This is a genomic window from Streptomyces macrolidinus, assembly GCF_023887685.1.
Lineage (GTDB): Bacteria > Actinomycetota > Actinomycetes > Streptomycetales > Streptomycetaceae > Streptomyces > Streptomyces macrolidinus.
Window position 1 is genome coordinate 1 of the sequence record NZ_JAMWMR010000020.1, and the last position, 57,493, is coordinate 57,493.

A 57,493-nucleotide genomic window follows, 5' to 3' on the forward strand; every position below is an offset into this window, starting at 1 on the left:
TAGGGAGCAGGCTCGTATTGGACGGCACTGGCCGTTACCCTCGCCGTGCTCGCACGCGCGGTCCTGCCCGCCCTAGCGAGCCTTGGTGCCCTGTGGGAGGGCTCGCTCGCCGCTTGATGGCCGAGGAGGGGGCCTTACCGAACCTGTCTCGAGTGTCGAGGACGTCGTGAAGAGCGCGTTCACGAATGGACTGCGAGCCCCTACACGCATTCGCGAGGCACGCGCGTACTTGTATGCGGTGATTCGCGATGAGATCGGGCGGTAAACCGCTGACGATACACCCTGCCGACGCGGAGTCAACGCTCCTGCGGCTGTTCCCGGCCGACGTCACACCGGACCGAGTTGACAGTCGATGCGGCTGATCAGCTCGGTACGACGGGCGCGCAGCTCGGTCGGGGCGCAGGTGACGGCGATTCGGTGGGCTTCGATCAAAGGGCCGAGCTCGGGTCGTGGCTCGACCACGCCAGAGAAGAGCGGTGCCACCGACTCGACTGTCGGCCCCTGCGGCTCCGCTCCACCCGGCGAGGGGGCTGGGGCGGGCGGTAGGTGGCCGGCCTGTCCGTGGAACATGCGGGCAGTCAGGATCGCCGCCTCCCACACGCGCATGCTCTCCAGGCGTACCTGCGAGGCCAGTTCATCGCGTAGCGCGCACAGGTCGCTCCACGCCCGCTCGTGCTTGCGCAAGGCATCGCCGACTCGCCATACCAGGCAGGTATAGGTCAGCCTGGCACGCAGCAGGCCACGGCGGGCCTCAGCCGCGCTGTCCGCGTAGGGGTTGTAGGCGACGGCCTTCATCGCCACGGCGGTGATCGCAAGCACCAGCATCAGTACAGCGACCCAGCCGGGCGCGTAGCGGGCGCCCTCGACCTCCTCCATTCCCGTGTCACGGGCCCTCAGTACCGCCCACACAGTGACCGTGGACAACACGGCGGACAGGTAGAGGACGGGCAGGGCGAGCGAACCGAGCAAGGACAGTCCCGGGCGACGGTCGCGGAGAGCGTGCAGATACTCGCGTACCCGGTGCAACGGGGCCGCGATCGCGTGGCCGGACAGCATCATGGCCAGTGCCAGGACGACACCGGGTAGGAAGGAGACCGTCTGCTCGGCCAGTGAGACCGTCTCCTCACTGGAGGTGAGGTACTGGAAGACTCGCATGAAATACCACGCGTCGAACAGGGCCATGGCCGCGATGACCGGCCAGCGCAAGACCCGTATCCACATGTCGCGGCGGCGCCGGTCGTGGGCGCCGTCGTTCGCGTGGCGGGATTCGACTGCCTCGTGGGCCACTCGGCTCGCCCGGAGAGAGGCGGCGGCCTCGAAACGAGCCAGCGACTGGACCGCCTCCTCGGTCCGTGCGTGGGCGTCGATCGTACGGGTCCGGGCAGCGGCGAGTTGATCGCGGTTGTGGCCGACGAGCTCGGCGACCTCGCGGGCCGCGCGCAGCAGCATCCGCATCTCACCATTGTCCAGGTGTTCCGGGTCTCGTTCGGGACCGTGCTCTGCGCTCTTCACCAGTTGTCGGATGTCGCATCCACAGCCGTGGTGGCAGGGAATGCCTCGATGGGTCTGGGACATGGAAGACGTCCTTTTCTGAGACGTGCTTACGAACGGCTGGGGGCGGAGGCGGGTCGGTCAGCGGCGCACCGTCACGGTGATTTCCACACGGCGGTTGCACGCCATGGCCGCGTAGTCCGGTACGCCGTCGTGGTACTCAGGGGTGCATCTGGGCCGGTCGTCGGAGTAGCCACGGACGGACGCCACCGTGATCCCGCGCTCGGTGAGGGCGGACCGGACGGCCCGCGCGCGGGCCAGCGAGAGCTGCCTGCCGTGCTGTTCGCTGCCGCGTGAGTCGGTGTGGCCGGAGACGGCGACCGAGACGGGATCGAGGTCGTTGATTCGCAGGGCGGCGTCGTCCAGCGCGCTCTGTGCCGACCGGGACAGCTCCCCGCTGTCGGTCGCGAACAGTACGGAGCCAGGCAGGGTGATCGTGGTGCTCCGCCCCGACTGCTGTTCCGCGACGGCCGGGAAGGTCACCTCCGCTTCCGTCTCGCCGACCCGGGTGTTCTTTCCCGCCCGGCGGACCCGGGCAGTGGCGGCCACCTCGCAGGAGGAGGCGCCGGTCGCGTCGCACATCCTGGTCCAGAAGGTGGCCAGCCAGGCGGTCTGCGGAGAGGACGGGGCCTCGCCTCGGGCAGCGTGGCCTATGCCTACGAGGGTCACCTCAGCACCCGTCAGGTCGGGCAGTTCGCCTGTCTTGCGACAGCGCTCCACCGCCGCCTTGATCTCCGCCGTGCCGTCGAACCCGGCGGAGCGCAGGTCGGCGCAGCCGGTGTTCGTCAGCCCATCGGTCGCCACAACGATCCGGCGGCGGCCACCTTTCGAGCCGAGTTGGTCCTCGGCCGCGGCGAGCGCACCGAGCACATCGGTTCGACTGGTGCTCGGCGCTTCGGCAGCCAACTGCCGCAGCCGTTGTCTCAGACAGTCGCGTCGGCCGTCGCGCCGGTCCTTCTTCAGCGTGTCATTGCCCATCACGGGCGTGATGAACGCACGATCCACCGCCCAACTGACAGCGGCCCTGGTGCCATCGAAGCCGGCGACGGACAGGGTGCCGCCCTCCAGCGCCGAGGGATCGAGTTCCCTAGCGGCGAGCACAGTGGTCGCCCAGTCCGGCACCTGGTCCCCCGGCGGGGTGGTCCGGTCCGCCCGGGCGGACGGGCTGCGGTCCACGAGCACGATGGTCCGCTCCTGGGTGTGGTTCGCGCCGTCTGAGCTACGGCCCAGCCAGGCGCAAGGCCGCGCTTCGGGCGTGTCGAACGCACCGCAGCCGCTGCCTGCCAAGACGGCAGTCAGTGCCAACGCCGCGGCGAGGAGCCGACCAGGGCGTGCTGGGGTCAAGAGGTTCACTGGGGTCTCCAATACAGGAAAATGCGCACTTGTGACTGTTCTCCGGCAGAGACAGGGGGGTTACTGGAGTTCCTCGACCATTGGTGCCAGGAGGTCCTCCGCGTCCCGTTCCAATCCGTCCGCCCGAAACGCCACCGTGGGAGAGAAGAAGAGTGCCGATCTCTGGTCGGGGCTGACCGTTTACACGACACTCCACGCGTCGGCCCAGTTCACCGACACCAAGATCGGCATTCTCGGTGCCGTTCAAGCGGGCTGATGACCGCGGCCATACCGCAGGGCGACGTGATGCGCGAGGCGTGGGAACGAGGCGGGCCCGCCCGGCGCCTGGGCCACTCCCGTCCTGCTGTTGCTGCACGGCGACGTTCCTGCCCGCCGTGTACTGCGTGGTCCAGGCCCTCCGCCCCCCGCCTGGGGCCTCCGCCCACCCCCAACGGGTTCAGTCTGCCGTTGCCGCCATCGCCGACGGCACCGCTCCACCGGCGGACGAGGCCGGTGAACGCAAGGAAATCTGGCAGCTAATGGCAGTGACGGCCGGACTGTCCTTCCTGGTCCGCTACTGGCCTGATCCGCGCCGTTGTCTCAGTCCCGGGTCGACCGGGCCCGGGGCAGCGGCTCCGCCGGCTCTCGTCCGGAATCCAGCTCGCCCGGCAGAGGCAGGCCGAACAACCGCATTGCATGACCGAGTTGATGCTCATTGGTGGCGACGAACTCGAAGAGATCCTGCGCCTGATACGCCTTCGACTGCTTCTCCAAGAGCTTGACGAACCCGTCGACCTGGTTCTGTCGCTGCCGGAACATCTCACCGACCTCGGTGGCCGCCTTGTCCGGTTGCTCGGCCAACAGCACCGCCCATGGCGTCAACCAGGTGAGCGCGTCGTCGTTATGCCGCACCCCGGCCAACCCACCGGCGAGGAACGCCCGCCACTTCTCGGCGACCTCGCTCAGCAGCCGTACCTGAAGCGCGGACTTCGCGTACCGGTGCTCGATGTCCTGGAGTTCCAGAGCCGCCTTGCGCTGCTGTTCCAGTACCTCAGGCGCGGGCTGGAGACGGGCCACCGTACGACAACTCACCAGCCCGTTCTCGAAGCATTCCCCCTCCCGCAGGTGGTCGTTGACCGCGCGCTCGGCCTCCTCGGCACGGAACGGCTCGTAGCGGCGGGCGATGTCACGAACTCGCTCGGTGAGCCGTTGAGGCATGACCGCCTGATAGCCGTCGACGGCACGGCCGAGCGTCTGCTCGTCGAGGCGCCCCTCGGCGCACCAGTCGCAGCGGATCTCGACCTGGAAGCCGAACCCATCGCCCTTGGCGGGGGTTTCGAACCTGACGGTCGAGTTGCGATGCACCGACGTAATCTCCGGCACCTCGACCGTCATGGCTTCGAAAGACGTCCTTTGCTCCGGTCTGCCGCCAAACAGACCTCGCAGCCAGACGAACGGGCCACGACGCGATGTGCTGGTCACATCGACCACCTCTCCTCCAGAAAGGACTTGATGTATAGAGCCGTGTCGCCGTCGGGGAGTTGATGACCCCACAGCCGCAGGTGGAACAGCAGCCGCTCCCGAAGCCGGTCGCCCTCGACGTTCGGCTCGGGCAACTCGGCGAAGAACTCGGCCACCAGCTTGTTGAGTCCGGGTTCGTCCCCGGCCAGCTCCACCCACAGCCGCATGCAGTTCCAGCCGCACTGGCGGTGTGTACGACTGTTGCTGAGCAGGGTCCGCCGGCTCAGCAACAGCAGGTGCTCACGGGGCCCCGATTGCTTGAGGAAGGAGGTGATCGCTCGCTCGCCGCGGAACCTGCTGAGCCCCTGGAGACACTTCGCGGCGTCGTCGCGCAGCCAGTGGCGTGACGAGGCCGACCATTGGGCCAGCCGCTCCAGCACCTGGGCTCGTGATCCGGCCGCGTAGATCTCCCGTACCGCGGCCCACACGCTCTTCGTCCCCGCCCCGGCGATCCGCTCCAGACTGCTCAGCGCCTCCGCGGGGAACTTCGCACCGATCCGCGTGCCGTACGCGGCTTGGGCGCACGCCTGGAAGTCACGGCGCTGGGACCAGCGCGACAACAGGCGCTGAACCCGGGGGGCGAGCAGCGGATCGGTCACCGCCCGCTCCAGTGCCCAGGCCGCGGCGAACCGCCGCCGGTCGGCGTGTTCCCCTCGTCCGGATGCCCAACGTACGAGCAGTTCCTCGTGTACGTAGGCCCAGTCGAAGGTGGCCAGCAGACCGACCGTCTGAGCGGCGGACACCCGGATGTCCTCCTCGCCCCGGACGACGAGGCTGTCCAGCCACTCCAGCAGGGGGCCACGGGCCCCGCTGTGATCGTGCCACAGCACCTCCAGGACCGCCTCACCGAGACCGGGCTGGCTGACCCGCACCAGGCACTCCGGGTCCCGGGCCCCGACCGGTTGCCCGGTCCGGTCGGTGAACTCCACGTCGGAGTGGTCGAGCCAGTCCCGCACGCTCTCCTCGAACAGCGGCATCGCCGGGACCGAGGAGGGTGAGCGCACCCCGTGCAACAGCTCCGCGAGCCGGTGGGACTCCCGGCTGACCCGGCTCAGCGTCGTACCGTCGAGCACCACACAGGCCAGCAGGAACGCGTGCGACCACAGGGACAGCTGCTGCCTTCCGGCCCCGTCGGCCGCATTCTTCTGCGGAGGTCGGAGAAGCCTCACCGCTTTGGCCCGCAGCTCGGCTCCCAGCCCCTGCACGATCTGGTCGACGTCGTCGCCGTCGCGCACCCGCCGCGCCAGTTGACCGGCCAGGCTGGCAACCTCAGCCATGGCCCTGCGTCCGCGCAGGTCTTCCCGCAGGCCCTCGTGCTCCAACAGTTTGCGGCAGTCCAGCGGCCGGTCGGCGAGCAGCACCATCAGCTGCCGCTCCAGCACCAGGAACGGCATCCCGTCCGCCACCTCGTGCTCGACCACGTGCTCGGTCAGACCTCCGACCGGCACGTGGTCGTCGACGATGATCACCAGTGGAGAACGACCGTACGTCGCTGCTCGCAGCCGTATGAGCAGCTGCGGGCGCAGCTCGTTCGCCCACTCCGTGCCGTCACCCTCGATGACGTGGCCCCGGCTCGGCTGAAGGCCTCTTTCGTCCGTCACCAGCCGACGCACACCCGCCTCTGAGTCCAGGACGACGACGCCGGTGTCCATCGCCTGCCGCACGGCGAGCAGTGCCGTGGTGTAACGCCCCGAGCCGGGGGCCCCACGCAGCACCGCGACCCCGTGTCTGGTCAGGTGGTCGACCAGAGCGGTGTGCGTGCCCGGTGCCACGTACAGCTCGCGCAGCCGGTCCAGGTCGTCCTCCGGGACCCGGCCGTCGACAGGGTCGACGGCCGGGTGGCCGTAGTAGTTCTTGTAGATCGTCCCGGCCGCGTCGCCACTGCCGAAGCCGACAGCTCTCGCCTTGATTCCCCCGTCGACGACGGTCTGCGCCAGGCCCCGTTCCCGCAACTTCCGGATATGATCGACCTGTTCGTCGGTCGTCTCCGTGCCGGCAGGTGTGGACGCGGTCTCCTCCTCATCGGCGGACGGCTCAGCCGGAAGCGAGTCCATGAATTCGCTCACAGGTTCGATCTTGTCGTCCATGTCTCACGCACCATCACCCGTAGTACTTCTTGTGCATGGTCCTGGCCGCGTCGCCGCTGCCGAAGTGGAAGACGCCGCCCTTGTTCTTCTTCACCACGTTGGTAAGCGCAGGGGCCGCGGCCTCTTCCGGCTCAGGGTCTGCCACGAGAGGCTCCAGCTCCTCCCGGCCGTGCTCCGGTACGTGGATCCATCCGTAGCCGCTGAACTCCTTCTGGTGAACGTGCGCCCTGACGTACCGACTCGGATCCAGGCCCTGACCCTCGCCTCGGAGCCGGACCACGTCCTGGTAGACCCGGTCGGAGACGATCAACGCAAGATCAGTCGAGCCGAGAGCCTCCAGCACCCGCTTCAGTTGGGGCGCGTTGAGATAGCGGGCCACGGAGACGGGGGCGGGCCCGCTGTAGCCGAGAGCGGCCGTGCGGGCCACGCCGAAGTCGATGGCGAGCCGGAGCCGCATCCGCTCCTCTTCCGCTCGGTTGGCGTTGCGCTCGCCGAGCCCGACGGCCAGGCTCCGTACAAAGCCGCCGAGGACCACCGGTTCCTGGGTTTCGAGCGGCAGGACGGCGAATTCCTGATCGCCTTGCGGCTGACGTTTCCAGGCCGTGCGGTCCAGGCCGCTGAGCACCGCCGCCTCTTCCAGCACCCGCACCAGGTCTGCTTGGAAGGTCTCCTGGCTCGGAGTGTCGAGGCGGCTGTACTTCTCCACGTCGGCAGCCATGCACAGATGCCGCGTGATGCTCTCCTGCGAATGTGTCATGGACTCGGTCACCCATCTGTCTTGGTCGAACGAGGTCGGGCGTCAACTGTGCGCCCGGAGACGGGGAACACCGAGTGGGTCGTAAAAATACGGCTTTCGGCAGACGGTGCGGGCGATTCCCTGTTACGGAACGGCCACGGGCAGCTGGGCGACTCCCCTCAGCCGATTCAGGTCGAGGACAGTGGTACGGCGGTAGCCGGTGGTAATGAGTTTGTCTCTGCGTAGTTCGGCGAGCGCCTTGTGGATGGTGACCTCCGCCGAGCCGGTGAGCGCGGCGAGTTCCGGCTGAGTGAGGTCGACCCCTATGACCAGCCCACGCGGCACCGGATGCCCGTACGAGGTCGCCAGCTCGGCAAGCACGCGGGCAAGCCGCACCTTGACCGGATATCCCCCGAACTCCACTCGCCGTCGGTTCGACCAGCGCAGCCGCTGCACGACGATCCGGTTGACCGCGCGCGCCGCCTCGGGGTGGGATTCGAGGAAGGACCGGAGGTCGGACTCGCGGACGATGCTGGCGACGATCTCTCCGCAAGCGGTGACCGTGGCCGACCTCGGCGCACCGTCGTCCATGGCGGCCATCTCGCCGACTATGTCCCCTCCGACCCGGATGGCGAGCAACGCCTCGTGGCCGTTGTCCAGACGAGCGGTGACCTTGACGAATCCGGAGCGCAAGAGCACCACATGGTTGGAGAAGTCACCCTCATGGATCAGGATCTCTTCGGGTAGGTAACGGCAGCGGGTACCGATCCCGAGCAGCTTGGTGCGGACGGGTTCCGGCAGGCCACCGAGGAAACTGCGGGCGGGCCACCCCTCCGGGCCCTGAGATGGGGACTGCTTCGTCAAGGGCATTCCTCTCCTTCTCCGCACCACTTTGATCTGTTTCTGATCCGTGGGAATCATCTGTTCCAGAGAAGCAGTTGTTAGGGGACCAGGGCAGAGTGCGCGGAGGATCCGCCTGATGCGCTGGGCGCACAAGGGGCGCACACCAGATCAATAAGCGCCCATGCGGCGACCTCGGTTACTACGCGGATGCCAGCCAAGGGGCGTGAGCGATGTGTGAGCGGACGACCCGATGCGGGTTTCGCAGGTTCGAATCCTGCAGGGGCACCGGACCGGATCTTCCGTTCTAGTGGTCGTCGCAACACCCCAGTTCAGGGGATGCGATGGACTTCAAGATCCGGGAGCTGCGGACCGTAGCCCAGGGACGTAAGCGGCTGCTGCGTGAGCGGGAGGCATACTCCCAGCTCATGCAGCAGGGCCTGAGCAACAAAGAGGCATGCCGGATCGTCGGCATCAACGAGAAGACCGGTCGGCGCTGGCGTAACGGCCGCAGTGCCGACCGCAGGCAGAAGGCGGTTGCGAAGGACTGCCTCACCACCTGGCACTTCACCGTCACGAAGGTCGAGACCACGTTCACAGGGAAGGTCACGGTCTACAAGGCAACCCTCAAGGACAAGGCCGACGACTCCTGGCAGAGGGTCGTACGGGGCCGCTCTTCGACAAGCTGCATCAGGGCGACGAGGTCACCGCCACCGGCTGGCGCCGCGACATCGTCGCCCTCAGCAAGGACGGCGTCCGCCAGAACACCTCCGACGCACCCCGCGACGAGCACCACGGGAACGTTGCCCTGGGCGTCCTCGTCGCACTCGTCGCAGCCCAGTCGCTGGTATTCGGCGCGGTCCGCCTGGCCAGGCCGACCTCCTACGCGCCCTTCGCCTGGGAGCCCTACGGCAGGTGGCTGGCCTTCACCGACATCTGCGTCGGCGTGGGTGTGGGGGTCGCGTCGGTGCGGGTCGGCATTCCGTGGTGGACCGAGCTCGTGACCGGGCCGGTCCTGGTGTGCGCAGTGATGGCGCTGCTTCTGCGTCGGCAGCAAGCACGCGGCCGCGGCCTCGGTTGTCCAGCATGCTCACTGAGTCCACACCCGCTGGAACTCCTCGGCCGAGATCGTCTCCATCGGTTCCTCTTCGAGGTCGAGCGCTTGGTCGGTCAGGAACCCGTGCTCGTCCTCCATGTACTCCCAGTCGTGCCGGTGGAGTTGGCCGGTCGAAGTCAGCTCGGCTTGCTTGACGGCGATCAACTCGCCGCGGTCGGGTACGGCCTCGAAGTACCACAGGCCGCCGTCCTCGTCAGCGCCGCGGAAGTGGTGCCGCAGGGTGGCGTTCTCGTCGAGTGCTCGGTAGTACGCCACGAGCTCTGCTCTGATGCGCTCCAGATCGGCCACGCGATCATCGTGCCTGTGGAGAGCTGATTCTGACCAGTCGCGTTCTTGAGGCCGGTCGCCGTCGCCGCGTCACCTGGGCTGCACAACCGCGAATTTGAGTCGGCCCAGGCCCTTCGGCCGATCTACTCTTGCCCCATGCCGCATGGGAAGACCTCGTTCGTCTGCCTGCCCTGCCGGGCCTCGTACAAGCAGCCCTACCCCGGCCGCTACGACCACGACCGGGTCTGTCCACGCTGTGCGGAACCACTGATCCATGTCGGCTCCGCCTTCGCGGCGCCCAAGAGGCGAGACAGCTCCGCCTGGCGCACGCTCTCCGTGTTGCTGCACGCCGGAGTCCGCTTCCACAAGAGCTGCTGCGGTGGCCCCGGTTACCGCCCTCGCACCCTCAGGGAGGTGCGCGAGCGAATGAACTACGCCCAGACCACCGGGGAGCCGATCGCCCAGGCACTGGTCCTGCGCGAGCTGCCCCAGCGGCCCAGCGGGTCATCTGCTTCGTACCGATCCAACTGATCGTGTCGGACAAGCGAGTTACCAGGCTTGCGTCCGGTATCGACGCTCCAGGTCAGCCAAGCGGGCACTCGTGGTTGCCTAGGATTGCCGCATGGAGTCGCGTGGTCAGGCCGGTCGGCAGGTCAAACGAATAGAGCAAAAGTGGGGCTTCGGGCTGGCCCCGATCAAGCCGAACGTGCAGCGCGGGCGCGTCGAGGCCGCGCGGACGGTGCTGGCCGCGATCGCCCAAGGACACCTTGCGGCACTCGGTCGCCTCGACGACCTCTCCACGATCAAGGGGCTGTTCACCCGGACGTACAAGAAGGACCAGTGGGACTGGTTCACGGTATGCGCACAGCTCGGCTACCCGTCCCGCAAGGAAGCACGTCAGGCGTCCGGCACGCTCCAGCACCTCCGCCGCTGCCTCCGGGACGCGAACTGGAAGGAGGCGACGGCGGCTACGGCGGCCCTGGAGCTCACCGGAGTCCCCGACCGGCTGCGTGACTTCGCCACCGGCACGTCGGCTCCCCTCGACGGCCGCGGCTTCGTCTACGTGCTCTCCACACGCGAGGCCCCCGAGATGCTCAAGATCGGTTACACCAACCGTGATCCCCTGACCCGGGCCAAAGAGATCAACTCGGCCACCGGCGTGATCATCCCTTGGGGTGTCCGCGGCGCCTGGAGCGTGGCCCACGCCCACCGGATCGAAGCAGACATTCACGCCCTTCTCGCCGACTACCGCGTCCGCAAGGACCGCGAGTTCTTCAACATGCCCTTCACAGAGGCAGCCGACGCCATCGAGAAGTACGTGACAGAGGCCCGCTGACCGTCGAAGCAACTGCGAAGTCACCTGGGTGCCTCGGGTTCGCTCGTGAGATGACCCCACGAACAGGTGACCACCTCCCGGAAACGGCACCCCGGACGTCACAACTCGCACTACGGTCAGCGCAGTCAACACGCCCGGGGGGACAATATGACCAATCCATACACTGTGCCGCCGCAGCCACCCGTCGCCACCGCCCCGAAGTGGGCGCGGAAGCGGTATGTGCTGCCGGCGATCGGGCTCGCGTTCTGCGTTGGTCTCGGCGCCGGGGGCGGTGGGCAGGAGAAGGACGGGAACGATGCCAAGGCCGTGGCCGACAAGGTTCGGCCGACCGCCACGGTCACCGCGACAGCGACGGCCACGGCGACGGAGACCGCCGCACCCGAGCCCGTACCGACCGTGACGGCTACGAAGACGGTCAAGGTGGAGGTGACCGTCACCGCGAAGGCGCTCGACTCGGGATCGGGACACGGCGGCAGTTCGTCCGGTGGGACGTCCGGGGGCGGCGACTCCAGCTCTTCAGGGGGGTCCGACACCGCTGCCGGGAACGGTGCCACCGCTCGATGCAACGACGGCACGTACTCCTACGCCGCCCACCACCAAGGCGCCTGCTCGCACCATGGCGGCGTTGCGGTCTTCTACCGGTAGCCGACCGGACACGCCGTCGTACGGAACGCGCCAACGTCCGCCCATGGAATGGAAGTTCATCCGCTGGAGCCGTGAAGGCCTTGTGTCGGTGACATGTCCGCATCATCATGACCTCTACGGGATCCATCTACCCGCATAGATCCTCTCCCGGATCCTCCGCGGGACCGGTTCCGTTCGTTTCGCGTTCCCCCGTTCCCCCCGTTCCACCCGGCACCACCCCCTGACCGCGTGTCACCCCCCACTTTGACCTGGAGGACCGATCCTCGTGAGACCCAGACAGAGCCGTCGGCGCGGCACCCTCACCGTCACCGCGGCCACCCTGGTCACCCTCTGCGCGGCCCAGACCCTGACCGCCGCGGCCTCGGCCTCCGCGGCGCCGGTCGCCGAGCGGGCGGCCGTCTCGGCGCACTCGCACTCGCACTCCGCCACCGCGTCCGCCGTCACCGCCGCCCAGGACCGGGCGGCGCGGGACATCGCGCGCTCGCTCGGCGACGCGGCCTGGAGCGCGCGGCTGCGCACGGACGCGCTGAAGTCGTCCGAGGTGTCCGTCACCGAGCGCGCGAGCGGGCAGCTCAAGTCGCAGCTCGCCGCCGCCGACCAGGACATCGCCGAGGCCAAGGGCCTCGACACGAAGACCGGCCCGCTGCTGCGGCTGCGCCTCGGGGACCGCTCGATGCGGTCCGCGCTGTCGGCCGGTACGGCCCCCTGGGTCGCCGCGGCCGTCTCGGACGACGACGTCACCAGCGTCACCGCCTACGACAGCCAGGGCCGCGCCCACCGCCTGGACGCCCGCAAGGCGCCCACGCGGCCGGTGTACGTCGTCGACGTCGACAGCTCCAAGGCGCTGGCGGCCGGTCTGGACGTCCTGCGCGAGGAACTGGTGAAGGAGGGCGTGCAGTCAGCGGCGCCCGCCACCGTGAACACCGCGGCGAGCGCGGCACCGAAGGCCGCCGCGGCCACCGACGGCTACTGGACCACGAAGATCACCGCAGTCGAGCTGTCCGACGACGAGGAGCCCTGGATCAAGGGCGCCGCCGAGATCTACACCCTGGTCAGCGGCTTCGGCCAGGACGGCAAGGTCCGCGTCGACCCCGTGGACATGCCGTATCTCGACTACGAGGGCACGGTCTACCGGCCCAACCAGATCCTGGTCAACTGGTCGAACTACAAGTACAACCTGGCCGACGCCGTGATGATGGAGGAGGACGGCAGCACCAACTACCGTGACCTCGCCAAGGCGATCGCCGCGGTCCTGCTCACCATCACCGACCAGGGCACCTACATCCCGCTGGTGAACGCGATCCTGGACGCCATACCGAACGACTGGTGGACCGACGACCCCGACTACGTGGACTCCTGGTACACCCTGGCCCGGAACAACAACGGCACGTACTACGGTGCCCGCGGCAACGGGTGGATGACCGTCGAGCCCTACTTCGTCCAGCAGTTCTGACGTACGAGGACCGAACCGGGCCTGCGGGACGGATGGTCCCGCAGGCCCTTTCGTATGCGTACGACCACGTACGACGGTGAGGTCCCTCTCCGGCTCACGCCCCTGTCACGTAGGGTCGCCCGACCGGGTCTCGGTACGTGCCCGGACCGCCGATCGGAACCGAACACCTGGGGGCGTGAAGATGACCGCGCAGTCCTACCTCACCGAACTCTTCTCGCTGGAGGGCCGCGTCGCGCTGGTGACCGGAGGGAGTTCGGGGATCGGCCGGGGCATCACCGGAGCCCTCGCCCGCGCCGGGGCGCGGGTGGTGGTCGTGGCGCGCCGAGAGGAGGAACTTGCCGCCATCGTCGCGGAGTTGACCGTCGACGGCTGTCAGGCCGCCTGGGTCAGCGGCGACTTGAGCACCCGCGACGGCGTACGGGCCGCGGCCGACGAAGCCTCCGCCGTGTTCGGCGAGCCGGACATCCTCGTCAACTCCGCCGGGATCAACCTGCGTCCGCCGATGGGCGAGCTGACGGACGAGGAGTGGGACACCACCCTGGCCCTGAACCTGGAGGCCCCCTATCTGCTCGGGCAGCGCTTCGGGCCGGGCATGGCCGAGCGGGGCTTCGGGCGGATCATCCACATCTCCTCGCAGCAGGCGCACCGCGCCTTCGTACAGAGTGGTGCGTACGGCGTCTCCAAGGGCGCCCTCGAGTCGCTGGCCCGCTCGCAGGCGGAGGCGTGGTCCCCGTACGGCGTCACCTGCAACACCCTGGTCCCGGGCTTCGTGATGACCCCGCTGAACCAGCGGCTGTCCGCCGATCCGGACAGGGTCGCCGCGCTCGCCGCGCGCACACTCGTCGGGCGCAACGGCCTCGCGGAGGACTTCGCGGGCGCGGCGGTGTTCCTGGCGAGCCGCGCGTCCGCGTATGTCACCGGCCAGTCGGTCTTCGTCGACGGCGGGTTCTCGGTGCACTGACGGGGCTCGCCCCACCTCTTCGTACGACTCCCGTACGACTTTACCATCTCTTTACAACCTGCCCCGTCGCTGCCTCGTCTCTCCGCTCGATTCGTACCTCAGCCCGCCGCCTCGGCGGGCCGACGAAAGAGAGCGACCGATGCGCCGAACCGTCCTCAGTGCCGCGGCACTTGCCTGCACCGCTGTACTGGCGGCCACTGTGCCCGCGTTCGCCGACGCGGCGACCCCGTCCCCCGTGGCCACCGCCCCGACGCACACCGCCACCCCCACCCCGGTGCCGACCAGCCCCGCCGCCTCGGCCCCCGGCTCCACGCAGCCCAAGCCGGAGCCCTCCATCAGCGAGGTTCCCGAGCCCGTGGCGACCAGGCCCACGGAGCAGGGCCAGGTCTCCGTCGTGCCGAAGGGCGCGCCCGACACCGGCGTGGCGGAGGAGTCCTCCGGGTCCGGCTCCCAGGGCGCGCTGATCGGCGGGGGCGCCGCCGCGGTGCTCGCGGCGGGCGGCGCGGTGTTCGTCGTGCGTCGCCGGCGGGCGACCGGGGCATGACCCTGTTCTCCCGGCGCGCCTTCGCCGCCGCGGTGCTGGCCCCACTGCTGCTGGTGGGCTGCGGCGGCCCCGGCGACCACGGGTCCGGGGCCGCGCAGGACCACCGGTCCACGGTCGCGAACTCCCCCCGTACATCGGGGGATTCGTCCGGCCCCGCGCACACGGCGCACGCCCTGCGGCATTCGGCCCCGGTCAGGCTGCGGATCCCGGCCATCGGAGTCGACACCCCGGTCATGCGGCTGGGGCTGGCCGCGGACGGCAGTGTGCAGGTGCCCCCGATCACGGCGGACGACCAGGCGGGCTGGTACGGCCACTCGCCGACCCCCGGTCAGGTCGGTCCGTCGGTCATCCTCGGCCATGCCACGGTCGGCGCCTACGGCGACGGGGTCTTCCGTGACCTCGCGCGGCTGCACCAGGGAGAGCGGATCGTGACGCGTCTGGAGAACGGCTCGGAGGCCGAGTTCACCGTCAGCGCCGTGCGGACGGTCGCCAAGGCGGCCTTCCCCACGGACACCGTCTACGGGGACGTGGACCGTCCGGAGCTGCGGCTCATCACGTGTGGCGGGCCCCGGACCGGCGACGGCTACCGGGACAACGTGATCGTCTTCGCCACGCTGAGTTCCACGATGAGTTCCACCAGTCCCTGACCCCGTCCCGGATCCCGGCCGACGGAACCCTCTTCCGTCGGCCGGGATCCTTCCCTACGAGTGCCCTCACGACCATGGAGTGCGTTGAAACGGTCCCGTGACAAGGCAGCGTCCGAGTTGTTCGCCGCCCTCTACCCGAGCCTGGCCGGCTGGTGCCGCCGTCTCGTCGACGACGACGAGACGGCCCACGAGGTGGCCTCGGAGGCCTTCACCCGGCTGTGGGCCCGCTGGACCTCCGTGGAGGAGCCCCGCGGCTTCCTCTACGTCACCGCGGCCAACCTCGTCCGGGACCACTGGCGCAAGCTGGAGCGCGAGCGCAAGGCTCTGCGCCGCGTCACCACGGAAGCGGCCGTCCGCCCGCACACCGAGCAGGCCGACCCGTCGGTCCGGCTGCTCGTGCAGTCGCTGCCGGAACGACTGCGCGTCCCGATCCTGTTGCACTACTACGCTGACATGCCGATCCGGGAGGTGTCCGCGCTGACCGGGCGCAAGGAAGGAACCGTCAAGGCCGACCTCCACGCGGCCCGTGAACTGCTCCGCGTCCACCTGAGGAGAAGCCTTGAGCACACGCTTTGACGACGACCCGGAGTTCGGGTCGGACGACCCGCTCGTGCTGCTCCTGCGGTCCTCCCCCGAGCACCTCGGGCCGCCCCCCGGCCGCTACGAGGAGATCCGCCGCGCCGCGAGCCGGCGCAAGCTGCGGCGGGCCGCGACCGGGGCGGGCCTGACCGGTGCGGTCGCCGTCCTCGTCGCGCTGCCCTTCTACCTGTCCGGCCCCGCGGCGCCCCCGTCCCCGGCGGTCCCTCTCGCCCCGCCGCCCGCGAGCAGTCCGGCGAAGCCCGCCGACCCTTCGGCGACGCCCACACCGATCGCCTCGTATCCCACGGTCACGCCCGCGCCCCGCGAGTCCGCTACCCCGACCAGGCCACCGGAACCCACCGTCGGGCCACCGGAACCCACCATCAGGGCGCCGCAGCCCTCGAACCCGTCGTCGAGCCGGCCACCGACCCCCACGGCGACGAGCCCGGACGAGCCGTAGCGCTCAGACGCGAGAGACGGTTCCGCAGTCCGTCGATCGGTCGGCGTCGAGGCCCTGGCTGCGGTCGTACGGGTCCGTCGTCGGGCCGGTCCGGTCCGCGCCCGCGGGGTGGGACGAGTCGAAGTGTGGGTGCAGATAGCCGTCGTAGACGTCGCAGGCCGTGTTGCCGACGTTCACGTCGTGGCGCAGGACGGAGATCTTCCCCCGGGTGACCCGGTACCGCGACGGGTCGGCGAGTTCCACGTCGAGCACGCGCCGCACGATGGTGCGGGTCACCTCCTTCGCGCCCCGGTCCGCGCCGACGACCGGGTAGACGAAGGTGTAGTCGGCGTGCACGGTGACGGCGGCGTCCCGGCCCTTCTCGAACGTGATGCGGCCCCGCGTCTTGACCACGTCACCGGCCAGGCGCGCCTCGGCCGGGTCGAAGCGGCTGAACATGGTCAGCGGATCGTGCTTCTTGTCCGGCTCACGCAGGGCGGTGTCGAGATCGTGGAGCAGGTCCTTCTGCTGGGGCTCGATCAGGTCGAGTGCGGCGGTGGGGCGCGCGCCGCGCAGGGTGACCGGTTCAGGTTCGCCTCGACCAGGAGCTTCTTGGTCTGCCGCAGCCCCTGCTCCACCCGCTCCGCGGACAGCGGGCCGACCGCGGTGGCCTTCGGCAGGACGATCCCGGCCTCTCCGTCGGCCCAGCGCTCGGCCGGAGAACCGGCGAACGGCCGTGCCAGGGTGGGGACTCCGGGGTCGGACGTGGGCGGCGCGGTCGGGGCCGCCGTCTCCTCCGGCAGCGCCGCCGCCGCGGCGGCCTCCCGGTCCCCTGAGCCGAAGGGGTCACCGGGCAGCAGCGACGGCTTCATCGCGACGGCGGCCACCGCGAGCGCGACGGGCACGCCGAGGAGCGCCCACCGCCGCCGACGCCGGGCCGACCGCCCGTTCATCTGCTGCCAGGCAGGCCCCGTACGCCAGCCTTCGGGCAGTTCGCCGCGCGCCTCCCGCTCCCGCAGTCGCCGGGTGACCGTACGGGCCCGCGCGGACGGTTCCTTGGGGGCCGAGGCGCGGATGTCCCGCTCGCTGTCCCTGGCGAACTTCTCCCAGATGTCATCGGGCAGCGAAGAGGGCTCGGCCCCCTCCCCGGAACCGGGTACGGGCTCCTCGGACGGCTTGTCGGCCACGGTGCGTACGTCTCCTGTCGACTCGATCGGTGACAGCAGAGCGTACGACACCCGTACGACAGTCCGACCGGTGCGCGACTGCCGCCGGACGGGTCAACTCTCCTCCGCGACCAGGTGCTTGTCGGGTTCCGTGTCCCGCTCCCGGTGTCGGCCCGGCAGGGCCAGCGCCAGGGTCGCCGCGAGCGAGGCCGCCGCCATCGCCGTGATCGCCGCACCGGGCGTGGTCAGTTGGGCCACGCCGCCCGCCAGCGCCGCGCTCACGCCCTGCATCGTGAGCATGCCGGACGAGTGCAACCCGAGGGCGTGACCGCTCAGTTCCTCCGGGGTCAGCCGCATCAGGCGCTCCTGCTGGATCAGGCTCGCGCCGAAGCCCACCGAGGCCAGCGCCGCGCAGGCCGCCGCCACGGGCACGGCGGGGTGCAGGGCGAACACCAGGTACGGGGCGGCCAGCAGCACCAGGAACGGGATGCCGAGGCGGCGGCGCAGGGCGGGCGGCAGCAGGCGGCCCGTCGTGACGTCCCCGGCGAACATGCCGAGTGCCGCGCACGCGAACAGCGCACCGGCCCGGTCGGGGGCGTAGGAGACGAACAGCGACTCACAGCCGACGACCAGGCCGTTGGGCACCCAGAGCAGCAGATACGTCGTACGGCGCGGCGGGGACGACCACAGCAGCGCGTTGGTGCGCCAGGTCTGCGCGATCGACGGGCGGCCCGCGGCACGGGGAGCACGCCGCGTCAGACCGAGACGGCTGACGATCGCCGCCCCGAGGTAGAGCGCCGCGGCCACGCCGAGCGTGGTGCGCGGCGACAGCGCTGCCACCAGCACGCCACCCGTCGCGTACCCGGTGATCTGCGCGATCCCGCTGACCATGTTGAACACCGAACGGCCCAGCAGATAGCCGTCCTTGGACAGGATCTCGGTCAGCAGCCCCCAGCGGACCCCGCCGCCGAGCGACTGGACCAGGCCGAGCAGCAGCAACACCGCGAAGACCCACGCGATCGGCAGGCCCGGCGTCGCCATCAGCGCCGTACCGGCCGCGAAGGCGCACGCGATGCCGGTCATGGTCGCGCGCGGCGGCAGCCGGTCCGCGGCCGACAGCAGCGTGGTCGCGCCCACGACCTGCGCCAGTTGCGGCCCGAACATGCTGATCGCGGAGAGCAGGGGCGAGTCGGTAGCCCGGTACACCAGCGTGCCGAGGGCCAGCCCGCCAAGGGTCATCGCGGCGGTCTGGAGCGAGGTGGACAGGAAGAGCGGGGTGAACTCCCGGGTGCGGAAGAGGTCGGAATAGCTGCGCATGCCCGGAGTCTGAGCAGGTCGCGACAGCGGCCGTTACTGTTTCGCGCACACGCGAAACGTGGAGGGAGCACGCGCCGCCATGGGTCTCTGGTACGTCAACGCCGACACCCTCGCCGGGAGCCGGTTCCGCATCTCACCGCTCGCCGAGGTCTTCGCGAGCCTGCAACTGCTGCACCGGGGCACCGCCTCCCACCCGGGGGAGCGCGCCTGGCTGACCGCCCATCTACCCGCCTACCAGAGGAAGTTGGCCGCCGACCCGGTGACCGCGCTGCTGGTGCGCTGCGGTCTCGGACCGGAGTGGATAGCGGACTTCCTCACGCCCACCCCGAGGCGCGGGGAGAGCTTCGAGGAGGCCGTGGCCCGCGTGCGTACGACGCCTCCGGCCGAGGCCCGCGGCCATGTCACCGTCGCCCTGCGCGGGCCGCTCCCCGCCCGCCTGGACCGCGACGACCTGCCCGAGCGCGCCGCCGAGCTGTTCACCTGGGTGTGGACGCGGACCGTAGAGCCCTCCTGGGACCGGCGGCGGCGCATCCTGGAGGCCGATGTGGTCGCACGGTCCGCCCAGTGGAGCCGGGGCGGCTGGGCCGCCGCGGTGGACGCCCTGCGGCCGGGCCGTACCCGCTGGCTCGGCGGCAACCGGCTCCAGGTCAACCTCCACGAGTATCCGCCGCGCGAGATCTCCGGCGCCGAGCTGGTCTTCGTGCCGGTCACCCCGCAGACCGGCTGGGTGTCCTGGGAGGAGCCCGACCGGTACGCCGTCGTCTACCCGTGCGCGGGCGTCCTGGCCCAGGGGCCGCGCGAGGCGGTGCCCGCGAGCCTCGGCGCGCTGCTCGGACCGGCGCGTGCCGGAGTCCTCGTACTGCTCGACTCCCCCATGAGCACGAGCCAGTTGGTCGCGGTGACCGGGCAGGGGCTCGGCTCGGTCGGCCGGCACCTGAGGGTGCTGCTGGAGGCGCGGCTGGTGGAGCGACGGCGGGCGGGGCGGTCGGTGCTGTACTCCCGCACGGCCGCCGGGGAGGTCCTCGTCACGGCACAGCGGGGCTGACGCGCTAGGGCCTGTCGTCACATTCCCGTCGTCGCCCGCAGGGCGGCCCGGCGGCGTCTGGTGCGTGCTCTCGGTGTGCCGGGCGGAAGCCCTCGTACTGGATGTACGTGGGCTTTCGTCCGGTGCGGCGAGAGGGCGTGCCGGGCGTCGCCGGGCAGACGGGAATGTGACGACAGGCCCTAGGTCACGGCGCTCCGCGTCGGTGCGGGTCCGGTCGTCAGTGCAGCTCGGGCGGGCAGGGCGTGCCCCGCGGGAACTGGTACGGCGCGCCCAGCCGGTAGGTGCCCGGTCGCGGGGCGAGCAGTTCCGTCCACTTGTCGCCCGCGGCGTCCTCGGGCGCCTCCCGGACACAGCCGTTGAGGTTCTCGTACGTCTTCGGCATACCCTCCGCGCGGTGCTGGGACTTCGCGGTCTCCCGCGGCGGCTTGACGCCGTTGCCCTCCTCGTCGACCAGGCCCAGCCAGGGCGAGTACGGGACGCGGATGAGGACCCGGCCCGCCTTCGTCACCCGCATCGTCAGCTCGCCCTGCTCGGCCCGGTCGACCACCGCGGGGGGATCCGCCAGGGGGGTCGGGTCGGTCACGGCGAAGAGCTGGAAGGTCTCGTCGCCCCAGATCTGCTGGAGATACGGCATGCCCCGCTGGACGAGCGCGCGCTCGCGCTGGCCGCCGGTCGGGTCCGGCTCCCCCTTCGGCAGCACCACGAAGTGCACCGACCAGCGTTGCAGCCAGTCGTGGTAGTTCGCGGAGTTGAGCGTGTCGTCGTAGAAGAGCGGGTTGCGCTTCATGTCTGCCTGCCGGTTCCAGCCGCGGGCCAGGTTGACGTACGGGGCCAGCGCCGACGCCTCGCGGTGCGAGCGTGCCGGGACGACCTCCACGCGGCCCTTCTCCGCGCCCGCCAACTGGAGTTGGTTCACCAGCGGGGCGATCTCGCGGGCCCAGGACGCCGCCGGGGCCGTGTGGACGATGTCGTCGACCGTCTTGGCGCCGATCCAGACGCCGAAGCCGGCGCAGGCGATCACGAGCGCGTACCACTTGCGGCTGCGCGGCACCGTGAACGGCAGGGCCGCGGCCAGTGCCACGCCCGCGAACAGCATGGCGAGCCGGGTGATGTTCGAGCCGATCTGGGAGCTGATCAGCCAGACCAGGAGCACGGCGATCGCGTAGACCGCCGAGGTGATGCGTACCGTCTTCCACTCCTTGGGGACCAGGAAGTAGACGAAGACGGCGTAGAGGACGGGCAGGCTCGCCGATCCCGGCCCCATCGGCTGCGTTCCGGAGAACGGGAACAGCCAGGCCGACAGCGCGACCACCGCGGACGGCGCGAGGCCGAGGGCCCATGCGCCCGGCAGGCGCTTCTGGAGGAACAGCGCCACCGCGACCAGGCCGACGAACAGGCCCGCCACCGGGGACGCCATCGTGGCGAGCGCGGCCAGCGGCGCGGCGCACAGTGCCTTCGCCCAGCGCTTGTAGCGCCAGCGGTGGGGCCAGCAGAAGACGCAGGCGGTGGCGCCCAGCGCGAAGGCCATGCCGAGCCCGAAGGTCACCCGCCCTGATATGGCGTTGCACACCAGAGCGAAGACCCCGGCCAGGGCGGGCCACCACGGTTCGCGGACCGCGCGACTGCGGACGAGGATGAGCGTGAGCAGTCCGGCCGAGACGGTCCCGGCGATCATCATCGTCGTACGGACGCCGAGTACGGACATCAGATACGGCGAGACCACGCTGTACGACACGGGGTGCATGCCCCCGTACCAGGCGAGGTTGTACGCCGAGTCCGGATGGCGGCCGACGAACTCCGCCCACGCGTCCTGCGCCGCGAGGTCGCCGCCGCTGTTCGCGAACGTGAAGAACCAGACGAGGTGCAGCACCCCGGCGAGGGCCGTGATCGTCAGGACAGGGTGCCTGCGGGCGAGGTCCGCGCCACGGGAGGACCGCAGCCTGGCGAGCAGGGTGCGCGGGAGGGGCTCGCCGGTCGGCGCGCCATGCGGTATTCGCAAGGCCGAGGCCCCGTCCGTACGACGGCCCGGTTCGGCGTCGTCGGCGTGTGTCGGCTCCGCTGTGGCCACTTGAGGCACTCCCCGTGTCCTGTCCTGCGTGACGGCGAGCGTCCCGTCCGCCCCCGCTTCACGACCGCGTTGCAGCGGTTGTCGACCTGTCCGATTCGTGACGCTAGCACGCACCTCGCCGCGGGTGTTCCCGGGTGGGGATCCCGCGGCGAGGGACTGACAGTGTGCTTGCGGCGGCGGCTCAGCCGATCCGGGTCAGCCTGTCCGTGAAGCCGGGCTCCACCAGGTCCGCCTGAAGGGCGACCGGGACCTTCACCGCGCCGTCGGAGCTGCCGTCGCCGACGGTGAGCGTGCCCACCGTGGTACCGGCCTTCGCGGTGTGCGGTACGTCCTTGGCGTCGAAGGACAGCTTCACCTGGAGCCCGGACCAGCCGACCGCGGTGACGTCCTTGGTGACGACGACCGGGGTGTGACCACCGAGCTGGTCGTCGACGTACCCGACGACGTCACCCTTCTTCAGGATCTTCGCGGAGGTCGGCACCTTCTGCGCGGCGAGCAGGGCGGTCTTGCTGACGGCGTTGACCGTGTCGAGGATCGACCCTCCCTTGTACTGGGCGAGGATCGCGCCGACGATGGTCACCGTCCGACCGCCGACCTGCTTGTGCGTGGCGAAGAGGAGGTTGCCGCCGGCCGCGGTGGTGGTGCCGGTCTTCAGACCGATCGCGCCGATCGTGTACGGCAGCGAGTTGTAGTTGTTCCAGGTGTGGCCGGTGGGGTCCGTCCAGCTCGCCGCGCTGGTGATGTTCACCATGGCCGGGATCCGCATGGCCGCGGTGCCGAGCTTCACCTGGTCCTCGGCGGTGGAGACGGTGGACTTGGTCAGCCCGGACGGGTCCGTGTACGTCGTGTTGGTCATGCCCAGTTCCTTGGCGGTGTCGTTCATCTTCTTGACGAACGCTTCCGAGGAACCCGCGTCCCAGCGCGCCAGCAGACGCGCGATGTTGTTCGCGGAGGGGATCATGACGGCGGAGAGGGCCTGCTTCTCGGTGAGGACGTCACCTTCCTTGACGGTGTTGAGCGTGGACTCGTCACCATTGACGTCGTAGCCGGCCTCCTTGGCCGCCGTCGGGTCGATCTTGATCTTGGGGCCTTCCTGGCCCGGCTTCAGAGGGTGGTCCCTGAGGATGATGTACGCCGTCATGGTCTTGGCGACCGAGCCGATGGGCACCGGCTTCTGCTCGCCGAAGTTGCCCATGGTGCCGATGCCGTCGACGTCCATCCAGCCCTGACCCTCGTCCGGCCAGGGCAGGTTCACCTTGTCGCCGTCGAACGTGTAGCTGTCCTTGGCGGTGAGCGCGAGCGTCGGGGTCGGCAGCGGCCGTACGGCCTGTGCGACCGCGAAGATGATCACCAGCAGGACGACGAGCGGCGTCCAGATCTTGATCCGGCGCGCTATGGTCCGCACCGGAGTCTCCGGCGGCGGCGGGGTGTTGGTCAGCTCGGCGAGCAGATCCATCGGCGGCTTCGGCGGAAGCGGCTGCTGGGTGGTGCGCTCGGGGCCGACCTGCGGCAGCGCGGTGGTCGCCTCGGCGGTACCGGCGGCGGGCTTCGGCTTGGCCGGGGCCTGCTCGTCCAGGGACTTCAGCGCGACGAACTTGCTGGTGCGTTCGGTGCCGGAGGTCGCGTCGGAGGCGGGCGCACCGGACTTCGGCTTGTCGTCGTCCGCCTTGGCCTCGGAGGGCTTGCCCTCGGCGGACTTGGCGGCCCACGCCGGACCAGGCTTGCGCGCGGGCGTGTCGATCTCACCCTCGTCGGCGGATCGCTCGGACGGCTTGACGTCGGGGCGCTTGAGCATGGTCGTGGGCTGATCCACGACCGGCTTCCGGACCTTGAAGATCGCGGTGGGCTGATCGACGGAGGGCTTGGAGCCCTTGTCGCCTTCGCCTTCGGCTTCCGCGTCCGGGGACTTCTTGGAGTCGTCCTCGGCCTTGGGTGCCTTCTTGGCGTCCGAGTCGGGCTTCGCGTCGCCCTTGGCTTCTTCCGTCTCGGCCTTGGGGGCCTTCTTGACGTCAGGCTCGGGCTTCGAGTCGCTCTTGGCTTCGGTCTCGGCCTTGGAGGTCTGTTCGGACTTGCCCTTGGCCTCGGAAGCCCCGTCGGCTTCGGTCTCAGCCTCGGACTCGGAGTCCTCCTCGGCCTTGGCGTCCGCCTCGACTTCGGACTTCGACTCGGACTCGTCCTCCGACTTGCCCTCGCTCTTGGGCGCGTCCTTGGCGTCGGCGCCGGAGTCCGCAGACTCGGCGTCGCCCTCGGAGGCATCCTCGGTCACCGCCTCCGCAGCGCCCGCGCTCCCGCTCCCGCTCTTGGCGCCGTCGACCTGCTCGGCCTCCGCGGCCTCCGCGGCCTCCGCGGACTCGTCCTCGGCCGTCACGGCCGACGCGTCATCGGAACCCCCGTGCCCCGCGCCGGACTTGGCCTCGGCGGACGCGCCCTCCGCGACGTCCCCCGCGCTCCGTACCCACGAAGCCAGCGAGGCACGCCGCGCACCGTCGTCCCCGGTTCCCTTGCCGCGTCCGGCGACGCCCCAGGCGTCCGCACCGGTCTCGCTGTCAGCCGCGTCACGCGGCTCCCGCGCGGAGAACACCGCCGTCGCCTGATCGGCCCCCGTCTTCTCCCCCGCCTTCTCCCCGGTCAACACGACCCGGGGATCGTGGCCGGTCCGGGTCGCCCCCGGAACCGGAGCCCCGCTCCCCGACGTCGCTTCCGCCGACGACCCCTGCTGCTTCGACCTGTCGGGGGACTCGCCCGCCACCGATGCCTCCTCGTTGCGCCCCGCCCACGCGCGCGCTTGCCGAACCACGAACCGCCGTCCGGACATCGCTGTCCGAACCATGTACCAGTGTCCTGTCTGAGAGATTGACCCCTGCGCTAGACGAGAACGACATACCTGTCGGTTCCACTACATTCCGGTCACGCACTCTCGACAGACCAATGTGAGAGGGGTCACCCTGTCATTCATCCACGCGGGGAGGCATGGATGGGCAGGAGCCGCAGAACACTTCCGGAAGAGCTTCTGTTGCTGGCGCTGGACCCGGCCACGGGTACCACTGCACAGCCGCAGTCGCTCGACCTCGGTCTGGCCGGAGCACAGCTCGTGGAGCTGGCACTGGCCGGACGGATAGCCCCAGACGGGGATCGTATCGCCGTGGTGGTGCCACGGCCGACTGGAGATCCGACTCTGGACAGCGCGTTGGAGTTGCTGCGCAGGCGTGGCGCTCCCGTACGGGCGGTCCATTGGATCGGCGGGCCGCGCCTCGGTCTTCGCCAGACGTATCTCTCGCACCTCGAACGGTGCGGCATGGTCCAGGCCGTGCCCGGCCAGATGTGCGGGGTGCTGCCGACGACGCGCTATCAGGCGACGGAGACGGCCATCAGCCGGGAGATCAGGGCCCGGCTGGACACCGCGATCCGTACCGGCGTGCCGCCGGACGCCCGGACCGCGGCGCTCGCCGCGCTGGCCCACGCGGTCGGCCTGGGCAAGCACCTGTATCCGGGCAACGAGGGACGCTCGTCCCGCTCCCGGCTGCGGGATCTGATCAGGCACGACCCCATGGGCGGTCTCGTGGCGCACGCCGTGATGGACGTCCAGAACGGCGTGGGCGCCCAGCCGCGCCGTGGCCCGGCGCCGTCTCGCCGCCAGGCCGCCTCGGCCAAGTCCGCAGCGGAACCCGCCCACGGCGTTCCGATGCAACCGCATCACCACGGGTCCATGGCGCGCGCCGTGGCCCACTGACCCACACCTCACGAACCGGAACGCGCGCCCCTCACCGAGGCCCGTTCCGGAAGCCACCGGCCCGCGCGGGACGGGTCGAGACCGTACGTCGGACGGCGCTGCGGCCTCACCGCCCCGCGCGGTCGCATGCCGACCGCCGTACGCGAACTCCCGGCCCCCGGTGGTTCCTTCGTACGACAGCGGCAGAACCGTACGACATCTTCGGGCCCCGGGGGCCAACTTCTGGCCAAGTGACGCCCAACGAGCGTGCAGGCGCCGCATATCCGCGGTTTCCCAGCGGTAGGAAACACCTTGGTGGCAATCTGCTCAGCAGCAGATAGGCAAAGCAGGGGCACGCAGCCGGAGGTACACATCCGTGGCGTCGAATGTCAATCCCACCGTCCGGCGACGCCGGCTCGGACAGGAACTACGCAAGCTCCGTGAACAGAAGGAGATGACAGCCGAAGAGGTCGCCGAGCGGCTCCTGGTCTCACAATCGAAGATCAGCCGGTTGGAGAACGGCCGCCGCAGCATCAGCCCGCGCGATGTACGCGACCTGTGCGGGGTGTACGAGGTCGAGGACCAGCACCTTGTGGACTCCCTGATGGAAATGGCGCGGGCCTCGCGCCAACAGGGCTGGTGGCACGCCTTCAAGGACATTCCCTACAGCGTCTACATCGGCCTGGAGACGGACGCGGAGTCGCTGCGGGTCTACGAACCCCAGATCGTCACGGGCCTGCTGCAGACCCCCGCCTACGCCGAGGCCCTCATCCAGGGCGCGCTGCCCGAGACGCCTCCGGCCGACATCGACAGCCGGGTCAAGGTCCGGATGCGGCGCCAGGACCGCATCACCGACGAGAAGAACCCGCTCCGGCTGTGGGTGGTGCTGGACGAGGCCGCGCTGCGCCGGATCGTGGGCGACCGCTCCGTGATGCGCGAGCAGTTGGAGTACCTCGCGGACATGTCCCGGCTGCCCCATGTCACCGTGCAGGTACTGCCGTTCGACGTGGGCGCGCACCCCGGACTCAACGGCCAGTACGCGATTCTGGAGTTCACGGACGCCGCCGACTCGAGCGTGGTCTACCTCGAAGGCGTCACCAGCGACCTGTATCTGGAAAAGGCCCACGAGGTGCAGAAGTACGCCGTGATGTACGAGCACTTGCGCGCGCAGGCGCTGAATGTGGATCAGTCCCGTCAGCTCATCGCCGATATGGCGAAGGAGTACGCGCCCTGAGCATTCCGTATCGAGAAGCGCCGGACCATACACCAGCAAATCCTCAACACGTACGTGACTCTTGGGATTTGCCATCCGGTCGGGTGAACGGCCGCTCCGGGCCGCGAAGTTGTCGAGTAGCTTCCATCACGCCATCAGCAAACAGGTTGGCTCGGATCGCACCGCGGGCATGCGCTGTGACCGTGTGGCGATGACAGTAACTCGGCAACTCGCACCGGAGTGAACATGGCAGTTCTTCAGGGTTCCACGACCACGTGGACCAAGTCGTCGTACTCGGCCGGAAACGGCGCCTGCGTCGAGGTCAAGTCCCCCCTCCCGGCGGCGCTGCAGGTCCGGGACTCGAAGGTCATCGAGGGTCCGGAGCTGACCTTCCCCGCGGATTCCTGGAACGCGTTCGTGACAGCGGTGGGCCGGGGGACGTCCACCCTCGTCTGACGCGTCGATGACCGCGTCCACAACCGCACAGGCACACCGCCAGAGCCCTCTCGACCGGCCCGCCGTCCCGGCCGAGGGGGCCCTCGCCTGTCCGGGGAGTCACGGGGTCACGTGCTGGCAGAGCGCGCCGGTGGCGATGTCACCGGGGTTGCAGGTCACCGACGCGGTGTTGGTGCCGGTCGCAGTGACGACGTAGTTCGTGATCTCGGTGGGAATACCCTGCGGACCCTGTGCCCCCTGGGTCCCCCTGCGTCCTGAACGCCCTGCGGCCCCGGCCTGCCCTTCTTGCCCTTCGTCCCCTTCTTGCCGTGCCCGTGGCCATGGCCGTGATCACCGCCGAAGGCACCTGCGGCGCCGTTCGGGCCGGGCAGTGCCACGCCACCGCCACCGCCGCCGGACCTGTGGATCGCGTCGGCGACGGCCGCCGCGCTCGGGGCGGCATTCAGCGTCACCGCAAGCAGGCCGGCCGTCACCAGGGCGGCGGACTTCACGCGTGAACTACGGATCGGTCACGGCTCACGGAGAACCTTCCTCACGAACTTCCAGGGATCGGACCACAAGCACGCACACGCAACGCGCGGCATTCGCACATCTGTCCCGTGGCCTTGGCATCGAATTCGAGCTACAACGCCGGCCTTCACCTGCCGCAATCGACCGAATACGATGCGAAACATCTCTCGGATGAAGATCACCCCTGCGCCGCACGACGTTCACCGCAGACGAGCAGTGCCCCGAGGTCAAGGCCTCGGGGCACTGCGCGTGAGTTTGCCGGGCAAGCGGGTCAGCCCACGTGCTGGCAGACCACGTAGACCGTGGTGGAGGCGGTGGGACTGACGGCGGTGCCGTCGGCCTGCCACCCAAGGGGAACGCTGCCCGAGACCACGGGGGTGGTGGCAGCCGCGGCAGGCCCTGACGGCCCGGCCGTGACCCCGGACCCGCTGATGGCGGTGTCACCGCCGTTGCAGAACGCTGCCGCGGTCGGGGCGCCCGTAGCGCTCGCGATGTAGTTGCTGATCGCGGCGCCACCGCCCTGGGCCCCCTGCGGACCCTGCGGCCCTTGCGTCCCCTCTCCCTGCACGCCTTGCGCGCCCTGCGGACCCTGGGTCCCGGCACCGCCCTGGAAGCCCTGCGAGCCTTGCGCCCCCTGGGTGCCCTGCGCTCCCGTCACACCCTGCGGCCCCTCAATACCCTGCGGACCCTGGGTCCCGGCACCGCCCTGGAAGCCCTGCGAGCCTTGCGCCCCCTGGGTGCCCTGCGCTCCCGTCACGCCCTGCGGCCCCTCAATACCCTGCGGCCCCAAGGCCCCCTGGACTCCCTGCGGCCCCGACGCCCCCGTCACGCCCTGCGGCCCCTGCGGACCCGTGCCGCCCTGGAAGCCTTGCGGCCCCGGCTCCCCCGCCCCCTGCACACCCTGAGAGCCTTGGGAGCCTTGCGCGCCCTGGAATCCCTGCGGTCCCTGCACCCCCGCGCCCGTCACGCCCTGCGGCCCCTGCGGACCCGTATCGCCCGGGATTCCCTGCGTTCCCTGGACCCCTTGCGGACCCTGCGCCCCGGTCCCCTGGACGCCCTGAGCGCCCTGCGGACCCTGGGATCCCTGAACACCCTGCGCCCCCTGCGTCCCCGCCCCCGTCAGACCCTGCGGGCCCTGAGGCCCCGTACCGCCCTGAGAGCCCTGAGCCCCCGTGCCACCCTGCGGACCCTCGGCCCCCTGTGGGCCCAGAGCGCCCTGGACTCCCTGTGGACCCGATGTCCCCGTCACACCCTGCGGCCCCTCAATACCCTGCGGACCGAAAGCACCCTGGACCCCCTGGAACCCCTGGGAACCCTGAGACCCCTGAGCACCCGTCAGCCCCTGCGGTCCCTCTGCTCCCTGCGCACCCAGAGCCCCCTGGGCCCCCGGCGGGCCCTGCACCCCAACCCCTTGCACACCTTGAGCACCCTGAGGACCCAGAGCACCCTGGACACCTTGGAAGCCCTGGAAGCCCTGCGGCCCCTGTGTCCCGGTCCCCTGCACGCCCTGAGCGCCCTGAGCGCCCTGGGACCCCTGCACACCCTGGGCGCCCTGCGAGCCCTGCGGACCCTGCGTCCCCTCTCCCTGCGGACCCTGCGGACCCTGCGTCCCCTCCCCCTCCGCCCCTTGCGGACCCTGTGCCCCCTGCGCGCCCTGTGGACCCTGCGGACCCGGTCTGCCCGCCTTCCCCTTCTTGTGCTTGCCCTTCTTCCCCTTCTTGCCGTGGCCGTGGCCATGGCCGTGATCACCATCGAACGGGCCCAGGGCGCCGTTCGGGCCGGGCAACGCCGCGACACCACCACCGGACCTGTCGATCGCGTCGGCGACGGCCGCCGCGCTCGGGGCGGCATTCAGCGTCACCGCAAGCAGGCCGGCCGTCACCAGGGCGGCGGACTTCACGCGTGAACTACGGATCGTTCTACGGCTCACAGAGAATCTTCCTCACGAACTGCGCGGGATCGGGCCGCAAGCGCGCGCACTCGACGCGCGTTCGGACATGCGCGCACGTGTCACGTCACCTTCGGCTGCAGACGCAGGTCAGCTTCACACCGCGTCATCGAACGAATTCGCTGCCGAATCGTGTCCCTGACGAAGATCACCCATGCGGCGCGCAGCCGCTCGGCCGACATACGTGAAGGCGCCCGGAGGCCGAGCCTCCAGGCGCCTTCACGTACTTCCTGTACTACCGGTATTTCCGGGTGACGCAGACGGCCGTCAGACCTCGCTCAGAACGCGATCGCGTCGCCGAAGTGCATCCCGCCCTGGTTGATCCCGCCGTTCACCTCGGGCCGGGGACGCTCGTGCCCGAACGGACCGAAGTGGGGCCGCTCGTGCTCACAACGCCCGAAGTCACGCCCCTCGTCGGCGAAGAGACCGAAGTGGGGCCGCTCGTGCTCGCAGCACCCGAATTCGTGACGCTCGTGCCCGAAGGGACCGAAGTGGGGCCGCTCGGGTCGGCAGAAGTCGTCGCGGCGCTGCCCGACGTGTCCGATACCCCGGAACCACTCGGGACGGCCGTTGTGGTTGTTGAGCTCGTCCTCGTGCTGGTTGTCCATGATGACCGGACCCTCGGCCAGGATGGTGGTGCTGTCCCCTACATGCGTGGGGCCCTGGATCTCCGAGGTGGGCGTCATACCCGGAGCGCCCTGGGGGCCCTGGGGGCCCTGCGGCCCGGGGATGCCCGGCCTGCCCGGGATACCCGGGACACCCTGCGGACCCTGGGGACCCCGCTCGCCGCGCTCGCCCTTCGGGCCCCTCTCGCCCCTCTCGCCTCGCGGCCCCTGGCCGCCACCGCCGAGAGGACTGAAGGCACCTTCCACGCCGGGCACCGCGACATCCGCGCCGCCGGACCTCTGCATCGCGTCGGCGACGGCCGCCGAGCCCGACGCCACGTTGAGCGCCACGGCGAGGGCGCCGGCCGCTACCAGGGAGACGGACTTCACGCGTGAACTTCTGATCGTTCTACGGCTCACTGAGAACCTTCCTCACGAACTTCCGGGGGGCAAGCCGCGAGCACACGCACTCGATGCGCACCGTTCGCACACGTTCACGTCGCCCTTGGCTACAGACAGAGCCAGCTTCCACAGAGCGTGATGGAATGACTACTGTCCGATCCGTGTCCTACGTGAAGATCACCCAAGCGGCACGCAGGCGACATGAGGCGACGGGCTGGGAAGGCCACCGAGGCGCGCGAAGGGCCGCCGGGTCGAAACACGGCGGCCCTTCGTGACGGAACCCCGCTCAGTTCTCCAACACCGGGAGCAGTTCGGGCAGATGACCGTCCGAGGCCGCCGCGGTGCGCTGCCGCTCCTCGGGGACCTCGCCGTACAGCGTCGTACGGGGCTTCGCCGGGCGGCCCGCCGCCTCCGCCACCGCGACCAGGTCCCTGACGGACTTGTACGAGCCGTAGGACGAGCCCGCCATGCGGGAGATGGTCTCCTCCATCAGGGTGCCGCCCAGGTCGTTGGCGCCGGAGCGGAGCATCTCCGCCGCACCCTCCGCGCCCAGCTTCACCCAGCTCGTCTGGATGTTGGGGATCCAGGGGTGCAGCAGCAGCCGCGCCATCGCCGTCACCGCGCGGTTGTCGCGCATCGTCGGGCCGGGGCGGGAGATACCTGCCAGATACACCGGTGCGTTGGTGTGGATGAAGGGGAGCGTCACGAACTCCGTGAAGCCGCCGGTCTGTTGCTGGATGCGGGCGAGGGTGCGGAAGTGGCCGAGCCAGTGGCGGGGCTGGTCGACATGGCCGTACATCATCGTCGACGAGGAGCGGATGCCCAGTTCGTGCGCCGTCGTCACGACCTCGATCCACGTCGCCGTCGGCAGCTTGCCCTTGGTCAGGATCCAGCGGACCTCGTCGTCCAGGATCTCGGCCGCCGTGCCGGGGATCGTGTCGAGGCCCGCCTCCTTGGCCGCCGTCAGCCAGGCGCGGATCGACATACCGGTGCGCGTGGCGCCGTTGACGACCTCCATGGGCGAGAAGGCGTGCACATGCAGGCCGGGGACGCGGGACTTCACCGCCTTCGCGATGTCGAAGTAGGCCGTCCCGGGCAGGTCCGGGTGGATGCCGCCCTGCATGCAGACCTCGACCGCGCCGACGTCCCACGCCTGCTGGGCGCGGTCGGCGACCTGCTCCAGGGAGAGCGTGTAGGCGTCGGCGTCCGTGCGCCGCTGGGCGAACGCGCAGAAGCGGCAGCCGGTGTAGCAGACGTTGGTGAAGTTGATGTTGCGGGTGACGATGTAGGTGACGTCGTCACCGACCGCCGAGCGGCGTACGTCGTCGGCGACCCGGCACAGCGCGTCCAGCGCCGGGCCGTCCGCGTGCAGCAGGGCCAGCGCCTCGTCGTCCGTCAGCTTCGTCGGGTCGTCCGCCGCCGTGCGCAGCGCCGCCCGTACGTCCGCGTCGATGCGCTGCGGGACCATGCCGGGGGCCGCCGCCTCGCGCAGCGCCTCCCAGTCGCCGTACACCTGGTCGAAGTCGTCGCGGCGGTCGCCCGTACGGCCGTCCGTGTCGATCGAGTGGTGCAGATCCGTCCGGCCGGAGGGGACGAAGACCTCCTCGGGTTCCTGCCACGGGTGGCCCTCGACGACCGCGTCCGGGCGGGCCAGGCCCGTCTCCGGGTCCGCGAGCGCGCGCACGTGCGGCAGCAGCCGGGGGTCCAGCCAGGGCTCGCCGCGCCGTACGAACTCGGGGTAGACGCAGAGGCGTTCGCGCAGCTCGAAGCCCGCCGCCGCGGAGCGCTCCCGCAACTGCTCGATCTGCGGCCAGGGGCGCTCGGGGTTCACATGGTCGATGGTCAGCGGCGAGACGCCACCCCAGTCGTCGATGCCCGCGCCGATGAGCCGCTCGTACGCGTCGTCCACGAGGTTCGGCGGCGCCTGGAGGCAGGCGCTCGGGCCCATGACGTGGCGGGCCACGGCCACCGTCGCCACCAGTTCGTCCAGCTCCGCGTCCGGCATGCCGCGCATCGCCGTGTCCGGCTTGGCGCGGAAGTTCTGGATGATCAGCTCCTGGATGCCGTGGTACGCCCGCGCCACCTTCCGCAGCGCGAACAGCGACTCGGCGCGTTCCTCGTACGTCTCGCCGATGCCGATCAGCAGCCCGCTGGTGAACGGGACCGAGGAGCGGCCCGCGTCCTCCAGGACCCGTAGCCGCACCGCCGGTTCCTTGTCCGGGGAGCCGTGGTGCGGGCCGCCCGGCTCGGACCACAGGCGGGTCGCCGTGGTCTCCAGCATCATGCCCATCGACGGCGCGACCGGCTTGAGCCGCTGGAGGTCGGTCCAGGACATCACCCCGGGGTTGAGGTGCGGCAGCAGGCCCGTCTCCTCCAGGATGCGGACGGAGATGGCGCGGACGTAGGCGATGGTGTCGTCGTACCCGTGCGCATCCAGCCATTCGCGGGCCTCGGGCCAGCGGTCCTCCGGCTTGTCGCCGAGGGTGATCAGGGCCTCCTTGCAGCCGAGGGCCGCGCCCTTGCGGGCGATGTCGAGGACCTCGTCCGGGGAGAGGAACATCCCGTGTCCGGCGCGGCGCAGCTTGCCGGGGACCGTCACGAAGGTGCAGTAGTGGCACTTGTCCCGGCACAGGCGGGTGAGCGGGACGAAGACGCTCTTGGAGTACGTGATGACACCGGGCCGTCCCGCTGCCTCGAGACCGGCGTCGCGGACGCGGGCGGCCGAGGCGGCCAGGTCCTCGAGGTCGGCGCCGCGGGCCTGGAGGAGTACGGCGGTCTCGGTGACGTCGAGCGCGACTCCGTCACGGGCGCGTTTGAGAGCGCGACGCATGGAGTTCTCGGTGGGGCCCGTTCCAGGGGTCGCCGAAGTCGTCATCCCCCGAGCATACGTTCACGGGGATCAGGTCATAAGGGGCGGATACGGACCGGTGGGGCGGGTCGAAGGCGGGCCGCGGGCACCGGCCGTGGCGGCGACCGCACACCGTCCCGCCGGTACTTGGCCGCCGATCGCCTTACGTTGCACGGGAGTTCACGCGTGAATGCCACAGTGGTACGCGTGGTACGTGCCACCCCGCGCCATCCCCGCAGCACCCCCTGTCCCGTGACACGTTGGGAGCACCGGCATGTGCGAGAACGACCACGGCATCGACCGACGCGCGCTGTTCGTGACGGGCGCCGCCGCCGCGCTTACGTTGGGAGCCGTGAGCTTCCCCGAGAGCGCCGCGGCGGCGAACGGCCAGGAGACGAGGACCGTACGCGGCACGCTGCCGACCGGCTCCCCCGACTACGTCTATCTCCCGGTCGAGGTCCCCGCGGGCGTGCGGGAGATCAAGGTCGCGTACACCTATGACAAGCCGTCCGTCCCGGCCGGTACCCAGGGCAACGCCCTCGACATCGGCATCTTCGACGAGCGCGGCACCGAGCTGGGCGGCAAGGGGTTCCGCGGCTGGTCCGGCGGCGCCCGCAGCGAGTTCTTCCTCCGCGCCGACGAGGCCACGCCGGGCTATGTCCCGGGCCCCGTGCGCCCCGGCACCTGGCACATCGCGCTGGGCCCGTACACGGTGGCGCCCCAGGGCCTCGCGTACGAGGTGACGATCACGCTCGCCTACGGCGCCTCCGGCCGTACCCCGACGCCCGTCTACCCGCCCTCCCGGGCCAAGGGGCGGGGCCGCGCCTGGTACCGCGGCGACTGCCATCTGCACTCCTGGCACTCGGACGGGCGCCGCACACCGGCGGAGATCGCGGCACTGGCTCGTGCCGCCGGGCTCGACTTCATCAACTCCTCGGACCACAACACCCATGCCTCGCACCCGCACTGGGCCGACCAGGCGGGCGACGACCTGCTGATCATGCTGGGCGAGGAGGTGACGACGCGCAACGGCCATGTGGTGGCGCTGGGCACCGACCCCGGCACGTTCGTCGACTGGCGTTACCGCGCCCGCGACAACCGCTTCGGGCGGTTCGCCCGGGAGATCCACCGGGCGGGCGGACTGGTCGTGCCCGCGCATCCGCACGCCACCTGCGTCGGCTGCGGCTGGAAGTTCGGGTTCACCGACGCGGACGCCGTCGAGGTGTGGAACGGCCCGTACACACCGGACGACGAGGTGATGCTCGCGGAGTGGGACAACACGCTGGTGGCCGCCGTCCGGGAGGGGCGCGGCAGGTGGCTCCCGGCGATGGGCAGCAGCGACGCGCACCGGGACCCCGACGCGGTGGGTTCCCCGCAGACGGTGGTGCTCGCCGACGACCTGAGCCGTCCCGCCATCCAGGAGGGCATCCGCGCGGGCCGCTCGTACGTCGCCGAGTCCCAGCACGTGTCGCTGGCCTTCTCGGCGGTCGGTGACCGCGGGGAACACGCGGGCATCGGCGAGCGGTTGAAGGTGGCGCGGGACACGTCGGTCACGGTCCGCCTCGAAGTGCGGGGCGCGCCCCGCTGCACGGTCCATCTGGTCACCGACCAGGGGACGCTGTTCACCAGCGACCCGCTGCCGGTGTCCGGGACGGGCACGGTGGAATGGCGTACGACAGCCGCGTACGCGGCCTACGTACGGGCGGAGTTGCGGCACGAGACGGCGGCGGGGCCGCTGCCGGGGGCGCTTGCCGCGGTCACCAACCCGATCTTCCTCGGCGGGGCGTGACCGCTCACGCCGCTCCGGGGACACATCGCACGGCACGAAGAGCAAGGAGCAAGCCGGTCATGTCACAGCAAGGCGACCGCAAGTACCGGACGATCACGGCCTTCCAGCGGCGCATCAATCCGGTGCTGCGCCGACTGCCGTTCCAGACGGTGCTGGAGACGGTGGGGCGCGTCTCGGGTCAGCCGCGGCGAACTCCCGTGGGCGGGCGCCGTGTCGGCGACTCCTTCTGGCTGGTCTCCGAGTACGGCGACAGGTCCCAGTACGTCCGCAACATCCGGGCGAACCCGAGCGTCCGGGTCCGTATCAACGGCCGCTGGCACACGGGAACGGCCCATCCGCTCCCGGAGGACGACCCCAAGGCCCGCCTCCGGAAGCTCCCTCGTATGAACAGCATGGTGGTGCGGGCCTTCGGCAAGGACCTCCTGACGATCAGGGTGGACCTGAACACCTGACCCGTACCAGGGGAGTCGGGGTGTGACGCCAGGGCAGTATTCGGTGCAAGAAGGTGGACGGGACGTCGCGCGCGGGGAGATCGTGTGAGGGCCTTGTGATGTAGCGCGCAGTGGGCTGTGATCGCCGTCTCGCACGGCTGACGTATCCGCCATGAACAAGGCAAACTGGCCTCTTGGCCGTTAAAAGTTCGGAAGGGCGCCAGGGGGCAGCGATGGACGGTGTACCGCGGATTCCGGAGCAGCAGGCTCTCGGGGAATCAGCGGCACTGCGCTTCGGCGTGCTCGGACCGGTGCGCGCCTGGCTGGGGGACGAGCCGCTCGCGATGGGCTCGCCGCAGCAACGCGCCTTGCTGGCCGCACTGTTGCTGCGCGAGGGACGTACGGCGACGGCGTCCGAGCTGATCGACGCGCTGTGGGGCGACGATCCGCCGCCGCGGGCGCTCGCGGCCGTACGGACGTATGCCTCCCGGCTGCGGAAGGTGCTGTCCACCGGGGTGTTGGTCAGTGAGTCGGGTGGCTATGCGGTGCGCGTCCGCGATCCGCACCACCTGGACCTGGTGGCGGCGCAGGATCTGGCGGCGGAGGCGGAGAAGGCGAAGGGCTCCCAGAAGCTGGGCCGGGCCCGGGAGTTGCTCAACGAGGCACTGGCGCTGTGGGACGGCGAACCGCTGGCCGGTGTGCCGGGGCCGTACGCGGACACGCAGCGGGCACGCTTGGAGGAGTGGCGTCTCCAACTCCTGGAATCCCGCCTTGACATGGACCTGGAGCAGGGCTGCCATGCCGAGGCCGTCTCGGAGTTGACCGCGCTGACGGCGGCGCATCCGCTGCGCGAGCGGCTGCGGGAGCTGCTGATGCTCGCGCTGTACCGCTCGGGCAGGCAGGCGGAGGCCCTGGCCGTGTACGCGGACACGCGCCGTCTCCTCGCCGACGAACTCGGGGTGGACCCGCGGCCGGGTCTGAAGGACCTCCAGCAGCGGATCCTCCAGGCCGATCCCGGCCTCGCGGAGCCGTCGGCCCCGGTCGCCGACCCCACCCCCGCTCGCGTACGCCCTGCCCAACTCCCGGCCACTGTTCCCGACTTCACGGGCCGCGCGTCCTTCGTCGCCGAACTGGGCGAGGTCCTGGCGTCGGCGGAGGGCCGGGTGATGGCGGTCTCGGCGCTGGCGGGCATCGGCGGCGTGGGCAAGACGACCCTCGCGGTCCATGTGGCGCACCAGGCCCGTACCTCCTTCCCCGACGGGCAGTTGTACGCGGACCTCCAGGGCGCGGGCCAGCGGGCGGCGGAGCCGGAGACGGTGCTGGGGTCGTTCCTGCGGGCCCTCGGCACCCCGGACTCCTCGATCCCGGACTCGCTTCAGGAGCGGGCGGCGCTGTACCGCTCAGTGCTGGACGGGCGGCGGGTGCTGGTGCTGCTGGACAACGCCAAGGACGCGGCCCAGGTACGCCCGTTGCTGCCGGGCACGGACGGCTGCGCCGCGCTGGTGACGTCGCGGGTGCGGATGGTGGACCTGGCCGGTGCCCATCTGGTGGACCTCGATGTGATGTCGCCGGACGAGGCGTTGTCGCTGTTCACGAAGATCGTGGGCGAGGAGCGGGTGGCGGCGGAGCGGGAGGCGGCGCTCGACGTGGTCGCGGCGTGCGGCTTCCTTCCGCTGGCGATCCGTATCGCCGCGTCCCGCCTCGCGGCGCGGCGCACCTGGACGGTGTCGGTCCTCGCGAGGAAGCTCGCGGACGAGCGGCGCCGTCTGGACGAACTCCAGGCGGGCGACCTGGCGGTCAAGGCCACGTTCGAACTGGGCTATGGCCAACTGGAGCCGGCCCAGGCCCGCGCGTTCCGCCTGCTGGGCCTGGCGGACGGCCCGGACATCTCCCTCGCGGCAGCCGCGGCGGTCCTGGACCTGCCGTTGGAGGACACCGAGGACGTACTGGAGTCCCTGGTCGACACGTCGCTGCTGGAGTCGGCGGCTCCGGGCCGCTACCGCTACCACGACCTGGTCCGGCTCTACGCGCGTGCATGCGCGGAACGCGACGAACACCCGCCGAGCGAGCGGGGGGCGGCGATGTCGCGGTTGCTGGACTTCTATCTGGCGACGGCGGCGGGTGGCTACGCGATCGAGCGCCCGGGGGACCGGCTGGTGGATCACCTGCAGCCGACCGCGTATCCGGGATTGAGGTTCGAGGACCGGCACCAGGCCCAGGACTGGTTGTACTCGGAGGCGGCGTCCCTGCTCGCCTGTATCCGTCAGTTCACGGGATCCGAGACTCTGCTGCACGCGATCGACCTCCTCTGGGCGGCGGTCGACCTCACGGAGTCGGGTGCCAACTCCAAGGAGTACGAGGCGGTCGCCATGGCGCTGCGCGACGCCGCGCGGGCCCGCCAGGACAGGCGGGTGGAGGGCCGCGCTTCCGTCGTCCTCGCCTACACCCAACAACTCTCCGGCCGCTTCGCCGAAGCGGACGACGCCGCACGCGAGGCGCTCCGACTCACCGAAGGGCAGAGCGACAGGCTGGCGCGCTGCTGGGCGAACAACCTCCGCGGCACCACGACGTTCTTCCGAAGCCGCTACTCGGACGCCGAACGCTACATGGAGCAGGCTCTGGCCGGCTTCCGGGACTGCGAAGACCTGGCCGGGGAAGCGAGTGCCTTGTGCAACCTCTCACGTATCCATCTCGCGACGGGGCGTCCGCAGAGCGCGGTGACGCTCGCCCGGCGAGGTGTCGAAACGTATGAGACGTTGGGGCACGCCCTGAAGGGTGCCAACGGCCGCTACGCACTGGGCATGGCCCTCACCGAGAACGGGGCGTACGAGGAGGCCGGCGATCAGTTGCACCAGGCCCTGAAGGTCTTCCGCGACAGTCGTCAACGCTTCTGGGAGGGCATGACCCTGCTCAGGCTCGCCGAGGTGGACCTGGCGGCCGAGCGTCCCGCGCAGGCGTCGACCAACGCCGAAGCCGCTCTGACCGTGCTTCGCGGCATCGGCGGCGAGTGGCGGCGCGGCAATGTCCTCACCGCGCTGGGACGAGCGCTCAGCGGGATAGGACAGTGGGGCAGGGCTCAAGTGTGCTGGCAGGAAGCCCTGACGATCTACGAGACGTTGGAATCTTCCGAGGCAGAGATCGTCCGGACACTGCTCGCGCCGGCGGCAGCCGCATGATCCCGAACGGCGTTCATCATTCGTTTATCGCCGACCGGCACTCTGGTTCTGGTCGATCCGTCGCGTCGGGGGGCAGACGGACCGCCGGTGAGGTCGCCGAACCCTCGGTCTAGGGTGGCGACTTGAGTGAGCCGCCCGGCCACCCTCGGGGGAGTGGCCGGGCGGACCCTCGACTGTCCGACAGCCAGAACCAAGGGGAGCCAGCATGAGCGACATCAAGAAGGACGAGTCGGTCTCCGAGCCGGACAAGAACGTCCACATCAGCGACGCCAAGGACAACGGCACGTTCAAGCCGGACAACGTCCACATCAGCGAGGCTGCGGACGACGGCACGTTCACGACGGACAACGTGCACATCTCGTCCGAGCCCAAGTAGACCTTCTTCCCACACGGGGATCGGCCGCGGCGGCGCGGAGGGGGAGCCGTCGCGGCCGAATTGTTTCCGGAGCGGGCGCCCAAGTGGGCGTCCGCTTCAGGCCGTCCGGGCCGTGCCCGTGCCCTTCTCCGCGTCCAGGGCGTACACGCAGCGGTCCTTGCTGCAGGCGTAGACCACGCCGTCCCGTACCACCGGTGCGCCGGTGATCTCGCCGCCCGTGGCCAGCTTCCAGCGCAGGCGGCCGTCGTCGGCCTTCAGCGTGTACAGCAGGTGGTCCGTGGAGCCGAAGTGGATGCGGCCCTCCGCCACCACCGGGGAACCCACGATGTCGCCGCCCACCTGGAAGCGCCACTTGGGCGTGCCGGTGACCGCGTCCAGGGTGTACAGGCCCTTGCCGCTGCCGACATGGACCTGGCCCCCGGCCACCAGTACCGGCTCGACCGCGGCCCGCGCCTCCGTGGCGATGCGCCAGCGGTCGCGGCCGTCCGTCGCGTCCAGGGCGTAGACCGTGCCGAGGTAGTCGGCGAGGTAGACGCCGCCGCCGGTCACCGCCGGGCCCGGGACGAAGGTCGGCGGGCACAGGAACACCGCCGGGGCCTCGAAGTGCCAGCGCACCATGCCGCTCGCCACCTCGATGGCCAGGACCCGGGTGCCCGCCGAGACGTAGACATAGCCGTCGGGTGCCTGCGTCAGTCGTACGGGAACGCCGCCGCAGGAGGCCGCGTCGCCGATCGGGTAGGACCAGCGCTCCTCGCCCGTACGCGCTTCGAGCGCCCGCAGCCGGGCGTCCTTCCACACGTACACCGTGCCGTCCTGGACCACCGGGCCCGCCTCGGGCGTCTCGAAGTCCGTCTGCGCCCCGGTGACCTCCCACAGCTTCTGGCCGTTCGAGGCCTCCCAGGCCTGGATGCCGCCGCCGCGGGTCCCGGTGACGACCGTGCCGCGGTCGGCCCGGAGCACGTACACCCAGCCGTCCGTGGACAGCCGCCACAGGTCCCTGCCCTCACAGGCGTCCAGGGCGAACAGCATCGGCCCGTCGGAGGCGTGGACACGGCCGTCCGCGACCGCCATCGACCAGGCCACGTCCCGCGTCTTGAAGCGACGGCGGCCCGTCGCCACATCCAGCGCGTGCACCTCGAAGGACGTCACGTAGACCAGATCGCCGTCGACCGCGGGCGTGCCCCAGACGTCGTTCGACATCCGGAACCGCCAGGGGCGCCAGCCGCTGGGCGCCGCCTCCGGGGGCGTGGCCGGAGCGGGCACGGCGGGCGCGGCGGGCGCGGCGCCGCCCATGCCGCCGGTCGGCCGGGACCAGGACGCGACCAGGCCCGCCTCCGGGGGCGGCGCCTTCACCGCGGCGGCACGGGCGTCGGCGACGCGCGGCCCGGGGCCGATCGGCACGGACGCGCCCGCGAGCCGCACCGGCCCGGAGTCGGGCGCACCGACCGGCACGGGCACGGGGGCCTGCGACGGCGGGGCCGGGACAGGCCGCGGGTCGGGGCCGCGGTGGTGCGTGGGGGCCGACCGGCGCGGCGGGCGTCCGCCACGGCGCGCCTCGATCAGGCCGACGGCCTTCTCGGGCAGCCACGCCGACGCCGTACCGCTGTCGTCGGAGCCCGAGCCGAAGAGATGGGGCGCGAGCTGGGCCTGGAGGTCGGCCGGGTTCGGGCGGGCGGGTGCCTCCATCTGCATACAGGAGTCGATGAGCGGACGCAGTTCGTCCGGCAGGCCCGTCAGGTCCGGGCCCTCGCGCAGCAGCATGAAGACGGTCTCGACGGGGTTGGCGCCGTGGAAGGGCGGATGTCCCGTCGCCGCGAAGACGAGCATCGAGCCGAGCGAGAAGACATCGCTCGCGCCGGTCACGCTGCGCGAGTCCTTCGCCTGCTCGGGGGACATATAGGCGGGCGTACCGACGGCGACGTTCGTCAGTGTCAGACGGGTGTTCGAGACCCCGGAGGCGATACCGAAGTCGATCACCCGGGGGCCGTCCTCGACGACGAGGACGTTGGAGGGCTTCAGGTCCCGGTGGACGAGGCCCGCCCCATGGATGGACTGCAGCGCCTCGGCCACGCCCGCGGCCAGCCAGCGCACCGCCTGGGCCGGCAGCGGCCCGCACTCGGTCACTATCTCCTCGAGGGAGGGCGCGGGCACATAGGCGGTGGCGAGCCAGGGCACGGCCGCGCGCGGGTCGGCGTCGACCACGGCCGCCGTGTAGAAGCCGGAGACCGCCCGCGCGGCCTCGACCTCGCGCGTGAAGCGCACCCGGAACAACTGGTCCTCGGCGAGTTCCGTACGCACCGTCTTGATCGCCACGCGTCGGCCGGACGCCGAGCGCGCGAGATAGACCAGCCCCATGCCGCCGGCACCCAGCCGGCCCAGCACCTCGAACGGCCCGATGCGCCGCGGATCGTGCTGCGTCAGCTGATCCACCACTTGCCTGCCACCTCCCCGTACGGGTCGCGTCGTCCGTCTTGAGTACGCGACCCCGTGCAGCGTCTCACCACCGCACCGCCATGGCGGCACGCACCCTGATTCTTCCTGTCCAGGCCACGGGTTGCGAACCCGGGGGCGGACAGGGGTGTCTCAGGACAAAACCACGCGAGGGGGGCTTTCAGGTAGGGGGCAAGGGTGTTCCAGGGGGCAGGCGGGCGTTGCCTGCCTAGCGCTGGAGCAACGCGAAGGACGCCCCCTGGTCGTCCGTGACGACCGCCACCCTTCCGTACGAGGTCTCGAACGGCGGCACCTGGACCCGGCCGCCCAGCCGGCTCACCGCGGCGAGCGTCGCCGCGCCGTCGCCGACACCGAAGTGGACGAGGAAGTGGGGCGGCATCTCGGCGGGGAAGACGTCCTGGAGCGGTGCGCGCCCGAAGTCGGGGGCGGCGCCGGGTCCGAAGAGGGCGTCGTGGAAGAGGCGTGTGTAGAAGGTGTTCACGGCGGCGGTGTCCCGCGCGTACAGCTCGGCCCAGGTGAAGGAGCCGGGTTCGTGCCGCTTGCCGAAGCCCGCGTGGGTGCCCGCCTGCCAGAGCCCGAAGACCGCGCCCTCGGGGTCGGCGGCCAGGGCCGCGGTGCCGAGGGTGTCCACGGGGGTGGGCGGGATGACGACCTGGCCGCCGCCCTCCCGGATCCGCCCGGCGAGGGCGGCGACGTCGGGCGCGGCGAAGTACACCGTCCAGACCGTGGGCATCCGCCCGTCCCGCTTGGGCACCAGCGCGGCCACCACCCGGCCGTCGAGGCGCGCCCACACGGAGGAGCCGTGCGCCGGCTCGAAGGTCCACCCGAAGAGCTCACCGTAGAACCTCCGGCCCGCCTCGACGTCGGGCAACTGGACATCGATCCAGCAGGGGACGCCCTCGGGGAAGGCAGCGCCCTCCGGGGTGCGCGGCGATGGCGGAGTTTCGGCCATACCACCCAAGCTAACGGCGCTTCACTCCGGTCGCGCGCGGACGTACTCCCTCCTCAGGGGCCCGGAGCCGCCGCACTCCCCATTTGCAGTCAGCCAAATCGCGCTCCGATCCCCCCTCGGTAAGCTGACGGCATGACAGGACAAGTACGCACCGTCGACGGCCGCGTGGCCGGTCGGCGAGGGCAGGCGACCCGGCAGAAGCTGCTCGACTGCCTCAGCGAGATGCTCAGCTCCTCGCCGTACCGGGACGTCAAAGTCATTGATGTCGCCCGGCGGGCGGGGACATCTCCCGCGACCTTCTACCAGTACTTCCCGGACGTCGAAGGCGCCGTCCTGGAGATCGCGGAGCACATGGCCGCGGACGGCGTGGGCCTCGGCGAACTGCTCGAAGGCCGCTCGTGGGCGGGCAAGGCCGGCTGGCAGACCGCGCAGGAACTCGTGGACGGCTTCCTGGACTTCTGGCGCCGCAACGACGCCATCCTGCGCGTCGTCGACCTGGGCGCGGCCGAGGGCGACAAGCGCTTCCACAAGCTGCGCATGAAGATACTGAACTCCGTGAACAACCCCCTCGCCGACTCGATCGCCCAGCTCCAGTCCAAGGGCCGGGTCGACAAGGACGTGAGCCCGGCCGCCGTGGCCGGTTCGCTGGTGGCGATGCTCGCCTCGGTGGCCTCGCACCAGAAGGGCTTCGGGGTCAAGCAGGCCGAACTCAAGCCGAATCTGGCGCTGTTGGTGCACCTGGGCGTGACGGGGAGGAAGCCGACGAAGTAGTACGCGATGCGGTGAGCGACCGCCGCGCGCCCTCGGGTGCGCCCGTCCGGTCGGCTGCGCAGACCTCTGTTCTGTCATGCGGGCGGTGGTCCACTTCGGTGGGCCACCGCCCGCTGCTCATGTCGGTGATAGTCGGTGATACTCGGGGCATGGCCACGAATCTTCATGAACTGCTCGGGTCGCTGCGGGTGTGGGCGCCGGAGACCACCCGACTGCCGTGCTTCGACCCGTCGTCGGCGCCCGCGGAGCCGCTGGAGCTGTTCACGGAGTGGTTCGCGCAGGCGGTGGCCGCGGGCCAGCACGAGCCGCACACGATGTCGCTGGCGACCGCGGACGCGGACGGCACACCGGACGTGCGGATCGTGATGCTGCACGGCGCGGACGCGGACGGCTGGGCGTTCGCGTCGCACGCCGGAAGTCGCAAGGGCGGGCAGCTCGCGGCCCGTCCGTATGCCGCGCTCGGCTTCTACTGGTCCGCGCAGGGCCGCCAGATCCGGCTGCGCGGCCCGGTCGCGCCCGCGTCGGCGGCTCAGGCGCGAGCGGATCTGCGGGCCCGCTCGACCGGCGCGCTGGCGGCGGCGCTGACCGGGCACCAGAGCGAAGTGCTCGGCTCCACCGAGGAGTTGGCGTCGGCGTCGGCGGCGGCCTGGGAGCGGGCGCGGCGGGAGCCGGACGCCCCGGTCCCGTCCTGGACGCTCTACCGCCTGCGGCCCGTGGAGGTGGAGTTCTTCCAGGGGGACGCGGAGCGCCGCCACGTACGGCTCGTCTACCGCCGTACGGACGGCGGATGGGCCAGGGACCTTCTGTGGCCCTGACCCGGCCTGGCCTTCCCTGACCCGGCCTGGCTCGACCAGCGCCTACGCCGGGAATCCGTACACCGCGAAGTCCGCCACCGCCCGGTAACCGAGCCGCTGGTACAGGCCGTTGCTCGTGGGGTTCGCGAGGTCGGTGAAGAGCAGGACCTCCGCGGCGCCGGAGTCGAGCGCGGCCTGGGTGACCGCCGCGGTGGCGGCGCCCGCGTAGCCACGGCCGCGCAGTGGGGCGGGGGTGTAGACGGGGGCCACGCGGACCTGTCCGGCGACTTCGGGCATGGCGCCCGCCATGGCGACGGGCGTGCCGTCCGGTGTCTCCCAGAGCGTGACCCCGCCGTGGGCGATACGGCTGTCGGCCCAGCGGTCCGCGTCCTGCCGCCCGGCTTCGCCGATGTCCGTGTGGAACCGGACGTACCACCGCGCGACCAGGGCGCGGTCCTCGGCCGTGGCGATCCGGGCGCGGCCGGGCGGCGTGGGCGTCGGCGGGGTGAGGGTGCCGAGCCGGTAGAGGCGGTTGCGCCGCTCCAGCGCGGCGGGGCTTTTGGTGCGGCGTTCCCAGGCCGTGGCGAAGGTGGCGACCGTCTCGGCCGGTCCCCCGACCGACGGGATCACCTGCCCGTCCCGGGCGAGCCGCACCGCCAGCGCCTCGGCGGCTCCGGCGCCGACCGCGGTGAGGTTGAGCTGGTACGGCGGTGTGTGCAGGACCGTGGCCCGGACGGTGCCGTCCTCGTCCGCGAGCCAGCCGAAGTACGGCGGTTGCGGTCCGAACGCGGCCGGCCCGTGCGTCCGCAGCTTGTCGGCGACCGTCAACTGGACGGTGTGCAGGGCGGGTCTGGACCGCAGGAAGGCACCGGCCCGGCCGAGGAACTCCGCCAGGTCGGTGGTGATCCGCCAGTCGTACGCGTCGGAAGCCATGCGTCCACGATCCCGTGACCGAGCGCCGTCCGCACGCGGATTACGTCCGCGATCACGTCCGCGATCACGTCCGCGATCACGTCCGCGATCACGCGCGTCGTACGACCACGCCCGTCGTACGATCACGCCCGCTGTACGATCACGGCGCCGCGGGCTCGGGGTCGCTCGCGATCCGTCCGTGCAGATGCGCGTCCTTGAACGGCTCGGGGCTGCCCGGCGCAGGCATCGCACCGCGCAGCGTGCCCTCGTACCGGAAGCCGCACCGCTCGGCGATGCGGCAGGAGGCGTCGTGGCCGATCGCATGGCCCAGATCCAGGCGGTACAGGCCCAGTTCGGTCAGGCCCCAGCGGGCGGCGACGACCAGGGAACGGGTGGCGACGCCCCGGCCGCGGGCCTCGGGCAGCACCCAGTAGCCGACCCGGGCGGTCCGGAAGACATGGTCGATGGCGCTGAGGCTGACCACGCCCAGGGCCGTGCCGTCGGCCGCGTCCGTGACCCGGAACGTCAGATCGACGCCCTTGGCCGCCTGAGCCGCCTTGGCCCGCAGCGACTTCCGTGCGTCGTCCCTGGTCTCGACGGGGATGAGTGGCGTGTTCCACCGTACGAAGTCGGGGTCCGTCAACCCCCGGAACCAGTCCTCCACATGGGCGTCCGAGTCAGGGTCCCACGAGGTCAGCCGCAGGCCGTGGCCGTGCAGCTCCGGGAAGGTGTGGGGACGGGTGTCATCGTGTAGGCCGGCCATCGGGCCATTCAATCAAGGGCCTGCGGCGCGCGCGTGCGTCGGATAGCGATCTGTTCCCTTCAAGTTGCTTCAGATGCGGTCAAGTTCTTGCAGGCGTGATCGATTCGCAACTCATTCCGATCTTGACCGAGACCCATCAACCGCCTTCATGGCTACGCTCCCACTCATGGCCGACTCGACAGTTGCTTCGCCGCGCTCCTCGGTGCCGTCCCACGAGGACCGGCCGGTCTATGTCATAGGCGGCGGTCCGGGCGGGCTCGCCGCGGCGTACGCACTGCGCGCGCGAGGCGTACGGGCCGTCGTCCTGGAGAAGTCCGACCGCGTCGGGGCGTCCTGGCGGCGCCACTACGACCGGCTGCGCCTGCACACCACGCGCCGTCTCTCCGCCCTGCCCGGACTGCCGATACCGCGGTCGTTCGGGCGGTGGGTGGCCCGCGACAACGTGGTGCGCTACCTCGAGAAGTACGCCGAACACCACCGGCTGGAGATCGTCACCGGCGTCGAGGTCTCGCGCGTCGAGCCCGCCCCGGACAACACCGGCTGGCTGCTGCGCGCCAGCGGCGGCCGGGAACTGACCGGCAGCGCGGTCGTCGTCGCCACCGGCTTCAACCACACGCCGCGCGTGCCCGCGTGGCCCGGCCGCGACACGTACTCCGGTGTGTTCCTGCACGCCCGCGAGTACCGCGACGCGCGGCCCTACGCCGGGCGCGACGTCCTCGTCGTCGGCGTCGGCAACACGGGCGCCGAGATCGCCGTCGACCTGGTGGAGGGCGGGGCCGCGCGGGTGCGGCTCTCGGTGCGTACGGCGCCCCACATCCTGCGCCGGTCCACCCTGGGCTGGGCCGCGCAGTTCACCGGGATCCTCGTCCGGCGGCTGCCGGTGCGGCTGGTCGACGCGCTGGCCGGGCCGCTGGCCGGGCCGCTGGCCGGGCCGCTGGCCAGGATCAGCGTGCCGGACCTGTCGGCGCACGGGCTGCCCCGGCCCGCCACCGGGCTCTACTCCCGCGTCACCGAAGGCGCGATCCCCGTGCAGGACGTCGGCCTCGTCAAGGCCGTGCGCAAGGGGAAGGTCGAGGTCGTGGCGGCCGTCGAGCGCTTCGAGAACGGCACGGTCGTCCTCGCCGACGGCAACCGGATCGAATCCGAGGTCGTGATCGCCGCAACCGGATACCAGCGCGCCCTGGAAGGGCTCGTGGGTCACCTCGACGTCCTCGACTGCCGCGGCAGGCCGGTCGTCCACGGCGGCCGATCCCCGCGGAACGCCCCGGACCTGTACTTCACCGGGTTCACCAACCCGATCAGCGGCATGCTCCGTGAACTCGCCCTGGACGCACAGAAGATCGCGAGGACGGTGGCACGGCGCGCGGAACGGAGGCGGGCGGCGCGGGGGCGCGCGGAACGCGGTCGGGCGGCGCGCTGACGGGGGCGCGCGCTGGGGCGGGCGGCGCGGCGTTCCCGCTCAGACCCGTGTGCCCAGCAGGGCGCCCGCGCCGACCGCCCCGCACAGCAGGCAGGAAGCGAACGCCGCGCGGAGCCAGGCGCCCCACCACCCCGGCGCCCGCCCCACCGCCTCCGCACGGCTGCGTTCGTACGCGATCCAGAGGACGGGCAGGACCACCAGTCCCGTGAGCCATCCGCTCACCGTGGTGAACGACCAGCCCAGGAGCAGCGCGGCCACCCCCGCCCAGACCAGCGCGACCACCGCGGCGCACAGCAGATGCCAGGCCCAGCGGGGTCCGCGGGCGCGCCGGAACACGAGGTGGGCGAGCGCGGCGGCGGGCATGGTGTGCACGGCCGCGTGCAGCAGGCCGAGCAGCGGCACGATCAGCATCAGGACGGGCAGCAGGTAGAGCAGGCCGAGGGTGCCGCCGTAGCCGACGTCGTCGTCTGCCTGGGTCGCCGCGTCGACCATCGAGATCAGACCGATCACCGGAAGCTGCACCGCGAACGCCCTGACGGCCGCCGCCCAGTCCGCCCTCGCCGGACCCGCATCGATGCGTCCGGCCACCGGCCGGTTCCCCCTCCACGCCATCCGGGCAGCGTAACCCCTTGCGCTGTACGGGAGTTCAGCCGCACCCCTTGTGCCTGACGGCCCGTCAGGTCTCTCAGCTACGGACCCTGCGGATCACCAACGCCATCAGGGCCGCCGCCGCGCACAGCGCGCCCGACGCGTACCAGACCACGTCGTACGAGCCGAACGCGTCCCGCGCGACGCCACCGAGGAAGGCGACCAGGGCCGCGCCGACCTGGTGCGAGGCGAGCACCCAGCCGAAGACGATCGCGCTGTCCTCGCCGTACTGTTCGCGGCACAGCGCCAGGGTGGGCGGCACGGTGGCGACCCAGTCCAGACCGTAGAAGACGATGAAGAAGATCATCGGCGGGTGGACGGCGGGGGCCAGCAGCATGGGCAGGAAGAGGAGCGAGATGCCGCGCAGGGCGTAGTACACGGCGAGCAGACGGCGCGGTTCGAAGCGGTCGGTGAACCAGCCCGAGGCGATCGTGCCCACCACGTCGAAGACGCCGACGACCGCGAGGAGCGAGGCCGCGGCCGTGACCGGCATGCCGTGGTCGTGGGCCGCCGGGACGAAGTGCGTCTGGATCAGGCCGTTGGTGGAGGCGCCGCAGATCGCGAAGGTGCCGGCCAGCAGCCAGAACGGGCCCGTGCGCACCGCCGAGAGGAGCACGGTGACGGCGCGGCGGGCGGCGCCGGTCACCGGTTCCGGCTTCGGTACGAACTCCCGTGCGCCGTACGGCTTCAGGCCCACGTCGGCCGGGTGGTCGCGCAGCAGCAGCCAGACGAAGGGGATGACGGCGAAGGCGGCGAGGGACACCGTCACGGCGGCCGGGCGCCAACTGTGGTGCTCGACCATCCAGGACAGCAGGGGGAGGAAGATCAACTGCCCGGAGGCCGAGGCGGCGGTGAGGATGCCGCTCACCAGGCCGCGCCGCTCGGTGAACCAGCGGTTGGTGACCGTCGCCGCGAAGGCCAGCGCCATCGAGCCCGACCCGACGCCCACCAACAGGCCCCAGCACAACAGGAGTTGCCAGGCCGCGGTCATCCAGACGGTCACGCCCGAGCCGAGCGCGATGGCCGCGAGCGCCACGGCGACGACCTTGCGGATACCGAAGCGGTCCATCAGCGCGGCGGCGAAGGGCGCGGTCACCCCGTAGAGCGCGAGGTTGATCGACACGGCCGCGCCGACCGTGCCGCGCGACCAGTGGAACTCCTGGTGCAGCGGGTCGATCAACAGGCTCGGCAGCGAGCGGAAGGCGGCCGCTCCGATGATCGTCACGAAGGTGACGGCGGCGACGAACCAGGCACGGTGGATACGCGCGCTCGGGCGGCCGGGCCCCGTCTGCTCGGCTGTGGTCGTGGTAGCGGTTGTCTGGGTCACGCCGTAGAGCATCCGGTCTTCGGCGCCCCTCGTTCGAGTGGCCCGAAGGACAGCATTCGTTAGGATCGGGCCATGGCCGTTGTCGAAGGGTTCCGCCGCCACCGGGTCGTCGTCCTCGCTCTCGACGGGCTGCTGCCCTTCGAACTGGGCATACCGCAGCGGATCTTCCGGCTCGCCAAGGACAGCCGGGGGCGGCGCCTGTACGAGGTCGTCACCTGCACGATCCGGCCGCCGGGCCCGGTGCGGACCGACGCCGACTACGGCATCCTCGTCGAGAACGGCCCCGAGGCCCTGGCCACCGCCGACACCGTGGTCGTACCGGCCTCGTACGAACTGGGCCCGGTGTACGAACAGGGCGTGCTCACCGACGAGTTGGCCGCCGCCCTCGCCCGCATCCGGCCCGGCACCCGGCTCGTTGCCATCTGCACCGGTGGGTACGTCCTGGCCGCGGCCGGTCACCTCGACGGCCGCCCGGCGACGACGCACTGGGCCTCGGCCGAGCACTTCCAGCGGCTCTTCCCGAGGGTCAGGGTCGACGCGGACGTGCTGTTCGTCGACGACGGCGACGTCCTGACCTCCGCCGGGGTCGCGTCCGGTATCGATCTGTGCCTGCACATCGTGCGCCGCGACCACGGCACCGGCGTCGCCAACGAGGTGGCCCGCCGCACCGTGGTCCCGCCGCATCGCGACGGCGGCCAGGCGCAGTACATCCAGCGCCCGCTGCCCGAGCCGCGGAGGGCGACCACGACCGCCGCCCGTGCCTGGGCGCTCGGCCGCCTCCACGAGCCGATCCGACTGCGCGACATGGCGGAGCAGGAGTCCATGTCCGTACGCACCTTCACCCGGCGCTTCCGCGAGGAGGTCGGCGTCAGCCCCGGCCAGTGGCTGACCCAGCAGCGCATCGAACGGGCCCGCCATCTGCTGGAGTCCACCGATCTGTCGGTCGACCAGGTGGCGCGGGACGCCGGCTTCGGCACGGCCCAGTCGATGCGCCAGCACCTACAAGGAGCGCTCGGGGTCACCCCCACCGCGTACCGGCGTACGTTCCGCGTCGGCGACGTGCGCGCGGGTGCCCGCGTCGGCGCCCGTGTCCCCAGCGGCGACGCCGTCCCCTCCGCCGACGGGGGATGAGGCCGGGCGCCGTACGCGTTCGCCCAGGGCGCCCACCAGCGTGAGCGCCAGGGTGAGGGCGACACCGGCCAGGATCGCCGTCGACGGCGCGACGAAGTGGAGCAGGGCGCCCGCGAGGGAGCCCGTGGCCGCGTAGCCGACGCCCACCGCCGCGTACATCACCGAGTAGCCCGCCGCCAGGGCACCGGCCGGGACCACCTCCCGCAGCGACAGATTGCGGGTGACCATCGCGCCCGCCTGCAACACCCCCGCGACGACGAGGAAGACGGCGATCCAGGCCGTGCCCGGTATCAGCGCGGCCAGCGTCACACAGGCCGACAGGCCGCACATCAGCACCACGCTCCGCGCGGCCAGTCCGCCCGGCCACGAGCGCAGCCCGTAGACGAAGGCGCCCACCGCCGAGCCCACGGAGAGCCCGGTCAGCAGCGGGCCCGCCCAGCCGACGGCCACGCCGCGCTGCTCCAGCAGGGCGGGCAGGACGAGTTCGGCCAGGGAGAGCAGGGCCAGGCTGGCCGCGCCCGTCACATACACGGGCCATGCGCGGGCGAGCAGCCGCAGCGTCGACATGCCCTCGCCCTCGGTGGAGTCCGTGTCCCAGCCGGGCGGCAGCAGCCACAGGCCCGGCACGGACGCGGCCATCAGGGCAGCCGCCAGCAGCAGCGGCACCCGGGGTGCCACACCGAGCGCGAGGCCGGTGACGGCGGCCGGGGAGACGGCCCATATGCCGGACATCAGCATCGACTCGGCGGACAGGGCCTGGGCGACGGCCCGCTGCGGGACGAGCGCGGTGAGCAGCGCGCGCAGACCGCCGGGCGCGGCGGCCGGCGCGCCACCGGCCAGGAACGCGAACGCGGCGAGGACCACCGGATGCGCGGTCGGGAACGCGCCCAGGCCCGCGAACCCGACGGCTCCGGCCGCGAGGCCCGCGACCAGATGGGGGCGGGCGGGGTCGGGGCGCAGTCGCATACCGAGGAGCGGGGCGCCGAGGATCTCACCGATCACGTACACGGCGGCGAGGGTCGCGCCCAGGGTGTAGCCACCGGGGCGGTCACGGGCGAGGAAGACCAGGGCGAGCGGGGCCATGGCGACCGGCATCCGGGCGCCGACGGCCACCACAGCCCAGGTCAGCACCTGTCGGGATGCCACATCGCGGTAGGTCATGCCGTGACAATAGGGGAGGGGTCTGACACCGGCCCATGGCCCGTCCGGGCCTGTGGACAACTATGCGCCGACGCTGGTGAGTTGCCGAGAGTCGCGGAGGGCTGTCCACAGCCTGTGGAGAAGCGGGGGCCCGCCCCTGACACCGGCGGGCGGCGCGCCACCCCCTCCGATCCGCGCCCGAGCGGAAGGTCTCCCCCGCCTCCCCGAACACGGCATCGCGCGCCGCCACCCGGCTCGGCGTACCCGTACTGCCCCACGGACGACCTCCCCCCAGAGACCGTCCGCCCCTGTAAGGAGCCGACGCCGATCACGATCCGCACTCGCCGAGGGTTCCCGTCACCCACCCCTCGGCGTCCCCTCGCGGCGAATCGCCGACCTCCAGAGTGATCATATGGATACGTCGCGTCAACGCCGCACAGGAGATTCATCCCTATATGCCGCGATGGCGGCAGCGCGCACGGAAGCACGAACCGGCGCACTCGGCGGCGGATCATCTCAGGGAAGCGGAGCCCGTGGGCCGCATGCCCACGCGCATGCACCCGTCCCCGGAACGCCGGAGCACTCCCGCGTCAGACCGCGCCGTACGCGAACTCCGGCAACGGCGACACCTGGGCCGTCCCGCACACCGCCACCCCGCCCGCGACCTGCGCGCCGCAGCGGTCGACCTCGCACCAGATGCGCTTGCCGACGCCCTCCGGGTCCCAGCCCCAGCGATCGGCGAGACCGTCGACCAGTTCCAGCCCCCGGCCGCCCGTCTCGTCACCCTCGGCGCAGCGGGGAACCGGCGGACAGGCGCTGGCGTCCGACACTTCGAGCCGGACCGTACCGGCCGGGGCGCCCGAGGGATCGTCCCGAACGCCCGTGAGCAGCAGTCGCAGCACAGCGGGACAGCCCGTGTGCACGACGGCGTTGGTGACGAGTTCGGAGACGAGCAGCACCAGCGTCTCGGCGAGCGGCTCGTCCGCCCCTATCCCGGAACCGGCGAGCCGCGACCTGGCCCACTTCCGGGCCCGCCCCACCTCCGCGGGGTCGGGCCGGACCTCCAGTTGCACTTGAAGCACCTGCACCGCTCACACCATCCGAACCGGCGGACACATCGCCTCGCGCCTCACAAGCGCCACGATCGTGGTCATCGTCTGCATGGCGGGAACCAAGGTCACGCACCGTGATTCCCTTGCACGACAGCATGGTTGACGTACAGTCACCCCAACAAGCGCTTCGGGCATATTCCAGCGCGAAGGAGTACGCGTGCGGCATACTGTGCGACGCTTGCCACGGCTAGTCGAACAGACAGGTGCGGAGGGCCGCCCTGCCCCGCGAGCGGCGCGCAGCGCGCCACCCGGCACCGCCACAGAGGCCGCACCGGGGTGGATCCGACTCGAAACCGCTCGCATCCCACACAAGGTACCGGAGCCCCCGGCCGACTCCAGCCCGTGACAAGTCACGCATAGGACACAACCCTGCATCACCACTCAACACCCCTGAATTGTCACAGTCCGTGACGTTCCCGGTGATCTGCTCCCGAGCCCCCGGCCCGCGCCACGGCCGGCTGCGGATCCGGCCCCTCGTCGGTCGCCGAGACGGTGGCCGAAGCAGTCGACGAAGCGGTGGCCGAGGCGACATCCGGGTGGACGTCGAAGAGGCGGCGCACACCGAGGGTGGCCAGGACCCGTTCGACATGTGCCCCTCCCCCGCCGCCCGTCCCGCCCGGCCAGGAAGTGACGGCGGCGCCGGGTCCGGGCAGGATCAGCCGGAGCCGGCCCTGGCAGGAGCGGATCAGCCGCCGCGTGGCGATCAGGACGCCGACGCCGCTGGAGTCGCAGAAGACGACCTCGGTCAGATCGAGGACGAGCCGGTGGCGCCCGTCCGCCACCGCGTCGTGCACCCGTCGGCGCAGCATCTGCGAGGTGAGCAGGTCCAGTTCGCCCGCCACCCGGAGCACGGCCCACTCGCCGCGGTCCTCGTAGCTCGTCCCGAACGTCACCGTCTGCGCCTCCATGCTCGCCTGTGCCCGGTCGGAACCGGAACGTTCCCTTTGGGCGGCTGCCCACAGACCTCTCGGCGAAACACCGCGTGCGATCCGGGCTCCTCATACCATCTGCGGCGCGTCGAGGGGCGCACATTGCCGCAAAGGGGCGTGCATTGTGCGGTGTGCCGACTACATTCGGGGAGCGGGGGCAGGGGCGGGACCGGAACACGGCATCCGTGACGAGCACGGCACGAGCAGGGTGGGGGCCGCATGGCGAAGAAGGACGCACCGTCCCGGTGGGACCGCACGATGCAGCAGCGCCTCGCCCGCGGCGAGGCCGCCGCGCTGGGTGAGCTGTACGACCGCTTCGCCTCCCTCGTGCACGGCCTCGCCCTGCGCGTCCTCGGGGACGAGCGGGCCGCCGACCGCGTCACGCGCGAGGTGTTCGCCCACATCTGGGAGACCCCGGAGTCGTACGACCCGGCACAGGGCCCGCTGCGCTCCTGGGTGGCCACGCTGACCCACCGGCTCGCCGTACAACGGCTGCGCGCCACCGAGACCGCCGCGCTCACGCGAGGCGGCCGGGGCACCCGGGAGGACCTGGAGCGCAAGGTGCGCGACGCCTCGGTCGCGGCCCGCGCGGACTACATCGTCACCTCGATGCCGGTGCCGCTGCGCGCGGCGCTGGAGCGCGCGTACTTCCAGCGCCGGGACTACCGCCAGACCGCCGCCGACCTCGGCATCACCGAGGACGAGGCCCGCCGTCGGCTCCGGCTCGGACTCCAACTGGTCGCCTCGGCCCACGAGTCGGAACCCGCGGGCGCCCCTCCCGGACCGGAGGCGACGTGGTGACCGGGGCGGAACGCTTCGAGACGTACGGCGATCCCGCGCGGTACGGCGTCCCCGGGCGCCCGAGGCCGCAGAACGCCGGAGCCGGTGACGCGAGCTGGACGTGGGGGGCGAAGGTGCCGCGCCAGGGCGGCCCCGGCCGCCTGCGGATGTCCGGCGCGCCCGGCGCCGAGAGGCCCGCCGAGCCCCCGCTCTCGCATCCGGTGCTGAAGTCGCTGCTCGGCGCGTGGGCGCTCGCCGCCTGCTCGCCGCAGGAGGCGGCGGCCGTGGAGGAGCACCTCGGCGGCTGCGGCCCCTGCGCGGACGAGGCACGGCACCTGCGCGCGGCCGTGGGGCTGCTGCACCCCGCCGAGACCCTCGACCTCGATCCCGCGCTGCGCACGCGCGTGCTGGAGAGCTGCCTCGGGCGGCGCCCGCCCCGTATCCCGGTCCCGCAGTGGGCCGCCGCGTACGAGGCGGAGGCGGCACGGCTGGACGCCCTGCTCCAGGACATGCGCGACGCCGAGTGGCACACGCCGGTACGGCTGCGGTGGTTCGACGGGGCCGGTCCGGCGAGCCGTCGTACGACCGTCGCCGGGGTCATCGCCCATCTGCTCTCCGTCGACGGACTGGTCGCGGTGGCCCTCGGGCTGGACGATCCGCTCGGGGACACGACCCCGGAGCACGGCACACCGCAGGGGCGCACGGAGGCGTACTGGCGCGCGTCGCGCTTCCCGCCGACCCGCGCGGTCCGGCGCCCGTGGCGGGAGCAGAGCCACGACCTGGTGCGGACCGTGTCCTTCACCGGCAGCGGCACCGGGCGGCTCACGGTGCCGTACGGCGCGTGCGAACTGCCGCTGCACGACGCGATGCTGGACCGCGCCTTCGCCTGCTGGGTGCACGCGGAGGACATCGCGAGCGCGGTCGACTACCCGTACGAGCCGCCCGCGGCGCGCCATCTGAGCGGGATGATCGGCCTGGCCGCGGCGAAGCTTCCGCGGGCGCTGGCCCGGCGGCGGGCCCGCACGGGTGCGCCCGGCCGCAGCCGGCGGCTGGTCGCCGTCGGCGCTCCGGGGCGCTGTCTGCGGCTGGAGATCGAGGGCCGGGGCGGCGGCGAATGGATGATCCCGCTGGACGCCCCCGCGCGGGGTGCGGAGGACTCCGCCGAGCGCGAGGCCGAGCGCGAGGTGGCGCATGTGGTGCTCGAGAGCGTGGAGTTCTGCCGCCTGGCCGCCGGGCACGTACCGCCGGAGGAGGCCGCCGCGGGTCAGCGAGGGGACCGGGAGGCGATCAGGGAGGTGCTGTTCGCGGCGGCGTCGCTGAGCCGGATGTAGGGCGTCTCCGTCAGGCGAAGACGACCGTGCGCCGGCCGTTCAGCAGGATGCGGCGCTCCGCGTGCCACTTCACCGCACGGGCCAGCGCCTGGCACTCCACGTCGCGGCCGATCGCCACGAGCTGGTCCGGGGTCACACCGTGGCCCACCCGCTCGACCTCCTGCTCGATGATCGGGCCCTCGTCCAGGTCGGCCGTGACGTAGTGCGCCGTGGCACCGATGAGCTTCACACCGCGCGCGTGCGCCTGGTGGTACGGCTTGGCGCCCTTGAAGCTCGGCAGGAAGGAGTGGTGGATGTTGATGATCCGGCCGCTGAGCCGCTTGCACAGGTCGTCCGAGAGCACCTGCATATAGCGGGCGAGGACCACCAGCTCGACGTCCAGTTCACGCACCAGCTCCACCAGCCGGGCCTCGGCCTCCGGCTTGGTGTCCCTCGTCACCGGGATGTGGTGGAAGGGGATGTTGTACGAGCCCACCAGCTCCTGGAACTCGGTGTGGTTGGACACCACGGCCGCGATCTCGACGGGCAGGGCACCGATCCGGGCGCGGAAGAGCAGGTCGTTCAGGCAGTGGCCGAACTTGCTGACCATCAGGATGATGCGCATCTTCTCGTCGGCCCGGTGGATCTGCCAGTCCATCTGGCAGGAGTCACCGATCGCCGCGAAGCTCGCCCGCAGCTTGTCCACGGTCACGGGTGCCTCCGCCGTGAAGTGGACCCGCATGAAGAACAGTCCCGTGTCGCGGTCCCCGAACTGCTGGCTGTCCTCGATGTTGCAGCCGGTCATGAACAGATAGCTCGACACGGCGTGCACGATCCCCTGCTTGTCCGGGCAGGAGAGCGTGAGGACGTACTGGTCAGGGGCCGAGGACGGGGCGGACAGCTCGTTCATGCACGCCAGGGTCTCACGTCCGGGGGGCTTCGCGACGAGGCGTTCCGCCACGCGGACGCCCCGTGCCCGACTATGCGATCCGGGTGAGGACGCGCAGGACGTCGAGCGTGCGCGGCGGGGCGTCCGGGTCCTCGCCGTCGCCGATCGCGAGCCGGACGTGCGCGTCGCGGGCCGCCCGGACCGCCTCCGGCCAGCCGTGGTGGTCGAGATAGGCCTCGACCGGCGCGTCCGGCCCGACCTGGTGCATGATCCGCAGCACGCGCAGCACCGCGGTGTCGACCAGGGCCGCCTCCTGCGAGTCACGGAAGATCGTCCCGACGTATTTCTCCGCCGACCAGTTGTCCAGCCAGGTGTCCTCGACCAGGCGGTACACGGCGTCGGTGACGTCGCCGTACCCGTCCACACGGGCCAGCCAGACGTCCCGCTGGAACGCCGGGTCGGAGAGCATGTGCAGCGCGGAACGCACGTTGCTGCGCCAGCGCCACCACGGCATGTCATTGAGTGGCATGACGCCCATGGTGGAGGAGCGACGGCCACTGCGGGAAGAGTTCTCCGAACCTTGCACGGTCACTGATCGTACGTTCCTCGTGAATCCGGATCATCAGCCCCCGGCATCCGACGCTTCCCGCCGCCCGTACGTCAGAGCTGGGTCGGCTGGCGCTGGGTGAGGCCGTACTTCTGTGCGATGGCGTTCCACAGGGGCGCGGCCTTCGCCTTCTGGGCCGTCGCCGTACCGCTCGACCGGTCGCCCGCCGCGGCCTGGTTGGTGTGGCGCGCGTGGCCCTTCTTGCAGCCCTTCTTGGCCTGGTTCGCCCAGGCGGCGTAGTGGTTGTCGGCGGACGCGGACGCCTTCCACGCGCTGGTGAGCGCCGCGGTCAGCTCGTCGTTCCGGGGCAGCTTGTCGACCTCGATCCCGGACAGCCGGGTGACCAGCTCGCCCCGCTGCTTGGCCGCGTCGCGCAGATCGGTGGCCGCCTGGTCGAGGTTCTGGCAGTTCCTGACGTCACCGACCGCCTTGACCACGGCGCC

Annotated in this window: 49 protein-coding genes and 3 pseudogenes (1 of these 52 cut by a window edge); 26 read left to right on the top strand and 26 right to left on the bottom strand. The window is 71.2% G+C overall.

The window, feature by feature from the left end:
- Nucleotides 1–327: 327 nt before the first annotated feature.
- The 6 genes from NGF19_RS20945 to NGF19_RS20970 form a co-directional block, all read right to left on the bottom strand.
- Nucleotides 328–1,575 (bottom strand): hypothetical protein, encoded by a 1,248-nt coding sequence (locus NGF19_RS20945; RefSeq protein ID WP_252426597.1) that lies wholly within the window; start codon nt 1,573–1,575, stop codon nt 328–330.
- A 57-nt stretch (nt 1,576–1,632) separates the two neighbouring features.
- Nucleotides 1,633–2,727, bottom strand: coding sequence for an OmpA family protein (locus NGF19_RS30995; protein WP_252426598.1), 1,095 nt, complete (start codon nt 2,725–2,727; stop codon nt 1,633–1,635).
- A gap of 756 nt (nt 2,728–3,483) precedes the next feature.
- Entirely contained in the window at nt 3,484–4,278 is a 795-nt protein-coding gene (locus NGF19_RS20955) for a hypothetical protein (protein WP_252426599.1), read from the bottom strand.
- 83 nt (nt 4,279–4,361) lie between these two features.
- Nucleotides 4,362–6,491, bottom strand: coding sequence for a hypothetical protein (locus NGF19_RS20960; RefSeq protein ID WP_252426600.1), 2,130 nt, complete (start codon nt 6,489–6,491; stop codon nt 4,362–4,364).
- 13 nt (nt 6,492–6,504) lie between these two features.
- Nucleotides 6,505–7,248, bottom strand: coding sequence for a hypothetical protein (locus NGF19_RS20965; protein ID WP_252426601.1), 744 nt, complete (start codon nt 7,246–7,248; stop codon nt 6,505–6,507).
- 123 nt (nt 7,249–7,371) lie between these two features.
- On the bottom strand, nt 7,372–8,091 hold the full coding sequence (locus NGF19_RS20970) for a Crp/Fnr family transcriptional regulator (protein ID WP_252426602.1): 720 nt from the start codon (nt 8,089–8,091) through the stop codon (nt 7,372–7,374).
- 320 nt (nt 8,092–8,411) lie between these two features.
- Here NGF19_RS20970 and NGF19_RS31285 point away from each other — a divergent pair.
- Nucleotides 8,412–8,603: pseudogene (locus tag NGF19_RS31285) on the top strand (helix-turn-helix domain-containing protein); the annotation flags it as partial.
- A gap of 554 nt (nt 8,604–9,157) precedes the next feature.
- Here NGF19_RS31285 and NGF19_RS20975 read toward each other — a convergent pair.
- Entirely contained in the window at nt 9,158–9,472 is a 315-nt protein-coding gene (locus NGF19_RS20975) for a hypothetical protein (protein WP_252426603.1), read from the bottom strand.
- Between the two features lie 135 nt (nt 9,473–9,607).
- On the opposite strand from NGF19_RS20975, the gene NGF19_RS20980 reads away from it, so the two are divergent.
- From NGF19_RS20980 to NGF19_RS21020, 9 genes are all read left to right on the top strand, one after another.
- On the top strand, nt 9,608–9,982 hold the full coding sequence (locus NGF19_RS20980; protein WP_252426604.1) for a deoxyxylulose-5-phosphate synthase: 375 nt from the start codon (nt 9,608–9,610) through the stop codon (nt 9,980–9,982).
- Between the two features lie 91 nt (nt 9,983–10,073).
- A complete protein-coding gene (locus tag NGF19_RS20985; protein WP_252426605.1) occupies nt 10,074–10,787 on the top strand; it encodes a GIY-YIG nuclease family protein in 714 nt (237 codons plus the stop codon).
- A gap of 147 nt (nt 10,788–10,934) precedes the next feature.
- Nucleotides 10,935–11,432, top strand: a complete 498-nt coding sequence (locus NGF19_RS20990) for a DUF3761 domain-containing protein (RefSeq protein WP_252426606.1) — start codon at nt 10,935–10,937, stop codon at nt 11,430–11,432.
- 265 nt (nt 11,433–11,697) lie between these two features.
- Nucleotides 11,698–12,885: a DUF3103 family protein gene (locus NGF19_RS20995; protein ID WP_252426608.1), complete on the top strand. Its 1,188-nt coding sequence runs from the start codon at nt 11,698–11,700 to the stop codon at nt 12,883–12,885.
- Nucleotides 12,886–13,066: 181 nt separating this feature from the next.
- Nucleotides 13,067–13,846, top strand: coding sequence for an SDR family NAD(P)-dependent oxidoreductase (locus tag NGF19_RS21000; RefSeq protein ID WP_252426609.1), 780 nt, complete (start codon nt 13,067–13,069; stop codon nt 13,844–13,846).
- 139 nt (nt 13,847–13,985) lie between these two features.
- Nucleotides 13,986–14,390 (top strand): Tat pathway signal sequence domain protein, encoded by a 405-nt coding sequence (locus NGF19_RS21005; RefSeq protein ID WP_252426610.1) that lies wholly within the window; start codon nt 13,986–13,988, stop codon nt 14,388–14,390.
- The gene (locus NGF19_RS21010; RefSeq protein ID WP_252426611.1) at nt 14,387–15,037 is read left to right on the top strand and encodes a class F sortase; all 651 of its coding nucleotides are present in this window, start codon (nt 14,387–14,389) and stop codon (nt 15,035–15,037) included. The genes NGF19_RS21005 and NGF19_RS21010 overlap by 4 nt, the downstream gene beginning before the upstream one ends.
- An 84-nt stretch (nt 15,038–15,121) precedes the next feature.
- Nucleotides 15,122–15,613, top strand: a complete 492-nt coding sequence (locus NGF19_RS21015; protein ID WP_252426612.1) for an RNA polymerase sigma factor — start codon at nt 15,122–15,124, stop codon at nt 15,611–15,613.
- Nucleotides 15,597–16,076 carry a hypothetical protein gene (locus NGF19_RS21020; RefSeq protein WP_252426613.1) on the top strand — a complete coding sequence of 160 codons (480 nt, stop codon included), beginning with the start codon at nt 15,597–15,599 and terminating at the stop codon, nt 16,074–16,076. Before NGF19_RS21015 ends, NGF19_RS21020 begins: the two co-directional genes overlap by 17 nt.
- A 3-nt stretch (nt 16,077–16,079) precedes the next feature.
- Here NGF19_RS21020 and NGF19_RS21025 read toward each other — a convergent pair.
- Nucleotides 16,080–17,242 (bottom strand): annotated as a pseudogene (locus NGF19_RS21025) (hypothetical protein).
- A gap of 93 nt (nt 17,243–17,335) precedes the next feature.
- On the bottom strand, nt 17,336–18,538 hold the full coding sequence (locus NGF19_RS21030; protein WP_252426614.1) for an MFS transporter: 1,203 nt from the start codon (nt 18,536–18,538) through the stop codon (nt 17,336–17,338).
- Nucleotides 18,539–18,617: 79 nt separating this feature from the next.
- Here NGF19_RS21030 and NGF19_RS21035 point away from each other — a divergent pair, with 79 nt between their 5' ends.
- A complete protein-coding gene (locus tag NGF19_RS21035; RefSeq protein WP_252426615.1) occupies nt 18,618–19,583 on the top strand; it encodes an ArsR/SmtB family transcription factor in 966 nt (321 codons plus the stop codon).
- 217 nt (nt 19,584–19,800) lie between these two features.
- On the opposite strand, the gene NGF19_RS21040 is transcribed toward NGF19_RS21035, so the two are convergent.
- The gene (locus tag NGF19_RS21040) at nt 19,801–21,651 is read right to left on the bottom strand and encodes a DUF8823 domain-containing protein (protein ID WP_252426616.1); all 1,851 of its coding nucleotides are present in this window, start codon (nt 21,649–21,651) and stop codon (nt 19,801–19,803) included.
- A 181-nt stretch (nt 21,652–21,832) separates the two neighbouring features.
- On the bottom strand, nt 21,833–24,400 hold the full coding sequence (locus NGF19_RS21045; RefSeq protein ID WP_252426617.1) for a D-alanyl-D-alanine carboxypeptidase: 2,568 nt from the start codon (nt 24,398–24,400) through the stop codon (nt 21,833–21,835).
- 225 nt (nt 24,401–24,625) lie between these two features.
- On the opposite strand from NGF19_RS21045, the gene NGF19_RS21050 reads away from it, so the two are divergent.
- From NGF19_RS21050 to NGF19_RS21065, 4 genes are all read left to right on the top strand, one after another.
- Nucleotides 24,626–25,381, top strand: coding sequence for a GOLPH3/VPS74 family protein (locus NGF19_RS21050; protein WP_252426618.1), 756 nt, complete (start codon nt 24,626–24,628; stop codon nt 25,379–25,381).
- Between the two features lie 355 nt (nt 25,382–25,736).
- Nucleotides 25,737–26,594, top strand: coding sequence for a helix-turn-helix domain-containing protein (locus NGF19_RS21055; protein ID WP_252426619.1), 858 nt, complete (start codon nt 25,737–25,739; stop codon nt 26,592–26,594).
- A gap of 225 nt (nt 26,595–26,819) precedes the next feature.
- Nucleotides 26,820–27,029 (top strand): DUF397 domain-containing protein, encoded by a 210-nt coding sequence (locus tag NGF19_RS21060; protein ID WP_252426620.1) that lies wholly within the window; start codon nt 26,820–26,822, stop codon nt 27,027–27,029.
- 308 nt (nt 27,030–27,337) lie between these two features.
- Nucleotides 27,338–27,526, top strand: coding sequence for a hypothetical protein (locus NGF19_RS21065; protein ID WP_252426621.1), 189 nt, complete (start codon nt 27,338–27,340; stop codon nt 27,524–27,526).
- Between the two features lie 284 nt (nt 27,527–27,810).
- On the opposite strand, the gene NGF19_RS30740 is transcribed toward NGF19_RS21065, so the two are convergent.
- Nucleotides 27,811–28,197 carry a hypothetical protein gene (locus NGF19_RS30740; protein ID WP_289736496.1) on the bottom strand — a complete coding sequence of 129 codons (387 nt, stop codon included), beginning with the start codon at nt 28,195–28,197 and terminating at the stop codon, nt 27,811–27,813.
- A gap of 252 nt (nt 28,198–28,449) precedes the next feature.
- Between NGF19_RS30740 and NGF19_RS30745 the strand changes: the two genes are divergently transcribed.
- Nucleotides 28,450–29,445 (top strand): hypothetical protein, encoded by a 996-nt coding sequence (locus tag NGF19_RS30745; protein WP_289736498.1) that lies wholly within the window; start codon nt 28,450–28,452, stop codon nt 29,443–29,445.
- A gap of 320 nt (nt 29,446–29,765) precedes the next feature.
- Here NGF19_RS30745 and NGF19_RS21075 read toward each other — a convergent pair whose 3' ends face one another.
- A complete protein-coding gene (locus NGF19_RS21075; protein ID WP_252426622.1) occupies nt 29,766–30,482 on the bottom strand; it encodes a hypothetical protein in 717 nt (238 codons plus the stop codon).
- A 298-nt stretch (nt 30,483–30,780) separates the two neighbouring features.
- Nucleotides 30,781–33,369 carry a bifunctional FO biosynthesis protein CofGH gene (locus NGF19_RS21080; RefSeq protein ID WP_252426623.1) on the bottom strand — a complete coding sequence of 863 codons (2,589 nt, stop codon included), beginning with the start codon at nt 33,367–33,369 and terminating at the stop codon, nt 30,781–30,783.
- A 247-nt stretch (nt 33,370–33,616) separates the two neighbouring features.
- Here NGF19_RS21080 and NGF19_RS21085 point away from each other — a divergent pair, with 247 nt between their 5' ends.
- The 4 genes from NGF19_RS21085 to NGF19_RS21100 all read left to right on the top strand — a co-directional run bounded on the left by NGF19_RS21085 (nt 33,617) and on the right by NGF19_RS21100 (nt 39,114).
- Entirely contained in the window at nt 33,617–35,131 is a 1,515-nt protein-coding gene (locus NGF19_RS21085) for a CehA/McbA family metallohydrolase (RefSeq protein WP_252426624.1), read from the top strand.
- A 59-nt stretch (nt 35,132–35,190) separates the two neighbouring features.
- Nucleotides 35,191–35,583, top strand: coding sequence for a nitroreductase/quinone reductase family protein (locus NGF19_RS21090; RefSeq protein WP_252426625.1), 393 nt, complete (start codon nt 35,191–35,193; stop codon nt 35,581–35,583).
- A gap of 212 nt (nt 35,584–35,795) precedes the next feature.
- Complete coding sequence (gene afsR, locus NGF19_RS21095; RefSeq protein ID WP_252426626.1) at nt 35,796–38,738, top strand: SARP-family global regulator AfsR; 2,943 nt, start codon at nt 35,796–35,798, stop codon at nt 38,736–38,738.
- A 205-nt stretch (nt 38,739–38,943) separates the two neighbouring features.
- Nucleotides 38,944–39,114, top strand: a complete 171-nt coding sequence (locus NGF19_RS21100) for a hypothetical protein (protein WP_252426627.1) — start codon at nt 38,944–38,946, stop codon at nt 39,112–39,114.
- 96 nt (nt 39,115–39,210) lie between these two features.
- Here NGF19_RS21100 and NGF19_RS21105 read toward each other — a convergent pair whose 3' ends face one another.
- Both NGF19_RS21105 and kbpA read right to left on the bottom strand, forming a co-directional pair.
- Nucleotides 39,211–41,547 (bottom strand): serine/threonine-protein kinase, encoded by a 2,337-nt coding sequence (locus NGF19_RS21105; RefSeq protein WP_252426628.1) that lies wholly within the window; start codon nt 41,545–41,547, stop codon nt 39,211–39,213.
- 226 nt (nt 41,548–41,773) lie between these two features.
- A complete protein-coding gene (gene kbpA, locus NGF19_RS21110) occupies nt 41,774–42,517 on the bottom strand; it encodes an AfsK-binding protein KbpA (RefSeq protein WP_252426629.1) in 744 nt (247 codons plus the stop codon).
- A 132-nt stretch (nt 42,518–42,649) separates the two neighbouring features.
- On the opposite strand from kbpA, the gene NGF19_RS21115 reads away from it, so the two are divergent.
- Both NGF19_RS21115 and NGF19_RS21120 read left to right on the top strand, forming a co-directional pair.
- Nucleotides 42,650–43,288, top strand: coding sequence for a TetR/AcrR family transcriptional regulator (locus tag NGF19_RS21115; RefSeq protein WP_252426630.1), 639 nt, complete (start codon nt 42,650–42,652; stop codon nt 43,286–43,288).
- 149 nt (nt 43,289–43,437) lie between these two features.
- Nucleotides 43,438–44,103, top strand: coding sequence for a pyridoxine/pyridoxamine 5'-phosphate oxidase (locus NGF19_RS21120; RefSeq protein ID WP_252426632.1), 666 nt, complete (start codon nt 43,438–43,440; stop codon nt 44,101–44,103).
- A gap of 42 nt (nt 44,104–44,145) precedes the next feature.
- Here NGF19_RS21120 and NGF19_RS21125 read toward each other — a convergent pair whose 3' ends face one another.
- Nucleotides 44,146–45,015 carry a GNAT family N-acetyltransferase gene (locus NGF19_RS21125; RefSeq protein WP_252426633.1) on the bottom strand — a complete coding sequence of 290 codons (870 nt, stop codon included), beginning with the start codon at nt 45,013–45,015 and terminating at the stop codon, nt 44,146–44,148.
- Between the two features lie 139 nt (nt 45,016–45,154).
- A complete protein-coding gene (locus NGF19_RS21130) occupies nt 45,155–45,757 on the bottom strand; it encodes a GNAT family N-acetyltransferase (RefSeq protein WP_252426634.1) in 603 nt (200 codons plus the stop codon).
- A gap of 166 nt (nt 45,758–45,923) precedes the next feature.
- Between NGF19_RS21130 and NGF19_RS21135 the strand changes: the two genes are divergently transcribed.
- On the top strand, nt 45,924–47,177 hold the full coding sequence (locus tag NGF19_RS21135) for a flavin-containing monooxygenase (RefSeq protein WP_252426635.1): 1,254 nt from the start codon (nt 45,924–45,926) through the stop codon (nt 47,175–47,177).
- Nucleotides 47,178–47,216: 39 nt separating this feature from the next.
- Here the strand turns inward: NGF19_RS21135 and NGF19_RS21140 are convergent, their stop codons facing one another.
- Together NGF19_RS21140 and NGF19_RS21145 are read right to left on the bottom strand one after the other, a co-directional pair.
- Complete coding sequence (locus NGF19_RS21140) at nt 47,217–47,789, bottom strand: hypothetical protein (RefSeq protein ID WP_252426636.1); 573 nt, start codon at nt 47,787–47,789, stop codon at nt 47,217–47,219.
- Nucleotides 47,790–47,862: 73 nt separating this feature from the next.
- Nucleotides 47,863–49,164, bottom strand: coding sequence for an MFS transporter (locus NGF19_RS21145; protein ID WP_252426637.1), 1,302 nt, complete (start codon nt 49,162–49,164; stop codon nt 47,863–47,865).
- A 60-nt stretch (nt 49,165–49,224) separates the two neighbouring features.
- On the opposite strand from NGF19_RS21145, the gene NGF19_RS21150 reads away from it, so the two are divergent.
- Nucleotides 49,225–50,283, top strand: a complete 1,059-nt coding sequence (locus tag NGF19_RS21150) for a GlxA family transcriptional regulator (protein WP_252426638.1) — start codon at nt 49,225–49,227, stop codon at nt 50,281–50,283.
- On the opposite strand, the pseudogene NGF19_RS21155 reads toward NGF19_RS21150, so the two are convergent.
- From NGF19_RS21155 to NGF19_RS21165, 3 genes and pseudogenes are all read right to left on the bottom strand, one after another.
- Nucleotides 50,191–51,444 (bottom strand): annotated as a pseudogene (locus NGF19_RS21155) (MFS transporter); the annotation flags it as partial. The gene NGF19_RS21150 and the pseudogene NGF19_RS21155 sit on opposite strands and share 93 nt — an antisense overlap.
- A 569-nt stretch (nt 51,445–52,013) precedes the next feature.
- Nucleotides 52,014–52,511, bottom strand: a complete 498-nt coding sequence (locus tag NGF19_RS21160; RefSeq protein ID WP_252426639.1) for an ATP-binding protein — start codon at nt 52,509–52,511, stop codon at nt 52,014–52,016.
- 422 nt (nt 52,512–52,933) lie between these two features.
- Entirely contained in the window at nt 52,934–53,443 is a 510-nt protein-coding gene (locus NGF19_RS21165) for an STAS domain-containing protein (protein ID WP_372505707.1), read from the bottom strand.
- A gap of 240 nt (nt 53,444–53,683) precedes the next feature.
- On the opposite strand from NGF19_RS21165, the gene NGF19_RS21170 reads away from it, so the two are divergent.
- Together NGF19_RS21170 and NGF19_RS21175 are read left to right on the top strand one after the other, a co-directional pair.
- Nucleotides 53,684–54,265: a sigma-70 family RNA polymerase sigma factor gene (locus tag NGF19_RS21170; protein WP_252426640.1), complete on the top strand. Its 582-nt coding sequence runs from the start codon at nt 53,684–53,686 to the stop codon at nt 54,263–54,265.
- Between the two features lie 146 nt (nt 54,266–54,411).
- Nucleotides 54,412–55,575: a zf-HC2 domain-containing protein gene (locus NGF19_RS21175; protein WP_289736519.1), complete on the top strand. Its 1,164-nt coding sequence runs from the start codon at nt 54,412–54,414 to the stop codon at nt 55,573–55,575.
- 10 nt (nt 55,576–55,585) lie between these two features.
- On the opposite strand, the gene purU is transcribed toward NGF19_RS21175, so the two are convergent.
- The 3 genes from purU to NGF19_RS21190 all read right to left on the bottom strand — a co-directional run.
- Nucleotides 55,586–56,464 (bottom strand): formyltetrahydrofolate deformylase, encoded by an 879-nt coding sequence (gene purU / locus NGF19_RS21180; protein ID WP_252426642.1) that lies wholly within the window; start codon nt 56,462–56,464, stop codon nt 55,586–55,588.
- Nucleotides 56,465–56,534: 70 nt separating this feature from the next.
- Entirely contained in the window at nt 56,535–57,035 is a 501-nt protein-coding gene (locus tag NGF19_RS21185; protein WP_252426643.1) for an SCO4402 family protein, read from the bottom strand.
- A gap of 68 nt (nt 57,036–57,103) precedes the next feature.
- On the bottom strand, nt 57,104–57,493 hold the 3' portion of the coding sequence (locus NGF19_RS21190) for a hypothetical protein (RefSeq protein WP_252426644.1). Its footprint extends 1,011 nt past the window's final position; 390 of the gene's 1,401 nt are visible here — the last part of the coding sequence; its start codon lies beyond the right edge, outside the window; its stop codon occupies nt 57,104–57,106.

What these genes read in the sequence shown, in the direction of transcription:
- NGF19_RS20965 (WP_252426601.1), bottom strand. Translation starts at nt 7,248, where the DNA reads ATGACACATTCGCAGGAGAGCATCACGCGGCATCTGTGCATGGCTGCC.
- NGF19_RS20945 (WP_252426597.1), bottom strand. Translation starts at nt 1,575, where the DNA reads ATGTCCCAGACCCATCGAGGCATTCCCTGCCACCACGGCTGTGGATGC.
- NGF19_RS21140 (WP_252426636.1), bottom strand. Translation starts at nt 47,789, where the DNA reads ATGGCGTGGAGGGGGAACCGGCCGGTGGCCGGACGCATCGATGCGGGT.
- NGF19_RS21085 (WP_252426624.1), top strand. Translation starts at nt 33,617, where the DNA reads ATGTGCGAGAACGACCACGGCATCGACCGACGCGCGCTGTTCGTGACG.
- purU (WP_252426642.1), bottom strand. Translation starts at nt 56,464, where the DNA reads ATGAACGAGCTGTCCGCCCCGTCCTCGGCCCCTGACCAGTACGTCCTC.
- NGF19_RS21170 (WP_252426640.1), top strand. Translation starts at nt 53,684, where the DNA reads ATGGCGAAGAAGGACGCACCGTCCCGGTGGGACCGCACGATGCAGCAG.
- NGF19_RS21120 (WP_252426632.1), top strand. Translation starts at nt 43,438, where the DNA reads ATGGCCACGAATCTTCATGAACTGCTCGGGTCGCTGCGGGTGTGGGCG.
- NGF19_RS21030 (WP_252426614.1), bottom strand. Translation starts at nt 18,538, where the DNA reads ATGCGCAGCTATTCCGACCTCTTCCGCACCCGGGAGTTCACCCCGCTC.
- NGF19_RS21125 (WP_252426633.1), bottom strand. Translation starts at nt 45,015, where the DNA reads ATGGCTTCCGACGCGTACGACTGGCGGATCACCACCGACCTGGCGGAG.
- NGF19_RS21100 (WP_252426627.1), top strand. Translation starts at nt 38,944, where the DNA reads ATGAGCGACATCAAGAAGGACGAGTCGGTCTCCGAGCCGGACAAGAAC.
- NGF19_RS20955 (WP_252426599.1), bottom strand. Translation starts at nt 4,278, where the DNA reads ATGACGGTCGAGGTGCCGGAGATTACGTCGGTGCATCGCAACTCGACC.
- kbpA (WP_252426629.1), bottom strand. Translation starts at nt 42,517, where the DNA reads ATGGCCGAAACTCCGCCATCGCCGCGCACCCCGGAGGGCGCTGCCTTC.
- NGF19_RS20980 (WP_252426604.1), top strand. Translation starts at nt 9,608, where the DNA reads ATGCCGCATGGGAAGACCTCGTTCGTCTGCCTGCCCTGCCGGGCCTCG.
- NGF19_RS21115 (WP_252426630.1), top strand. Translation starts at nt 42,650, where the DNA reads ATGACAGGACAAGTACGCACCGTCGACGGCCGCGTGGCCGGTCGGCGA.
- NGF19_RS21145 (WP_252426637.1), bottom strand. Translation starts at nt 49,164, where the DNA reads ATGCTCTACGGCGTGACCCAGACAACCGCTACCACGACCACAGCCGAG.
- NGF19_RS20985 (WP_252426605.1), top strand. Translation starts at nt 10,074, where the DNA reads ATGGAGTCGCGTGGTCAGGCCGGTCGGCAGGTCAAACGAATAGAGCAA.
- NGF19_RS21005 (WP_252426610.1), top strand. Translation starts at nt 13,986, where the DNA reads ATGCGCCGAACCGTCCTCAGTGCCGCGGCACTTGCCTGCACCGCTGTA.
- NGF19_RS21080 (WP_252426623.1), bottom strand. Translation starts at nt 33,369, where the DNA reads ATGACGACTTCGGCGACCCCTGGAACGGGCCCCACCGAGAACTCCATG.
- NGF19_RS21165 (WP_372505707.1), bottom strand. Translation starts at nt 53,443, where the DNA reads ATGGAGGCGCAGACGGTGACGTTCGGGACGAGCTACGAGGACCGCGGC.
- NGF19_RS21175 (WP_289736519.1), top strand. Translation starts at nt 54,412, where the DNA reads ATGTCCGGCGCGCCCGGCGCCGAGAGGCCCGCCGAGCCCCCGCTCTCG.
- afsR (WP_252426626.1), top strand. Translation starts at nt 35,796, where the DNA reads ATGGACGGTGTACCGCGGATTCCGGAGCAGCAGGCTCTCGGGGAATCA.
- NGF19_RS21090 (WP_252426625.1), top strand. Translation starts at nt 35,191, where the DNA reads ATGTCACAGCAAGGCGACCGCAAGTACCGGACGATCACGGCCTTCCAG.
- NGF19_RS21000 (WP_252426609.1), top strand. Translation starts at nt 13,067, where the DNA reads ATGACCGCGCAGTCCTACCTCACCGAACTCTTCTCGCTGGAGGGCCGC.
- NGF19_RS20990 (WP_252426606.1), top strand. Translation starts at nt 10,935, where the DNA reads ATGACCAATCCATACACTGTGCCGCCGCAGCCACCCGTCGCCACCGCC.
- NGF19_RS21130 (WP_252426634.1), bottom strand. Translation starts at nt 45,757, where the DNA reads ATGGCCGGCCTACACGATGACACCCGTCCCCACACCTTCCCGGAGCTG.
- NGF19_RS21050 (WP_252426618.1), top strand. Translation starts at nt 24,626, where the DNA reads ATGGGCAGGAGCCGCAGAACACTTCCGGAAGAGCTTCTGTTGCTGGCG.
- NGF19_RS21135 (WP_252426635.1), top strand. Translation starts at nt 45,924, where the DNA reads ATGGCCGACTCGACAGTTGCTTCGCCGCGCTCCTCGGTGCCGTCCCAC.
- NGF19_RS21150 (WP_252426638.1), top strand. Translation starts at nt 49,225, where the DNA reads ATGGCCGTTGTCGAAGGGTTCCGCCGCCACCGGGTCGTCGTCCTCGCT.
- NGF19_RS21035 (WP_252426615.1), top strand. Translation starts at nt 18,618, where the DNA reads ATGGGTCTCTGGTACGTCAACGCCGACACCCTCGCCGGGAGCCGGTTC.
- NGF19_RS21010 (WP_252426611.1), top strand. Translation starts at nt 14,387, where the DNA reads ATGACCCTGTTCTCCCGGCGCGCCTTCGCCGCCGCGGTGCTGGCCCCA.
- NGF19_RS21060 (WP_252426620.1), top strand. Translation starts at nt 26,820, where the DNA reads ATGGCAGTTCTTCAGGGTTCCACGACCACGTGGACCAAGTCGTCGTAC.
- NGF19_RS20960 (WP_252426600.1), bottom strand. Translation starts at nt 6,491, where the DNA reads ATGGACGACAAGATCGAACCTGTGAGCGAATTCATGGACTCGCTTCCG.